Source organism: Mesorhizobium sp. M8A.F.Ca.ET.202.01.1.1 (genome assembly GCF_004791595.1).
Taxonomy (GTDB): domain Bacteria; phylum Pseudomonadota; class Alphaproteobacteria; order Rhizobiales; family Rhizobiaceae; genus Mesorhizobium.
In genome coordinates, this window is record NZ_SRUN01000002.1 from 499,510 (window position 1) to 557,180 (window position 57,671).

46 protein-coding genes (1 of these 46 running past the window's edge) are annotated in these 57,671 nt (G+C 61.9%); 18 read left to right on the plus strand and 28 right to left on the minus strand.

The features are described 5' to 3' along the window. The 4 genes from EN845_RS35405 to EN845_RS07230 all read right to left on the minus strand — a co-directional run. Positions 1–632 (minus strand): hypothetical protein (locus tag EN845_RS35405; RefSeq protein WP_167531279.1); only part of this gene is annotated, 632 nt, incomplete at its 3' end. Then, entirely contained in the window at positions 629–1,027 is a 399-nt protein-coding gene (locus EN845_RS07220; protein ID WP_135907020.1) for a phage holin family protein, read from the minus strand. The genes EN845_RS35405 and EN845_RS07220, both read right to left, overlap by 4 nt. Beyond that, positions 1,024–1,542, minus strand: a complete 519-nt coding sequence (locus EN845_RS07225) for a hypothetical protein (RefSeq protein ID WP_135907022.1) — start codon at positions 1,540–1,542, stop codon at positions 1,024–1,026. Before EN845_RS07225 ends, EN845_RS07220 begins: the two co-directional genes overlap by 4 nt. A 635-nt stretch (positions 1,543–2,177) precedes the next feature. After that, positions 2,178–3,068: a LysR family transcriptional regulator gene (locus EN845_RS07230; RefSeq protein ID WP_135907024.1), complete on the minus strand. Its 891-nt coding sequence runs from the start codon at positions 3,066–3,068 to the stop codon at positions 2,178–2,180. Positions 3,069–3,199: 131 nt separating this feature from the next. Between EN845_RS07230 and EN845_RS07235 the strand changes: the two genes are divergently transcribed. The 7 genes from EN845_RS07235 to EN845_RS07265 all read left to right on the plus strand — a co-directional run bounded on the left by EN845_RS07235 (position 3,200) and on the right by EN845_RS07265 (position 9,376). Then, entirely contained in the window at positions 3,200–4,048 is an 849-nt protein-coding gene (locus EN845_RS07235; RefSeq protein WP_135907026.1) for a transporter substrate-binding domain-containing protein, read from the plus strand. A 91-nt stretch (positions 4,049–4,139) separates the two neighbouring features. Further along, complete coding sequence (locus tag EN845_RS07240; RefSeq protein ID WP_135907028.1) at positions 4,140–4,445, plus strand: (2Fe-2S)-binding protein; 306 nt, start codon at positions 4,140–4,142, stop codon at positions 4,443–4,445. Then, positions 4,442–5,986, plus strand: coding sequence for an NAD(P)/FAD-dependent oxidoreductase (locus EN845_RS07245; RefSeq protein WP_135907030.1), 1,545 nt, complete (start codon positions 4,442–4,444; stop codon positions 5,984–5,986). Before EN845_RS07240 ends, EN845_RS07245 begins: the two co-directional genes overlap by 4 nt. Then, on the plus strand, positions 5,979–7,142 hold the full coding sequence (locus EN845_RS07250) for an FAD-dependent oxidoreductase (RefSeq protein ID WP_135907032.1): 1,164 nt from the start codon (positions 5,979–5,981) through the stop codon (positions 7,140–7,142). The genes EN845_RS07245 and EN845_RS07250 overlap by 8 nt, the downstream gene beginning before the upstream one ends. Then, entirely contained in the window at positions 7,139–7,852 is a 714-nt protein-coding gene (locus EN845_RS07255) for an ABC transporter permease subunit (RefSeq protein ID WP_135880715.1), read from the plus strand. Before EN845_RS07250 ends, EN845_RS07255 begins: the two co-directional genes overlap by 4 nt. Positions 7,853–7,854: 2 nt before the next feature. Beyond that, positions 7,855–8,547 (plus strand): ABC transporter permease, encoded by a 693-nt coding sequence (locus EN845_RS07260; RefSeq protein WP_135880714.1) that lies wholly within the window; start codon positions 7,855–7,857, stop codon positions 8,545–8,547. Positions 8,548–8,566: 19 nt separating this feature from the next. Next, complete coding sequence (locus tag EN845_RS07265; RefSeq protein WP_135907034.1) at positions 8,567–9,376, plus strand: ATP-binding cassette domain-containing protein; 810 nt, start codon at positions 8,567–8,569, stop codon at positions 9,374–9,376. A gap of 274 nt (positions 9,377–9,650) precedes the next feature. Here EN845_RS07265 and EN845_RS07270 read toward each other — a convergent pair whose 3' ends face one another. Then, on the minus strand, positions 9,651–10,112 hold the full coding sequence (locus tag EN845_RS07270; RefSeq protein ID WP_135907036.1) for a cupin domain-containing protein: 462 nt from the start codon (positions 10,110–10,112) through the stop codon (positions 9,651–9,653). A 109-nt stretch (positions 10,113–10,221) separates the two neighbouring features. Between EN845_RS07270 and EN845_RS07275 the strand changes: the two genes are divergently transcribed. After that, positions 10,222–11,775: a winged helix-turn-helix domain-containing protein gene (locus tag EN845_RS07275; protein WP_135907038.1), complete on the plus strand. Its 1,554-nt coding sequence runs from the start codon at positions 10,222–10,224 to the stop codon at positions 11,773–11,775. Positions 11,776–12,037: 262 nt separating this feature from the next. On the opposite strand, the gene EN845_RS07280 is transcribed toward EN845_RS07275, so the two are convergent. Further along, positions 12,038–13,861: an adenylate/guanylate cyclase domain-containing protein gene (locus tag EN845_RS07280; RefSeq protein ID WP_135907040.1), complete on the minus strand. Its 1,824-nt coding sequence runs from the start codon at positions 13,859–13,861 to the stop codon at positions 12,038–12,040. Between the two features lie 478 nt (positions 13,862–14,339). On the opposite strand from EN845_RS07280, the gene EN845_RS07285 reads away from it, so the two are divergent. Further along, a complete protein-coding gene (locus EN845_RS07285; protein WP_135907042.1) occupies positions 14,340–14,825 on the plus strand; it encodes a hypothetical protein in 486 nt (161 codons plus the stop codon). Between the two features lie 274 nt (positions 14,826–15,099). Then, positions 15,100–15,339, plus strand: coding sequence for a hypothetical protein (locus EN845_RS07290; protein ID WP_135880709.1), 240 nt, complete (start codon positions 15,100–15,102; stop codon positions 15,337–15,339). A gap of 387 nt (positions 15,340–15,726) precedes the next feature. On the opposite strand, the gene EN845_RS07295 is transcribed toward EN845_RS07290, so the two are convergent. Further along, positions 15,727–15,963, minus strand: a complete 237-nt coding sequence (locus tag EN845_RS07295) for a hypothetical protein (protein WP_135857355.1) — start codon at positions 15,961–15,963, stop codon at positions 15,727–15,729. Positions 15,964–17,600: 1,637 nt separating this feature from the next. Between EN845_RS07295 and EN845_RS07305 the strand changes: the two genes are divergently transcribed. The 3 genes from EN845_RS07305 to EN845_RS07320 all read left to right on the plus strand — a co-directional run bounded on the left by EN845_RS07305 (position 17,601) and on the right by EN845_RS07320 (position 23,037). Continuing rightward, a complete protein-coding gene (locus tag EN845_RS07305) occupies positions 17,601–20,150 on the plus strand; it encodes a caspase family protein (RefSeq protein ID WP_135907044.1) in 2,550 nt (849 codons plus the stop codon). A 543-nt stretch (positions 20,151–20,693) separates the two neighbouring features. After that, positions 20,694–21,785 (plus strand): OmpA family protein, encoded by a 1,092-nt coding sequence (locus EN845_RS07315; RefSeq protein ID WP_135907054.1) that lies wholly within the window; start codon positions 20,694–20,696, stop codon positions 21,783–21,785. A 7-nt stretch (positions 21,786–21,792) separates the two neighbouring features. Further along, complete coding sequence (locus tag EN845_RS07320) at positions 21,793–23,037, plus strand: caspase domain-containing protein (protein ID WP_245511663.1); 1,245 nt, start codon at positions 21,793–21,795, stop codon at positions 23,035–23,037. A gap of 6 nt (positions 23,038–23,043) precedes the next feature. Here the strand turns inward: EN845_RS07320 and EN845_RS07325 are convergent, their stop codons facing one another. Further along, positions 23,044–23,619: a hypothetical protein gene (locus EN845_RS07325; RefSeq protein ID WP_189521918.1), complete on the minus strand. Its 576-nt coding sequence runs from the start codon at positions 23,617–23,619 to the stop codon at positions 23,044–23,046. Here EN845_RS07325 and EN845_RS35410 point away from each other — a divergent pair. Together EN845_RS35410 and EN845_RS07330 are read left to right on the plus strand one after the other, a co-directional pair. Next, on the plus strand, positions 23,618–23,767 hold the full coding sequence (locus tag EN845_RS35410; protein ID WP_167531251.1) for a hypothetical protein: 150 nt from the start codon (positions 23,618–23,620) through the stop codon (positions 23,765–23,767). The genes EN845_RS07325 and EN845_RS35410 overlap by 2 nt on opposite strands. 42 nt (positions 23,768–23,809) lie before the next feature. After that, positions 23,810–24,355, plus strand: a complete 546-nt coding sequence (locus tag EN845_RS07330) for an OmpA family protein (protein WP_135880703.1) — start codon at positions 23,810–23,812, stop codon at positions 24,353–24,355. A gap of 10 nt (positions 24,356–24,365) precedes the next feature. Here the strand turns inward: EN845_RS07330 and EN845_RS07335 are convergent, their stop codons facing one another. The 8 genes from EN845_RS07335 to tagH (EN845_RS07370) all read right to left on the minus strand — a co-directional run bounded on the left by EN845_RS07335 (position 24,366) and on the right by tagH (EN845_RS07370) (position 39,024). After that, the gene (locus EN845_RS07335; RefSeq protein ID WP_135907087.1) at positions 24,366–25,982 is read right to left on the minus strand and encodes a caspase family protein; all 1,617 of its coding nucleotides are present in this window, start codon (positions 25,980–25,982) and stop codon (positions 24,366–24,368) included. 186 nt (positions 25,983–26,168) lie between these two features. Further along, positions 26,169–28,592 (minus strand): M23 family metallopeptidase, encoded by a 2,424-nt coding sequence (locus EN845_RS07340; RefSeq protein WP_135907056.1) that lies wholly within the window; start codon positions 28,590–28,592, stop codon positions 26,169–26,171. Then, positions 28,589–29,095 (minus strand): DUF1036 domain-containing protein, encoded by a 507-nt coding sequence (locus tag EN845_RS07345; protein WP_245511664.1) that lies wholly within the window; start codon positions 29,093–29,095, stop codon positions 28,589–28,591. The genes EN845_RS07340 and EN845_RS07345 overlap by 4 nt, the downstream gene beginning before the upstream one ends. A gap of 12 nt (positions 29,096–29,107) precedes the next feature. Then, the gene (locus tag EN845_RS07350; protein WP_135907057.1) at positions 29,108–31,675 is read right to left on the minus strand and encodes a serine/threonine-protein kinase; all 2,568 of its coding nucleotides are present in this window, start codon (positions 31,673–31,675) and stop codon (positions 29,108–29,110) included. A gap of 5 nt (positions 31,676–31,680) precedes the next feature. After that, on the minus strand, positions 31,681–32,454 hold the full coding sequence (locus tag EN845_RS07355; RefSeq protein WP_135880699.1) for a PP2C family serine/threonine-protein phosphatase: 774 nt from the start codon (positions 32,452–32,454) through the stop codon (positions 31,681–31,683). A gap of 159 nt (positions 32,455–32,613) precedes the next feature. Further along, positions 32,614–36,162, minus strand: coding sequence for a type VI secretion system membrane subunit TssM (gene tssM / locus EN845_RS07360; protein ID WP_135907058.1), 3,549 nt, complete (start codon positions 36,160–36,162; stop codon positions 32,614–32,616). A gap of 22 nt (positions 36,163–36,184) precedes the next feature. Further along, positions 36,185–37,672 carry a type VI secretion system protein TssL, long form gene (gene tssL, locus EN845_RS07365; protein ID WP_135907059.1) on the minus strand — a complete coding sequence of 496 codons (1,488 nt, stop codon included), beginning with the start codon at positions 37,670–37,672 and terminating at the stop codon, positions 36,185–36,187. Positions 37,673–37,971: 299 nt separating this feature from the next. After that, complete coding sequence (tagH, locus tag EN845_RS07370; RefSeq protein ID WP_135907060.1) at positions 37,972–39,024, minus strand: type VI secretion system-associated FHA domain protein TagH; 1,053 nt, start codon at positions 39,022–39,024, stop codon at positions 37,972–37,974. A 249-nt stretch (positions 39,025–39,273) separates the two neighbouring features. Here tagH (EN845_RS07370) and tssI point away from each other — a divergent pair, with 249 nt between their 5' ends. The 3 genes from tssI to EN845_RS07385 are packed head-to-tail and all read left to right on the plus strand — an operon-like array spanning position 39,274 to position 42,376. Then, positions 39,274–41,598: a type VI secretion system tip protein TssI/VgrG gene (gene tssI / locus EN845_RS07375; protein ID WP_135907061.1), complete on the plus strand. Its 2,325-nt coding sequence runs from the start codon at positions 39,274–39,276 to the stop codon at positions 41,596–41,598. Between the two features lie 11 nt (positions 41,599–41,609). Further along, positions 41,610–42,035, plus strand: coding sequence for a DUF6484 domain-containing protein (locus EN845_RS07380; protein ID WP_135907062.1), 426 nt, complete (start codon positions 41,610–41,612; stop codon positions 42,033–42,035). Continuing rightward, positions 42,035–42,376 (plus strand): hypothetical protein, encoded by a 342-nt coding sequence (locus EN845_RS07385; protein ID WP_135880693.1) that lies wholly within the window; start codon positions 42,035–42,037, stop codon positions 42,374–42,376. Before EN845_RS07380 ends, EN845_RS07385 begins: the two co-directional genes overlap by 1 nt. Positions 42,377–42,410: 34 nt before the next feature. Here EN845_RS07385 and EN845_RS07390 read toward each other — a convergent pair whose 3' ends face one another. The 12 genes in view from EN845_RS07390 to tssF are tightly spaced (at most 39 nt apart) and all read right to left on the minus strand, a layout consistent with a single transcriptional unit that may run on beyond the window. Then, positions 42,411–43,361: a hypothetical protein gene (locus EN845_RS07390; RefSeq protein ID WP_135880692.1), complete on the minus strand. Its 951-nt coding sequence runs from the start codon at positions 43,359–43,361 to the stop codon at positions 42,411–42,413. Positions 43,362–43,384: 23 nt separating this feature from the next. Then, positions 43,385–44,359: a DUF4150 domain-containing protein gene (locus EN845_RS07395; protein ID WP_135880691.1), complete on the minus strand. Its 975-nt coding sequence runs from the start codon at positions 44,357–44,359 to the stop codon at positions 43,385–43,387. Then, positions 44,360–45,385 carry a beta-ketoacyl synthase N-terminal-like domain-containing protein gene (locus tag EN845_RS07400; protein WP_135880690.1) on the minus strand — a complete coding sequence of 342 codons (1,026 nt, stop codon included), beginning with the start codon at positions 45,383–45,385 and terminating at the stop codon, positions 44,360–44,362. Further along, entirely contained in the window at positions 45,382–46,485 is a 1,104-nt protein-coding gene (locus tag EN845_RS07405) for a DUF2169 domain-containing protein (protein WP_135880689.1), read from the minus strand. The genes EN845_RS07400 and EN845_RS07405 overlap by 4 nt, the downstream gene beginning before the upstream one ends. Continuing rightward, positions 46,485–47,012, minus strand: coding sequence for a type VI secretion system-associated protein TagF (tagF, locus tag EN845_RS07410; protein ID WP_135907063.1), 528 nt, complete (start codon positions 47,010–47,012; stop codon positions 46,485–46,487). Before tagF ends, EN845_RS07405 begins: the two co-directional genes overlap by 1 nt. After that, positions 47,009–50,545: a type VI secretion system membrane subunit TssM gene (gene tssM / locus EN845_RS07415; protein ID WP_135907064.1), complete on the minus strand. Its 3,537-nt coding sequence runs from the start codon at positions 50,543–50,545 to the stop codon at positions 47,009–47,011. Before tssM (EN845_RS07415) ends, tagF begins: the two co-directional genes overlap by 4 nt. 1 nt (position 50,546) lies before the next feature. Beyond that, positions 50,547–51,869 (minus strand): type IVB secretion system protein IcmH/DotU, encoded by a 1,323-nt coding sequence (gene icmH, locus EN845_RS07420; RefSeq protein ID WP_135880686.1) that lies wholly within the window; start codon positions 51,867–51,869, stop codon positions 50,547–50,549. Between the two features lie 4 nt (positions 51,870–51,873). Beyond that, the gene (gene tssK, locus EN845_RS07425) at positions 51,874–53,208 is read right to left on the minus strand and encodes a type VI secretion system baseplate subunit TssK (RefSeq protein WP_135880685.1); all 1,335 of its coding nucleotides are present in this window, start codon (positions 53,206–53,208) and stop codon (positions 51,874–51,876) included. 39 nt (positions 53,209–53,247) lie between these two features. Continuing rightward, on the minus strand, positions 53,248–53,700 hold the full coding sequence (gene tssJ / locus EN845_RS07430; protein ID WP_027059521.1) for a type VI secretion system lipoprotein TssJ: 453 nt from the start codon (positions 53,698–53,700) through the stop codon (positions 53,248–53,250). A gap of 3 nt (positions 53,701–53,703) precedes the next feature. Next, the gene (tagH, locus tag EN845_RS07435; protein ID WP_135907065.1) at positions 53,704–55,170 is read right to left on the minus strand and encodes a type VI secretion system-associated FHA domain protein TagH; all 1,467 of its coding nucleotides are present in this window, start codon (positions 55,168–55,170) and stop codon (positions 53,704–53,706) included. Continuing rightward, on the minus strand, positions 55,167–56,234 hold the full coding sequence (tssG, locus tag EN845_RS07440; protein ID WP_135880683.1) for a type VI secretion system baseplate subunit TssG: 1,068 nt from the start codon (positions 56,232–56,234) through the stop codon (positions 55,167–55,169). Before tssG ends, tagH (EN845_RS07435) begins: the two co-directional genes overlap by 4 nt. Continuing rightward, a protein-coding gene (gene tssF, locus EN845_RS07445) for a type VI secretion system baseplate subunit TssF (RefSeq protein WP_135880682.1) crosses the window boundary here: on the minus strand, positions 56,198–57,671 show its 3' portion. The gene runs 401 nt beyond the window's last position; the window shows 1,474 of its 1,875 coding nt (coding positions 402–1,875); its start codon lies beyond the right edge, outside the window; its stop codon occupies positions 56,198–56,200. Before tssF ends, tssG begins: the two co-directional genes overlap by 37 nt.

The window sequence follows — 57,671 nt, forward strand, 5'->3', positions numbered from 1 at the left end:
GTTTCACCGAGCTGTTGATCCTCGAATTCGGTGCGTGGAAGCATTGCTCCTACCGCTGTCCCGAACGCCAGGCCCAGAGCCGCCAGCATCAGCGGTTCCCGGCGCATCAGGTCCACGGCTGCGGCCGTTGCTTTACTAGCCTGATCACCGTATTGGCTGGCGCTGTGCGAAACGCTCGAAGCAGCACCTGCCATGGACGAACGCGCGCCATCGGCCGCATCTCCGACGATAGATTTTGCCTTGTCGGCGGCGCCTGACAAAGCGTCTGACACGCCGCTTATCAGACCCTCGCTGTCAAATGGGAGATCCACTGCTCCGGCATCACCGGCGAAGTCAGGACGCAAGCTCGAGCGGGCCGAATCATTGACCGAGACCGGCTTCTGGGCTCCTTGTCCTGCCATCAGCCACATCAAGCCAACGCTTACGAGAGCGACGGGAAGCGGATTCGCACCAACCTGTGACTTGAGGGCACTGAGCATCGAGCTGCCATCGCCGCTTGTAAAGAGCCCGGAAAACTCGTCGATGAGCTGGCCTGGCGTCATTTTGTTGCGAATGGATTCGGCCGTGTCGGAAACGTTGGCCCGCGCGATTTCGGCCTCACGTTGAAGTTCGGCGGATGATTTCTCGATCATTTGACTTGGTCCTTGATTACCTTTGCGTCGCTCTTCAGCTGCGCGGCGGTGCGATCCGGCGTTAATTCAGATGGTTTCATATTTGCGGAGCCTGTCTTCACCAAGACGAGGCCAAGGACGGCGACTACGATGCCGACCAGCAGCGACGACCATCCTGGTCCGAGAGGGGTTTTCGAGAGCGCGATGACCAGGGCCTGCAGAAGCACCATTAAGGCGGCCAGAAGGCAAATGGCGCCGCCCAGAACCTCGATTGCACCCGCGCCAGCCTTTTCGGCCTTTTCCGAGAGCTCAGTTCTGAGGAGCCTGCCCTCGGTCTGGACCAACGTAACAACCTGCTGCGACAGGTCTCCGATCAGCGTCATCAAACTGCGGTCCTCTTGGCTGCCGGGGGTCATGGCGTATCACTCCCGGCTGCCACATCGGGTTGGGGACGATCTTTAGCGTGGGGACCTGGCGACGAGCTTTTGATAAAGCGACCCAATGCCAGACCCGCGACCATTGCTCCACCGAACAACGCCGCCGGATTGCTGCCGCCGAAAGCGCGGACCTCAGCCAGGACTTCTTCGAAAGGCTTGTCCTTGAGCGACGCGGACATACGCTCAAGACTGCCGGCTGCTTCAAGGGCAAACTTTGCCGCCGCTTTCTGGTCGCTGTTGGCTAGGTGGTCACTGGCCGCGCGGACGGCGCCGCCAAGCGCGGCGACCGCACCCGTCAGGGTATTCTGTGCAAGCTGGGCCTCGTCGAGTAGCGCGTCCTTGCCTTCTGCGGCCACTTCCTTGGCTTTCTGTGAAATATCTTCCTTGGCTGAGCCGAAAATCTCGGAGGCCAAGCGCCCCGCCTCGTCGGCGCGGCCGGCAATCTCCCGCTGGGCCCGCGAGAAATCGGGGTTAGGATTCGGTTCAGATGCCATGCCAGTCTCCCATGTCGGGCCAACCATCAGTGGAGGCCTAGAAACGAGAGGATCGCGAGCACGACGACCACCAATCCGATCAGATAAATGACACCGTTCATGTGCGTGTTCCTCCAGACGGGGCAACTTGCCATTTCCTCAAACGTTCCGGCGTTCGCTGATTTATGGTGTCGGTGAGAGGTGCGTTGAGAGTCTCCTCACATCCGTTCTTTGCTCGAACCATGAACCTGGCAGCCTTTGAAGGGCAGGTACAACTGGACACGGCGCCGCAAAAAAAGCAGAGCAGGCGACGAGAGTCGACATTGGGTGAGATTGGCCCGGGCATCAGGGAGCTGCGTGACGGCGCGCTGTCGTGGCGCGAGACTTGAAGTCGCTGACAGGCGACTATCAACGCTGGCTCTTGGCGCAAAGGTCCGCGATACGGACGCGTCAATCCGCTTAGTCTCGCCATCCCGAAAACGGACAGTCCGCAAAGCGGCCATTTGCCGCCCGTCTGAAATGCGCCTCATATCGGTCGTTGCGAGAGGCCAAGCAGCTGTCTAAAAGCAGTCCTCTTCACGAGACCTTTCAGCGCACGCCATTTACACGAATCGGAGCTCCGCCTGATTGTTGAAAGCCATGGCCCCTCCAATCCTTCACGGGGCGCGCATCGATGTTTGGGCGGCAGCTTGGAGAGCGCGCTCTAAATGCAAGGTAGCCGCGCGTCCTGGGCGGTTCACCGATTGCTCAAGATAATAGTTCCCTGGTCCCGGCGTTTTCGGCACGAAGGAACAGACGCCCAAGTTCAAAGAGGCCGCCAATGGGCCACATACAGGAACATGGCCGATTGCAATGCCCAGTCCCTGGCTGACCATCATCAGCGCCAGTGGAGTCGTATCGACTGATTCCAGCATGAGATTGCGCCCCTGCATCGGCCCGAAGTTATGGGTGAGCAGCGCGGTCCAGCCCATGGCATGCGAGATCACATCAAACAATCGAAACGAGAGCAGGCTCTCAAGATCCGTTATTTTCGGGGCATCTTCCTTGCGGCACATAACGACATGCGACATTCCCATAAGCCAGTTGGGATGACGGACAAGGTGCGGCTCTTCTCCGAAACGGATCGCCAGGTCTGGTTCCGTCTTGCGCTGTGTGCCCTCCATCATGAGATCAACGCAAATTGACGGGTTCTCGCGCTCAAACTCGGCCAGGACCCGCGGCAACCAACTCATGGCCATCAACTGGCTTGCAAGAAGGGCGACACGCTCAACGCGCTGCTTGCCAAAGATCGAAGCGGCCTTGCTTTCGATCGCACCCAGCGAAACCTGAACTGTCGGCAGGAAGTCACGTCCCTCGGCAGTAAGGCTAATCCGGTTCGCCGCCCGTTCGAATAGCGCGCGACCCAAGTGGGTTTCCAGAGCCAAAACCTGCTGGCTCACCGCCGCCGCCGACATGTTCAATTCCTTGCCCGCGCGAGCAAAGCTCTGATGCCTCGCGGATGCCTCAAACACGCGAAGCCAATTCAAGGACGGGATCAGCGCCGACATGATCGGGCAGCATAAGCTCAACTTAGCCTTAGAGCAACGAGATACTGTCTCCAGCGAAGCCCCGTTGGGTGGCATATTCAGGCGGGCTGAAGGACCCGTCCATTCCAACGCAATAAGAAAGGGAACAGGGAATGCAAATTCGACGCACGATACTCGCGCTGGCCGTTATGCCGCTTTTGGCCGGCACGGCGGTCGCCCAGAACCTACCTGACCATATCACCATCGCTACTGAAGGGGCTTACCCTCCCTGGAACTACACCAACTCCGATGGTTCGCTGGGCGGCTACGAAATCGACCTGACCAAGATTCTGTGCGAGCGCATGAAGATCAAATGCGACGTCGTTCCACAGGAATGGAGCGGCATCATTCCTGGCCTCACCGTCGGTAAGTACGATGCCATCATCGCCTCCATGGGCGTGACCGAAGAGCGCAAGAAGGTCGTCGCCTTCTCCAAGCCCTATGCGAAGGCGCCAAACGGGTTTCTGACTGCGGGCGACAACGCACTGAAGGACCTACCAGACGCCGGTCAGTCTTTCGACCTCGCGAAATCTCCGAAGGACGCCGAGGCCGCAATGGAAGTCCTGAAAGGAAAGCTCGCCGGAAAGGTGATCGGCGTACAGACTGGGACGACGGCGGCGACCTTTGCCAGCCAGTACTTCAAAAATCTTCAGATCCGCGAATACCCGTCGTTCGAGCAACTGGGTCTGGAACTAACCGCGGCACGCATCGATGTGGCAATCGCCAACGTGACGGCCTTCAAGGCCGTGATCGACGCCAATGCGAAGGGAGCGCTCGTCTTTGCCGGTCCAACCTTTGCCGGCGGCGTGCTCGGCCTCGGCACGACCAACGTTGCGCTCCGCCTCAAAGACGATGCGCTACGGGCGGCATTCGACGGCGCCATCACCGAGATAAACAAAGATGGGACGAACAAGGCCCTCACCGCGAAGTGGTTCGGCGTAGACATCTCGATCCACGAGTAATTGACCCGGTCCCCTCCCTTTCAAGGGAGGGGACCAATGCATGCTCCGGTCGGCGCAAGCGGTCCCTCAAGACATTTCGACAGGTGCTGGCATGTTCAAGCCCATCGGGTCCTCCGAGGCGACTATTACTGTCTTCTTAGACAGCGAACCGATTGCCGCTCGTTCGGGTGAGACGATTGCTGCCTGTCTTTTGAGGGCCGGCGTTTCGCATTTCCGCACCACGCCGATTAGCGGTTCTCCCAGGCTGCCATTCTGCATGATCGGTCATTGCTTCGACTGCCTGATCGATATCGAGGGCATTGGAAGCCGCCAGGCATGCCTTTCGCAGGTCCGGGACGGGATGAGGGTTCGGACCCAGAAAGGTGTCACGACGATAACCGGAGCAGGATCACAATGACCATCCTGACCAATCCAATTTCGCCCGGCGAAGTACCAAACGGACGGGTGCCCGATGCCGATGTCATCGTCATTGGCGCAGGCCCTGCAGGAATGGCGGCTGCTGTCGAACTGGCTTCTGCGGGAAGCCAGGTTGTCGTCCTCGACCTACAGCCGGCACCCGGCGGACAGATCTTTCGCGCGCTCGACGCGAACTTTGAGGATCGTCCAGGGACCGAGGTCCTTCTCAAAGCGCTTGGCCCGACCTACGCCGCAGGTCACACGCTGATCCAAAAATTCAGGACTACGCCTCGCATCGACTATCGCCCTGAAACCGCCGTTTGGGATCTGCGCGCCGATGGCACGGTCGGCTGGCTCAAAGGAGAGGTGGCCGGGTATTTGCGGGCGAGGCATGTGTTGCTTGCCAATGGCGCGATGGAGCGCCCAACTCCCTTTCCCGGCTGGACCTTGCCCGGCGTGATGACGGCCGGAGCTGTGCAGACCCTGATCAAGGCCGGGCGTCTCCAGCCAGAGGGCCGGGTCGTGCTCGCAGGCACCGGCCCCCTGATTTTCCTTCTTGCCGAGCAATTGCGGCGCCTCGGGGTAAGGCCAGCGCTTATTGCCCGCACGGACCGGCTGCGGCACAAGATTGCGGCACTATCCCGGCTTCGTCTTGCGGGCCTTCCCGCACTTCTGAAAGGCGTGGGCTGGCTTACCCGCTTGCGGTTTGCCGGCATCCCCATGCGATCGGGCATCACCGAACTGCAAGCGCATGGCGGCAGCCAGGTAGAGCGCGTGAGCATGACTGTCGCGGGCATGAGGGTGGAACTGGCTTGCGACCTGCTGGTCGTCCACGACGGTATCGTCCCCGCTGTCGATCTGGCGCATGGTGCCGGCCTGGCGCTGGAATGGCAGAAAGCCGATGCATGCTGGCGGCCAAAAACCGCGCGGGACGGCAGGGCGCAACTGGCGCCAGGCGCCACCTTGACCACTGGGCCTTGCCGCATCCACGTTTCAGGCGACGCTCGCATGATCGGTGGGGCAGACGCCGCAATTGCCCATGGGCGCCACGCAGCAAGGGCAATCCTCTCTGAGCTCTCCGGTGCATCAAGCCTGAAAGTAGACAGTGACGTCGAGGGGGCTGCTGTGTGTGTTCAGCGCGCGATTGCCGCTCGGCCGTTCATCGATACGGCCTTTCCGCCCGGCCTCGCTTCGCAACTACCCGAGGATGCAACAATAATCTGCCGGTGCGAGGAGATAACTGCCGGTACTCTCCGCGCGATTATTCGCCAAGGTGCTACCGACATGGATCTGATCCGTGGCGTTTTGCGCTGCGGCATGGGCCCATGCCAGGGCCGGACCTGCTCGGTTACACTGGCGCGTCTCCTTGAGGAGACAGTGACGCAACAGTCGGAGTTTCCTGTTCCTTTCCGGGCGCGACCACCGCTGCGACCACTGCCCTTGGCGGCGCTTGCCGGATTGACCGGGTTCGATCCGCAGTTGGCCGAGATTGTCTCGCTTGATGATAAGCCAGAGGCGTCCTCGGACGGTTCCCATGCGTAGGGCTGTCGATGATGTTTTGATCATCGGTGGCGGTCTGCAAGGCTGCTCGATCGCGCTGTTTCTCGCGCGGGCTGGCAGGCAAGTCACCGTAATCGAGAAGAACCTTGCCGGGCGTCATGCTTCAGGGGTAAACGCCGGCGGCCTTAGGCTCCTGATGCGGGATGTGCGTGAATACCCGCTGTCTCTGCGCGCTATGGAGATGTGGGAAAATCTCACCGAATACGTTGGGGCTGCAGGCGCCGAGGCTTGCGAAGTGCGCCTGGGCACATCGCAAATCGCGCTGGCCATGGATGCTGCGGAACTGGATTGGGCTGAGGTGCGCGCTCAGGATATGCGACGTCGCGGCATCTTTTCGGAGGAATTGATCGGTCCGGAGGAATTGCACCGCTTGCTGCCCGGCCTCGCGCGCTCAGCGCTTGGCGGTCTCATTTCTCGGCGCGATGGACACGCCAATCCTGCCAACGCTGCTCGTGCCTTCCGCGATGCTGCCGAGGCGGCTGGCGTGCGAATTGTTGAGCGCTGTGCCTTACGCGAACTGCGACGTGCACCGGGAGGCAACTGGGCGGCTGAAACCGATGCTGGGTCTCTCGAAGCGGAGCGCATCATCAATTGCGCCGGCGCATGGGGCGCGAACGTAGCGGCCCTCGTGGGCGAGACACTGCCAATGAAAATTCTGGCTCTCACCATGATGGTGACAGCGCGTGTGCAGGCCTTCGTTACGCCGGTGGTGATCGGAATCGACCAGCCGCTATCGTTCAAACAGAGCGCCGTCGGCTCCCTGGTTATCGGCGGCGGCATCTCGGGTAAGCCCTGCCCGGATCAGGATACCTCGTTCACCATCATGGACCGCATGGCCTCAAGCGCGATCGCCACGATTACTGCGTTTCCCGCTCTGGCAGGTGTGCCAGTTCTAAGAACCTGGACAGGTCTCGAAGGCGCAACGCCTGATGGTATCCCCTTCATCGGACCCAGCACCCAGCATGACGGCCTCTGGCACGTGTTCGGGTTTTGTGGCCATGGCTTTCAGCTTGCGCCTGCGATTGGAGAGATTGTCGCCCAGTCGTTGATTTCCGGGGCTGCCGACTCGAGGCTTGCTCCATTTGCAGCAGACCGTTTTCGCACCAAACCACCGCTCAATCATGAGGCCTTGCAATGACGACGAGCTTCATAGAATTGTTGGGCTTCGGACCACAGGGCTGGGGTCTACCTCTCCTCAAAGCGGCAGGGATAACCCTAGCGGCCGCGATTTGTGGCTTCTTTCTTGGCAGCGTCCTTGGAATTGGTGGTGCGAGCCTGAAACTGGCACGATCGCGCTTCTTGCGCGCCATTGGCCAATTCTACACAACGGTTTTTCGCGGCGTCCCTGAGATCCTTGTCGTTTATCTGTTCTATTTTGGCGGAAGTGTCGTTCTTTCAAAGGCGATGAACGTCGGTGGCTTTCCCGGCTTTTATTCGCTGCCTTCCTTTGCAACCGGCGCCATCGCCGTCGGGGTCGTATCCGGCGCCTATCAAACCGAGGGCTACCGGTCCGCCTACTTGCGCCTCGACCGGGGGCAGATAGAAGCCGGCGCCTCTTGCGGCATGTCCAGACTATTGCTGTTACGGCGCATCATCGCGCCGCAAACGCTGCGCTTTGCCCTGCCCGCGCTAGGCAATGTCTGGCAGTCGGCGCTGAAGGAGACATCACTTCTATCAGTGATTGGGCTGAGCGAGTTGCTGCGCCAGACCGGGACAGCCGCGGGTTCGACCCGTCAGCCGCTGCTGTTTTATGGCGTTGCCGCCCTGGTGTTTCTGATCATCGGCCGGTCAACGGGCATCGTCTTGATGCGAATGGAACGCCGCCTCGCCAAACCCTGGAGTCGCTGATCATGGATTGGCCGTTTCTTTTGGATGTCCTGCGGCAGCTCCTGTCCGGCCTGCCGCTCACTCTGCAGCTTGCCGCCTTGTCGCTTTCGATAGGTTTTGGTTTGGCAGTGTTGGTGGCTGCGGCCGCAGCCTGCCCGTTGCCGCCTTTGCAATGGCTTGCCCGGGCTCATGTCGAGGTGTTTCGTGGGACGCCGCTCCTGGTGCAGATATTCCTGATCTACTACGGCCTCGGCCAGATCATCATTTTGCGCCAGTCCTTTCTCTGGCCGTTCCTGCGCGAGCCATATTGGTGCGCAATCCTGGCTCTGGCACTTAATACCTCAGCCTATACGGCCGAGATCATTCGCGGTGCGGTCCAGGCGGTGCCGCCGGGCGAAATCGAAGCAGCTCGCTCGTGCGGCATGTCGGGCTTCCTGCTGCGTCGCCGGATCATCTGGCCGATTGCGCTACGCCAGGGGCTCCCAGTCTATGGCAGCGAGGTGATCCTGATGATCAAGGCAACATCCTTGGCCAGTATCATCACCCTGACCGAGGTGACCGGCGTCGCCTACAAACTGATTTCCTCGACCTATCGCGTCCTGGAAATCTTCGTGGTCAGCGGCGCGATCTATCTGGCGCTCACCTTCCTCCTGAGTTCAGCTCTTTCGCTGGTCGAACGGAGACTGCACGCCCATCACGCACATCGCAAAGCCTAGCACCCCATAGGAGACCCACATGGCTCATGTCGCCGCCTCCGCCGCCTCAAATAGAACTGCTGAAACTGCCGCTATCTCAGTTGAAGGCCTTCACAAGCACTTTGGTAGTGTGGAGGTCCTGAAGGGTATAGATTTCGAGGCCAAGGACGGAGAAGTGGTCTCCATTCTGGGGGCGTCCGGCTCCGGCAAGTCGACTTTTCTGCGTTGTCTCAACCTTCTAGAGATGCCATCGGCGGGACACCTGCGCATCTTTAGCGAGGAGGTCAGGCTGCGGGCAACGAACGGCAACCTATCAATCGCGGATCGCAAACAGGTCGATCGGCTCCGCACGCAAGTGGCGATGGTCTTCCAGAATTTTTGCCTCTGGAGCCATATGAACGTCCTCGATAACCTTATGGAGGCGCCGCTCCACGTCCAGCGCCGAAACCGCGCAGAGGTCCGGGACGAGGCCGAGGCCGTTCTCAAGCGGGTGGGCCTGCTGGAGCGGGCCAAGGCGTACCCAGCCCAGTTGTCAGGCGGCCAACAACAGCGAGCAGCCATTGCTCGGGCCCTGGTCATGAAACCGCGGGTCTTGCTCTTCGACGAACCGACATCCGCACTTGATCCCGAACTGGTTGGGGAGGTCTTGAAGGTAATGCGCGACCTAGCGGCGGAGGGCCGAACCATGCTCATCGTCACCCATGAAATGGCATTCGCACGCGACGTGTCGAGCCGAGTCTTGTTTCTGGATCAGGGGCGGATCGAGGCTGAAGGCAAACCCAATCGTCTGTTTGGTGGCGGCGCAAACGAGAGGTTCGACCGGTTTGTTTCCCGGTTTAACCAAGGTTGAGGCAAATACTCTGATCTGCAATAGATTCGGCCCTGGGGCTGCACCATGGCAAGGCCGTCCACCACGGATCAAGCGCGCGGCCGGAGGGAGCGGGCTAGGGGCCGACGTCACTGTGATGAAGCTGGAAGCTGACAGCCCGGTTCCGGCTCCAGCTGCCCGGCGGTAATGCGCCTCATCCCTGTCGTTCAGGGCCGCCTGTACACCCTCAGAAGCGGACATCGCAGGTGCCGACGATGCGCGGCTTGCGCCATTACGCGATACCGCAAATCAAAGCCTACACTTTTATTGTCAGGGTCGAGAGCTGGTCAGTGTCGTAACGGTCCCGCAAGTGGGCAAGCGCTTTCGGATCCGGAGAGCTGTGTGTAGCCAGTTTGGCAAGTTCTTCGAAATAGTGTTCATGCCCAGGCGGAGAGACGGTCATCAGCACCCGCGCAGGCTTTTCGCCGATATTGGTGATATTGTGCGGCGCCCCCGGTGGAATAAACAGGAAAGTACCTGGGGTCGCGTGGATCGTCTTGTTCCCTACATGCCACACGCATTCGCCCTCAAGCACAAAGAAGGTTTCCTCCTGCACGCGGTGAACATGAAGGCCGGTGGCGAACCCGGCCGGGATTGTCCAGTCGAACATACTCGTATGTTTCGTATCCTCGCCAGTGACGAGGAACACCATTGGATAGCCACGTAGCATGACCCCCTTGTTCTCTTCGGGCATGCGAATGACGGGAGCGACGCTCATCTGATCCTCCATTGGTAACATGTGGGCAAGATGTGCTTGGCGTTTCGGCAAGTCCTTAGGCCGTTCCGAAATCGTTGCGAAAAATTCACAAACGGTATCTTCTTCGCAAATGCCAACACGCTTTGCATTTGGCCCGTTTCGCCTCGACGCCGATGCGGGAATTCTATTCCACGGCGTCGAGCCGACGCCGCTCGGCAAGCGGGCGGTCGCGTTGCTTGCGCGGCTTGTGGAAAAGGCGGGTGCGCCGGTTCAGAAAGAAGCTTTGATCGAGGCGGCGTGGTCCAGACAGGCCATTGAGGACAGCAACCTTACGGTCCAGATTGCGGCGGCACGGCGGCTCCTTGAGGACTTGGCGGGCGGCGCATGCTGGATCGAAACGCTGCCGCGACGCGGCTACCGCTATATCGGGCCGGCGGTCACAGCCGATAGCCGCGATCCGAGAGTCGATGGAGCAGAACCGGCAACGCTGACATTGCCGGACAAACCCTCGGTCGCGGTTTTGCCGTTCTCGAACCTAAGCGGCGATCCGGAGCAGGATTATTTCGCCGACGGTATGGTTGACGATATCATCACCGGCCTGGCGCGCATCAACTGGCTGCTCGTCATCGCGCGAAATTCGACCTTTGCCTACAAGGGCCGCGCCTTGGACGTGAAGCAGGTCGGCCGCGAGCTTGGCGTCCGGTATGTACTCGAAGGCAGCGTGCGGAGGGTCGGGGGCCACGTGCGCGTGACCGGCCAGATGATCGATGCATCGACCGGCGCTCATGTATGGGCCGAGCGATATGACCGCAGCTCCGACGATATCTTCTCGCTTCAGGATGAGATCGCCATTTCGGCCGTCGGCGCAATCGCACCGAGCCTGCGGCGTGCCGAAATCGACAGGGTGAGGCGCAGGCGTCCGGATAACCTGGATGCTTATGACCTTGTGCTTCGGGCCCAGCTTGACGTTGATTCCGGAATGCCTGAGCGGGCGATGCGAGCGCTCGTGCTGCTCGAACGCGCCATCGAACTCGATCCGGCCTATGCGCTGGCGCACGGCAACGCTGCGATGTGTCACCACTGCCTCTTCCTCCGAAGGGGCTTGGAGGAAGCCAACCGCGCCGCATCGATACGCCATGCGCGCTCCGCCATCCTTCATGGACAGGACGATGCGTCCGCATTGACTCTCGCGGGATTTTCCCTCGGCATGGATGGTCATGACCGCAGCGCTGCTTTGACTGCAATGGAAGCCGCGCTTGCGATCAGCCCGTCATCGGCGCTGACCTACATTCTCGGCAGCGTCGTCCTCGGATGGAGCGGAGAAGCAGAGCGAGCCATCGAGTGGAGCGAACGAGGCATGCGGCTAAGCCCATTTGATCCTTGGGCCTTCGCCGCTTTCGACGCGCAGGCGATGAGTCATTTGCTGTGCGGCCGCTACGACGAAGCCTGTCGCGCCGCTTACAAGTCCGTTCAGGCCAATCCCGCACACAGCATCACTTATGTGCAATTGGCCGCTGCGCTTGCCAAACTCGGCCGGTTGGAAGAAGCGAGGGCAGCTGCCGCACGGGTGCTCGAACTGCACCCAACTTTTCGCTACGGTCGCCAGTTTGCGGGCGTGAACTGCGCTCAGGCGCTCGCGGAATGCCTTGGTGATGCGCTTCATGCTGCCGGGCTACCAGAATAGCGCGGCGCTCTCGTGAGTATGATCGGTCCGGGCCAATGAGCGGATGTCGCATGAGACGGCCGGTTGGCGGCGGTTCAATTCCGGTTGCCGGATTCTATGGGTGCAACCAAACTGGTGAAAAACGGCACTAAGCCAGGATTTTTGGTCCTTCATCCTGCCAATCGCCAAAATACATCAGGTGGTTGGATACCATCAAAAATACCAACACCGAGACGGGGGAAACCCACTTAATAATGGTGCCGGCCTTCATCGCGCCGCCGACCTAGCGGCCCCTCGAAACCTCTAGTGCAGGCGCAGGGCTTTCGTCCGCGTATTCGGGTATCGCCGCCTTGGCGTACCCCTGCCGGATGCGTTCGGCGTCGGCCGGATTGCTGAAGGGTAGCCGCCCCACGTGCTCTGAAAAGCGATAGCTCGGGTTTATCTCTTTTAGCTCGGCGCTCACGCGCCGTGCTTCATCGACGTCGCCGAGGTGGCCCAGCGCGGCAATAAGGAGCCCCCGCGACAGGTCGGTCTTGGGCGACACGCGGATACGCTCGCGAAATGCCTCGACCGCTTTCTGGTACTCCCCGGCCAGGAGGTAAGCCGAGCCGATGAAGTGCCAGGTCAAATGGCCCTGCAGCGGATCGAGGCGCAGCGCGTGCTCCAGATCCGGAATCGCCTCCAGCGGCGCGCCGTTGTAGATGTTGCCCACCCCGCGCAGGCCGAAGGCCAGTGCGAAGTTGGGGTTGAGAGCAAGCGCCTTCTCCACCTCCTCGCGATGTCCGGCCGGATCCTTCTCCCAAAACTTCACCAGCGCGGCCATGTAATGCCCATAGGGCAGGTTGGGGCCCTTCTCGAGCGCCAGCCGACTATAATGGGCAGAGAGTTCCTTGCTGTCGGTGCGCCCGCTCCAGTGGTTCTGAAAGTCGTGGTTGTAAGCGTGAGCCAGGCCGGCATACGGTTCGGCATAGTCGGGGTCGAGCTCAATCGCCTGGATGAACAAGGCGACCGCGCGCTCGAATGTCTCGTTTGTCTTATCAGGACCGGACAAGACCTCGCGCCCGCGCAGGAAAAGATCATGCGCCTGGATGTTTCTCGTTGGTGTATGGGCGATGCGCGCCGACTCGGCCGGGGTCAGGGCAACCCTGAGGGCTTCGACGATGCGGCGCGTCACGTCGTCCTGCAGCGCGAAGATATCGGTCATGTCGCGGTCGTAGCGGTCCGCCCAGACATGGGTCCCGGTCCGCGCATCGATCAACTGGGCATTGATCCTGACGCGGTTGCCGGCGCGGCGGATCGAGCCCTCGAGCACCGCAGTCACGCCGAGCTCGCGCCCGACCGTCCGGACATCGATGTTCTTGCCTTTGTAGGTGAAGCTGGAGTTGCGGGCGATGACCGAGAGGCCGGCGACCTTCGACAGGTCGGTTATGATGTCTTCGCTGATGCCGTCGGCGAAGTAGTCCTGCTCGGTGTCGCCGCTCATATTGGCGAACGGCAGGACGGCGATCGACAGCTTTGCCGACTTTGATCCTGCGGGCCGGCTCGTCGAGGGTTCCGACGTCGCGATCGCCTTCGCGCCGGCGGCACCGACCGCCAGCGAATAAACTCGGATCGGCTCGGCGATGTTCTTGAGCTGCGTGCTGCCGAGATCGGCGACCGAGAGGTTGAGCCTCGCTTTGACCTGGCGATAGGCATCTTCGGACAGGCAGATGGCCCCGGGCGCCGCAACGCCCTCCAGACGCGACGCGATGTTGACACCATCGCCCATCAGGTCGCCGTCGCTTTCCTCGACAACGTCTCCCAGATGAATGCCGATCCGGAACTCGATGCGACGGTCCTGCGGTACACCGGCGTTGCGCTCCACCATTCCGTTCTGCACCTCGATAGCGCAGCGGACGGCATCCACCACGCTGCGGAACTCGACAAGCGCTCCATCTCCGGTGCGCTTGATCACGCGCCCGTTGTGCACGGCGATGGTCGGATCGATCAGGTCGCTGCGTAGTGCCCGCAACCTCGCCAAGGTGCGATCTTCGTCTTCGCTGGCGAGCCGACTATATCCGACCACGTCTGCGGCTAGAATTGCGGCTAGCTTGCGATTCTCACCCATAGCGCCCTCCGCGGCTATCGAGGTTAGCACAACGAACCGTTGAGCGCCTCCCCATTCGATGGGTGCGATCCTGGCGAAAGTCGTCGTTGAAATTAGCGCGCCTAACGGCAGCTATTCAAGCTCGACGCCCGTAAGCCGACAGTCAGAACTCGGCCTCAAATCGGTTATCGGAAACGGCAGCGTATGATCGGTCTTGGCCACCTATCGGCGCTTTCCACCCTCGATCATCGCCCGCCGTTTAATTAGCCACGATGTCAGCATGCGTGACCCAACCGGTTGCGGATATTGTGATTGCGGCGGGTTATGGTTGGACCTCTGCGCCGAGCCGAGGTTGGACGCGTAGCGTGCTTTCAGTGCATATCCGACCTAAGTCCTGAGGTAGCGCCAGCGAAGGTCCTGCATTCGCCTTTTTCTGGGCATAGTGGGAATATCTCCGTCTCTTCTGCGTTGTCTCAATGTATTGAGGAGGAAACCTATCATGCAGAATCCAAAATTAACCCGAACCTTGCTGCTCGCCCTTCGGGCGTCAACTGTCCTGGCTTTGGTGGTGGCGCCCTATCAGCTCAGCTTTGTGAGCTCGGGCAAGATCCAAATAGCCGCCGCGTATGCCAAGAGCGAGGGTGGCGGCGGCAGTAGTAGTGGTGGTGAGGGTCATGGCGGCAACTCCGGGTCTGGCAGCGATGGAGATCACGACTCTGGGCACGGCGGCAACTCTGGCCGCAGTGGCAGCGGCGATGGTGCAGACCACGATGCCGGTGACGACATTGGGCATGATGGGCAGGAGCACGTGAACGCGGCAGACGATAAGGTCGAGATTTCAGGTGACAAGACCGAAGTCACCCATCCCGACGGCACAAAGGAAGAGATTGAGAATGGCCGCCTGGAGGTGAAGGACCCTTCGGGGCGCACTATAGTTGAGCGTGCTGCAACACCCGAGGACATCGCGCGACTGCAGTCGCTGTAAGCACAGATCTGTATGGCACAACGCGTCAATTCACCTCCGTCTGCGGGCGAGGGCGCTCTGAAGCCTTTCAACAGCGTAACTTTTTGACGGACCCATGCGTCGGCTTTCGGTGCCGTAAGCAAAAAACCCAGCTGGATCAATGATCTAGCTGGGTTGAAACAATCGAGTCTGACCAATTCAGATCCACCCAAACGCCACATAAAGCTTCAAAGCATAAATGTTGGGGGAGCCCAAAGTTTGTGCTACAAATTGTGCTACCTATTGTGATATTGCGATGCTTATCCACTGGTTTGGACCTATTCGTCTCAGTCTCATTGATCGCACCCGTCACACTTACCTCAAGTACGAGGCGGCGCCGGACTGTGTCGAGGCGCTGGGTGCACTCAACCGCTGGCCCGGCCGAACCGGTATCCCGATCGCCGTGTATCTGAAGCGATGGGAGGCGAGCTGTGCTGAGCTTCAAGCCTCGCCCCGACTGCCTGTCCGCCTGCGCAAGCTGTTGCGCATCGCGTGATCAGCCCAAGCCAGCGAGTATTGTCATCTGGGATCGTCACGCGCGGAATAAAGTGCGGACCCGTCCGCTTGCGGGCTCAAGCCCTCGCGGCCACGCGCGCCAATGGCCGCTCCCATTGCGAGCGGAATTTCGCACCGATTGCACCGACCATAAGCTGCAGCCAGTCGTGCTGGGTCGCGCCGGAAGGTGTTCATCGACACAGTTTACGGCAGTTGCCCTGAATGTGCTACATATTGTGATAAAACTAAATAAAAACAACATTCTTATGTCGCATATCGACCCCAGCCAACGGGGCCTTATGACAAACGCGTCTCTTCGCTATGTATTGGCAAGCCCTGGGGTGAAAAATGCCTGGACTAAGCTTCGGGCCATAGGTCGAGTCCTCGTTCAACCCTTAGAACGTTTGACTCGCTCACGCACTGCGGAAAGGCGCCTTTCCTTCGCCTGAAGATTCTGCAGCGCGGCCTCCAGGTGGTCATATAGCGGAAGCCATGCCTCGCCTTGCTCGCCGCGTGCGACGATGATTTCTGCGATGCGGTCGAGAACTCGTTCGATGCGCTCGGTAGTGACCGGACGACGAGTGGTCGAGTGCGCTCTCACGAAATCACCCTCCTGCAAGGTCACCGGGTCAGCATCCCTCTGTAGTCGGATTTGGATCATGGGGGAAGGCTGGCGCAATATTGATCGATCGACAGCAGTAAGACATCGGCTGCTCTAGCCGCCTACGAGTGACTCTATAGTAATCGGCGATGCGCTCTCTTACGGACTTCCTTGCTAGCCTGCCTGGTATCATGCCCATTAAGACGAGAAGGCTCGTTCTTGAAGGAGATGTTCTGTCGAAAGCTGAGCGCGCCGACATCTACATACCCGAAAGGAATTGGCTCGATCTCGTTCTTGAGGTTGGTCCTGATGCAGCCGCAGCGATCCTGTTAGCCTACAAAAACGGGCGCCTTCCGATGAAGAGAGGCTGTACGCCAACGAATTCGCCTCAAGCAGAAGCTTATCTTGCCGAAGGAGACAAACTTAGGAAGCAACTCGCGGAGAGAAGGAGCAGAGCAAGCGGTTAAAGACCCATCGCTCATTCTAGAGCGAGATCTCATGCATCGCCTGATCGACAGCGTGTTTATTGCTAACATTGGCACCGGATCAGGTCCGATGGTGTTAGCGGGCATCACTGTGCATAAGCAGGTCATCGGCTACAAGAGCGATAGCGGGAAGAGCACAGGTTGGCGCCTTCGGTTGACTGGACAGGATCGGATGGTCAGCCCCGGCATTCCGAGACGGTCCCGCCGTAGGCCGACAATCGACGCAACGACCCTGATCGAAACTGGGGCTTGCATGAATGATGGCGCTACCAAGTGCCAATGGAGCAGGCTGGCTCTTTTGGTTGCGATGGATGGATCGCTCCAGCGGGGCGTGATAGACTGTGCTGACGGTACTTTTTGAGATCGGGTCGAGTGTGCGACTGAGCACCGAGAGAGCGAAAACCGACCGATTGGCTCCGATAGTCTATGAAACCTCAAAACTTTTTTTGCGGCGATTTTCCGTTTAAAGTCAATAGTGTAACTTTTTGAGGGGCCGTGTGTCGGCTTTCAGTGCCGCAGGAAAGCAAAAACCAAGCTAGATCAAGGTCCTAGCTGGGTTGGAAACGATCGAGTGGGAGCAGGGGAAACGGCGGCGATAGGGCGGGTTCGGCACTGTAGCCTTCGCTTTTACCCATTGCATCCAGTATCAGTCGCCTCCCAAAAGATGGTGGCAAAGCTGAATGCTGAACATGTCAAGCATTGATGTAAAGCGTCCTTAGAACCGTGTCGCGCTTTGGCGTACAATGACGTGCACATAGGCGGCTGAACCAGCAGCGATGGTTTGATATTGGAATCCTGCATCACTCGCTGCCTGCCGGCATGGCTTGAAAGTTTTCCTCGACAATCTGGCGCATCCGGCACTTCGGAATGGAATTGCCGCTCGTCTTGTCTTTGGCCATCCCATGACGAGGCCTTCCGACTTCACTGCACCCCGTCTCTGGGTTCAAGCTTGGTGAATGCGTCGGATCCGGACGGCCATGCCGGTGCGGTTAGACACTCATTGCGGATGGGTCTGCTCTGAGGTACCTTGCACATTCCGAAGGTGCCTGCCGCCGCGATGGTTTTTCAGTCTTTTTCCTGTTGCTGTTTCGGCGGATTGTGAGTTCTTCATCAGACCTTGATACCGCAATCTGGGGAGCTTGTGGTCGTCAGGTCGCGGCGGTTGAGGCGGTTGCCATGCTCCGGCTGTGCGGATTAATCGCGGTTTTCCTCGTGGCCGCCTTCACGACGTTCGATGCGTCGGCCGATCGAAGGGTCGCGCTTGTGATCGGCAATTCCGAGTACCGGGAAATCCCCGCCCTCAAGAATCCCGACAAGGATGCCGAGGACGTATCCAAGACGTTTCGGCTGGCCGGCTTCGAAGTGTTCGTTGCCAAGGACCTCACAAAGCTGCAATTCGAGGAGCAGTTCCGCAACTACCTTGCTGCGGCGGACGGCGCCGATCTGTCCGTCGTCTACTATTCCGGTCATGGCTTTCAGATTGGTGGCGAGAATTTCCTGATCCCCGTCGATGCCTCGCTGAAGAATGCAGCCGACATAGAGGTCCAGGCGGTCAAGCTGGATGATGTCCTGCAGCAATTGCGCGCGAAATCGAAGATCCAGGTGATCATCCTCGACGCCTGTCGCAACAATCCGTTTCCGCGCAAGGATTATTGGCTGAGGGACCAGCTGATCACGGCCGGCAACACCGGTCTTGCACAGGTCAAAAGCTCGCTGAATACGCTGATCGCCTTTGCCACCGAGCCAGGGGCGGTCGCCTATGATGGAGGCGGAGACCTCAGCCCGTTTTCGTCCGCATTTTCGCGTCGGGCGCTGGCGCCGAACCAAGAGATACGCACGGTCATGGCCGCGGTGCGCCGGGATGTGGTCGAGGCCACCGACGGCAAGCAGGTTCCCTGGGAAAACTCCTCGCTCATCGACGAAGTTGTCCTGATGCGCCGTGCCAGCCGGCCTTCGCTGCCGCCGGTTCTTGAGAAAGTCGTGCCGTCGGGTGTCGGGCCTGTTGCCCTTGACCTGCCGGAACCGGTCGATGTCGATGGCGGATCGATCACCGTCAGCATCGAAAGGCCGCCCGTGCTCGGACGCCTGCTGCTGGACGGCAGGGCCGTCGAGGTCGGCGAAGAGATTCAGGGCGTGGACCTGCCACGCCTGAAGATGGATGTGCCCAAGGGCGCCGGTGCGCCCGAAGAGGTGGACATGCTGGCCTACGCCACGCATGACAATTGGGGTGGCGAAGCCCGGGGCATCATGGTGTTCCGTGTCAAGGATGGCCACGGCGCCCAAGGCGAACAGATTGCGGCTTCGCTCGAGACCGAGCAGAAGCAGCAGGTGCTGGAGCGGGGCATTCATATCACCGGCGCCGCCGAGGCGATCGAAAACCGCGAGATCAGCGTCCCGGTCGGAGTAGGCCCGGTTCCGCTGAATCTGGATTTCCCCACAAAGGATCCCTCCGTCAGCCTGAAACTCGCGAGCTATCCGGCAACGGGAACGCTGTCCCTGCCGGATCGTGCCCTGTCGCCGGAGTCGAGCCTGATGGCGGACGAGGTCGACCAGCTGCGCTACGAACCCCAGATCGGTGCTGCCCAGCCGGTAGAGGTCGGCTTCGAAATCCGCGCCGACAGCAGTTCATCCAAGCCCGCCACCATGAAGCTGTCGCCACGCGTCGATCCTTGCGACCAGGCCGCCGGCGAGCCTCTCGACCTGCAAGGCGTCGTCCCCGGCCTGCTTCCGAATGAAATCGGCACCGAGGCCGTGAAGGCCTGCGAGGCGGCGGTGAAAGCCTATCCCGACGTCGCCCGCTTCCGCTACGAACTGGGCCGAGCGCTGCTGGCAGCCGGCAAGGTCGAGTACGCCAAGAAAGCCGTCCAGGCGGCAGCCGACAATGGTCACGTCCGTGCCGTGTTCGAGCTTGGCTACTTCAACGCGACGGGCACGGGAATGCCTGCCGACCGCAAGCAAGCCAATGCCTTTTATGCGGCGGCGTCCGACAAGGGCGATCCTTACGGGATGACGTCATGGGGACGTGCCCTGTTCAACGGCTATGGCGTCGAGCGCGACACTGGCAAGGGGCTGGACCTTCTGCTCAAGGCGGCAGCCATGGGCCATACCTACGCGATGAATGATCTTGCCGCGATCTTCACGGAGGGCCGCAATGGCGTGCCCGCCGATCCGGCCCGCGCCGTGGCCTTCTTGAAGGCGGGCGTTGAGCGGCAGGACATGTATTCGATGAACCTGCTCGGCCGAAATTACCTCGCCGGCGTAGGTGTCGGGAAGGATCCCAGCCAGGCGCACGGGCTCTTCCAGAAGGCCATGGATCTCGGCCAGCCTTACGCTCCGGCTAGCCTCGCGCGCATGTACCGGGACGGTGTCGGCGTCGGGCAGAACCTCGATGAAGCGCAGAGACTGTTCGAACTGGCCACGGCCCGCGGCGATCAGTCCGGCGCCTATGACCGGGCGGCTCTCGAAATGCAGAAGGGCGACAAGGCCGACCAGGCGATAGCGGTGCGCTACCTGGCCTTCGCGGTGGCACTCGATCTTCGCAAGGAATTGCCGGGCGCCCAGGCGACGCTGACAAAATTCGGCGTGAAGGCGAAAACGGCGGCGCTGAAGCAATTGCACGGCGAACTCAAGTCGAAGATCGCGGCGAACGGCTCGCTGGACGACCAACTGGTCAAGACGGCCAGAGCGGTCTGGGAGCAAGCCAATCCGCGTCGGGACTTGTTTTGATCACAAGGAGGCAATGGTGGGCACGGCAGTGAAGCAGGCATTGATTGCAACGGTTCTATCCGGTGCCCTGGCGGCGCTAGCGGGCTGCATGTCCGTTTCGCCCACGGCCGAACCAACGGTGACGACGACGAAGCACAGACAGAAGCTCGTTCGCACGACGTCCACGCCAAAGATCGACCAGCAGAAGAAGGTCACCGCCAAAAAGGTGATCAAGCCGGTTGAGGAAACGGCACCTGTCCCCCCGCCAGTCACTCCGTCCATGGGTGGAGGCGGGAACGGAGGTAGTGGAGGCGGCGGTTGGGGAGGTTGATCAAACCTCAAGAATGCCGGACGTAGCTACGACCATGTCCTGGTCGTGGCGGCACTGACTCCCGGATCGTTTCACACCGGCTTAGGCTTAGTTCAGGAATGGGGCAGCATCAGTTCTTCGCCGATTATCCTGCATTCTTAGGATTTGCAGCCGTACTCGCCAACCAACCGCGAGTGCTCTATGCTCCCCGCTTGATGTCGGGTCGATACGGTGGTCCTGGGCAGGGGCGTTCCATGTTCGAAGTCGTCGCATTCTGGTGGAAGACAACGTCGAAAGGCCTTGCTGCAGCAAGGGCTCTTGGCCTCACGTTGTTGCTGTTGCTCGGGTCGCAAGCCGCCAGCGCCGCGCCGAACTGGACGCTCGATCCCGCAGCTTCGGTGATCACCTACCAGTCGGTCAAGAAGAACACGATCGTCGAGACCAACAAGATCAGGAACATCACCGGCACGCTGAGCGCGGCGGGTGATGCCAAGGTCACATTCGACCTCAACTCGGTCGATACCGGCGTCGACCTGCGCAATGTTCGCATGCGCTTCCTGTTCTTCGAGACATTCAAGTACCCGACGGCCGAGCTGACGGCGAAGGTGGATCCCGCCGCATTCGCCGATCTCGCGACAAAGCGCAGGGTGAAGGCAACCTTGCCTTTCCGTCTCAATCTGCACGGCGTCGACAAGGACCTCGAGGCCAGCGTCGTCGTCACTATGATCAGCGACACCATGGTGTCGGTTGCTTCGGAGGCTCCGGTCGCTGTCCATGTCGAGGATTTCGGCCTGTTGCCGAACGTTGACAAGCTGCAACAGGCAGCCAATGTCACCAACATCGTGCCGACCGCGTCGGTATCGTTCGATTTCGTCTTCACCGCTGACGGCAGCAAGCCGGCCGCCGCTCCGACCGCCGCGGCGAATTCAGCCGAGGTTGGCCCCGTTGCCACCGATGCCGCCAAGGCGAACTTCAGCGACGAGGAATGCCTGAACCGGTTCGCCGTGCTGTCGCGCACCGGCGCCATCTACTTCCGGCCGGCCAGCGCGCGGCTCGATGCGAAGAGCCGGCCGTTGCTTGAAGAGGTCGAAGGTGTCGTCGGCAAATGCCCGAGCCTCAAGGTCGAGGTCTCCGGTTACACCGATTCCGACGGCTCGCCGGAGGCGAACAAGCAATTGTCCGAACGGCGGGCCCAGGCGGTCGCCGATGCCATTGTTGCCGCGGGGATTGCGCGCACGCAGATCACGGCGACCGGGTATGGCGAGGAGCGGCCGGTTGCCGCCAACGATACGCCAAAGAACAAGGCGCTCAACCGGCGGATCGAGTTTTCCGCGACCAAGCTCTGAGGGTGCGGTGAGGTCCGGTCTGATCGCCCGTTGCGGCCGCTTCTTTCGCGCCGCCGGTCTCGTGGTACTCGCCTTGCTGTTGACTATGACGGCCGCCAGCGCCGAGCGCCGCGTCGCCCTTGTCCTCGGCAACGCCCAGTATCAGCACGCGGCACCCCTCGCCAATCCGGTGCGCGACGCCCAGGCCATGGCCGAACGCTTGAAGAAGCTCGACTTCGAGGTGGTTTCGGGCTTCGACCTGACCAAGCCGCAGACGCAGGCGACGATCGCCCAGTTCGCAAAACAGGTGCGCGGTGCCGATATCGCGCTGTTCTTCTACGCCGGCCACGGCTTGCAGGTTTCGGGCAAGAACTACCTGCTTCCGGTCGACGCCGCGCTGGAGGACGAGACTTCCCTCGACTTCGAGGCCGTGTCGTTTGATTTTGTTTTGCGCCAGATGTCACGCGAGACCAGCATCAGGCTGGTGTTCCTCGACGCTTGCCGCGACAATCCCCTCGCCGAAGTGCTGGCCAAGACTGCGGGCGTCCACGGTGCGATGAGCGGCCTGGCCGAGATCCCGATCGAGAACGGTGGCGCCGGCACGCTTGTCGCTTTCGCCGCCAGTCCCAATCAGGTCGCCTATGACGGGTCGGGCGAACATTCGCCGTTCACTGCGGCGCTGCTTCAGCACATCGGCGAAGCCAACGTCTCCATCACCGAGGCGATGAACCGGGTGACCGGTGATGTCTTCAAGGCAACCGCCGGCAAGCAGCGCCCCTGGCTCAACGTTTCGCTGACAACGGAGGTCGTCCTGCACAAGGTCGATCTCAATGCGCCATTGATCGTGGGCGAGGCGAGCACACCTCAAGCCGAAGGCGGCTCCGACGCGCGCAACACCGGCCCGGCTAGTCCGTCAGGCCCGAGCAACGACCAGCTTGCGCTCGATGTGCTGCGCCAGAAAATCCCCAAACTGGCGTCGGATGCCCCGATCCTTTTTAATCATCCGGTCGACTTCGGCGATGCGGCGATCGACGGCAAGAGCATCGCCGAACTGATCAAGGGCAAGCCCCTGTTCAGCCCGGTGGAGGGGTTGGACAAGTCGGTCTGGGAAGGCAAGCACTGCGACGGCTGCCATGAATGGAACGAGGCCCGGCTGTGCGATCAGGCGAAGAATTTCGCCGCCAATGATGTCTCTGTCTTGCGCCTGCAACATCCGCTGGGAACACGCTTCAAGGTGGCGCTGGCCAAATGGGCGCAAGGCGGCTGCAAGTAAGCGGCTCTAATAGGCATCAGCCGATTGGCGCGCCTCGATCTCCGCCATCTGGATGCCCATTTCGACAAATGCGGAAAGAACCGCAAACCGGTCCGCGAGAGCGACACGCGCCAGGCCGGCCAGAATCCCGGCATTGACGGCGTGGGCAGCAGGTAATGGCGGCAAGGCCGGTGTTGTCGTCGCGTCCATGGCCGAACCATTGTTCCGCCATCCAGCAGCCAGCGCAATCCAGCCGACTGGCGTTGTTGCTGGTGTCGTCGCGGCCGTGCGGACGGCTGCCTGATGGCGGGGATTGTCCGGTTCAGCCACCCAGTCGCGAACATGCGCAAGCAATTCCTGATCGGTTCCATCGAACAGCTCGGTCAGATGGCTCAGGCATTCATGCGCCCACCAGACCGCGGCCCGCTCGGCAAGCAGGTAGGCACAGAATGTGATCGCTTCCTCGGGAACGCGCCCGGCGAGCAGGTGGCGGCAAAACGCGATCGAGTTTTGGTCGGTTGGAAGGGTTCTCATGTCCTCGGCAATAGCCGGACAAGCCGTGAAAAGATCTCGTGCCGTCTTGAATCGGAGCCCATTGGCCATGACCGCCACGCTTTCATCGAGAAGCCTTGGTCACTCAAGCCTCAGGCGCGGCGCGGGTCAAGTCTCGACCAATGATCCGGCAACAGCCAACGGCACTATCGTGCCGCCGGCGTTTATCGACAGACAATTGCACTGGAATTTGGTATGATCGCCATCATCGAAATCGGATGCTCAGATAGGAGTAACCGTTATGCAGTGGGGCAGTTCAACTTTTGTCTTGGCGGTCGTGGTGTTTTTCTCGACCCACGCTTTCGCCGATCCTGTTCAGAAATCAGAAGACATTGTCAAGTTCTTTGCCGGCGCGGCCGATCTCGGCAAGTCGCGGGGAATTTGCGTCGGCACCGAGGAGGAGTGCAAGAGCAAGACCAAGACCAAGGCAAAAGAAGCGCCGGGAGAGAAATCGAGTCTCGATATGCTGATCAATTTCGGCCTAGATTCGGCCGCACTCGACACCACTGCGCGCTCTGAACTCGACGAGTTCGCCAAGGCGCTGAAGGACAGCCGGCTGAGCACGTTCAGCTTCGTCGTCGAAGGCTACACCGACGCCACTGGCACTGTGCATTACAATGAGGGCCTGTCGCAACGACGAGCGAAATCGGTGGCAGCCTTCCTGACGGCCAGTGGTGTCGATCCCGCCCGCATCGACGCCATCGGCATGGGCGAAAAGAATCCACGCAGCCCCAACCCGTATGATCCGGTCAACCGTCGCGTGGAAATGCGGATTAAGGCGCAGTAACGCGCGGCGGTCAGTGTTTGAGCACGCTGCCCACGGCCACACCAGCGCCGAAAATCAGTGCCCTGGCGAGAAAATTGTCCCGCGGCCGAGCAGGTTCATCCCGCCGCACCATGATCTCGCGGTCGCGCCACTTCTGAGCGACCTGCCGTTGTTTGCGGGGTCCTTGTGCCACCGGCTTCATCGCGCGGGCTTTCTGCACGACGGGCTTCCTCGGCTGTGCCGTACGGGCTTGATCGGCGTCATATCCGGCGCGCACGGCTGCCATCACGGGATCTGACTGGATCACCAGGAACGCCAGTTGCTCGCGCGTCAGATAGGTAGTTTGTGGCAGTCCGTTATCGGCTTGCCAGATGCCGATCGCCTCACGGGTCTGAGAGCCCAGGGTTCCGTCGATCAGCCCAAGCTCGTTGCCTAACGCTTCAAGCCGCAACTGCAGGTCGATGCGGCTCTGGCGGTCGAGGCCCATCGCACTTTCCGTCAACTCGGTGCCCGGCTTCTGCTTCATCTCGTCCGGAACGCTGACAGAGGTGCGCACGGCGGAGCCGGGACCGGCGTTCGCCTGGTTCGTATCGAGTGCCGCGACCTGCCGGTTTTGAGCGTTCGGGCCGTCCAATTCGTCGATGTTCAGCCGCGCTACGGTGGCGAAACGACCGTTCGGAAACTGGTCGAGATAGGCCTGGTAGAACGGACCAGAATTGTGCTTCGAGGCCTCATCCCAAAGACGTTGCTCGACTTCCCAGGAAAGAGAACCATTGGCGACAGGGGCAGGGGCGGATGTCGCGGATGCGTCGGCTACCGGATTTACGGCCGGCGGCGCCGCAGCGGCGACGGGTTTACCCAGGAAAACCTCGCGTCCCAGCGATGCGTTATGCCACGGCCGCTGGCGACCTTGCGTGGTTTCGGTCACCTCGCCGCGCACGCGCGTCAGCGCGCTCTGGATTTCGACGCCGGGCTCGGTCAGATGCCTGGCGAGCGCGGTGGAGTAAGGACTGTCGACCCCGTCGCCGTCGAAGGCGATGGCGCCCGGATCCGTTGCATAGGCAATAAGCAGGCCACCAGTATCGACGACGTCCGATCTTGCTTCGACCGGCGCCAGGCCGGTGCCCAACGAGGTGGATCGGCTTTTCGGCAGCGAGGCCGCCAGCGTCCTTGCCAGCGGATTGTCGCGGCAAGCGTCGAGGATGATGACGCCGATCGCCGGGTCGGGCGGAAGCGCGGCCATGAAGTCGTCGATCTGAATGGTGCGCGTCTTGAGATAGGCTGGCGATGTCAAATCGGCGTCGACCGGTATCAGGTAGTTCTTGCCGTCGACCTGCATGCCGTGACCGGCATAGAAAATGACCGCCAGGTCGGCGTCGTAGGCTTGCTCGGTGAACCGGCTGATGAGGCTGTGCATGCCTGCATTGTCCTGATCGACCCCTTCGATCACCTCGAAGCCGGCATCGCGCAGTGTCGATGCGATGAGGCGGGCATCGTTGGCGGGGTTGGGCAAGGTAACCGCATGGACATAGTTGGTGTTGCCGATCACCAGCGCGACGCGCTTGGCGTCAGGCACGGCTGCCTCGGCGCCGAAGGCGGCAACGAAAGCCAGGATAATCCCGCTCAGAAAGACTGTGATCGTTTTCATGGACCAGCCCTCTACCCACTGGGGGCACTGTTGATGTCTGCGGATGCCAGATTTCGTCGGCGACTGGGTCGCTTGTGCCAAAAATGGATCCTTGGACATATGTGATGCTGAGCCCAACTTTGGTTCACAGAGGCCCGAGAGATAGTGACACCAATGGCCTGAGGGGCTGATGCCGCACGGGCCGGGTCAAAGCGTATTCTGGATCGAGCTGATGAGGGCGGTGACGGCCTGCTTGTATTTTTCGAACTCCGGCGATGTCTGGCGGATCTCCGTAGTCGTCGACGGCGGGTTGGCGTCGGTGGCCACACGGCTCAGCTTCTGGCCCATCTTCCTTTCGGCCCAGTCCACCACATAGCTGGCTGTCTTGCCCGTGAGAAACGGGTTGGCCTGGATGACGGCGGACCCCAGCACGGCGCTCAATTGTGCCGAAGCTGGCGCCGACAGCACCTGATGCGCGCCTTCCATTCCCAGGAAATGACAGAGGTAGAGCCGGCCGGCCGTGATCTGGTGACCGCGCGCCCGAAGATACGCTTCGCCCTCGCGCGCCAGATTGCGAACCATCTCGCGCGAGATCGTGGCGTCGTAGCGCAGGGCGAGCAGGTCGGCGGTCGACAGCGAGCGCGCGAGGTCCGGACGGTAGGTATTCATCATCCGAATCCAGGTCTTCGTTATGAACTGGCCGGCGCCGGTCGCCGAGGAATTCGGGTTCTTGGCGCGGGCGCTGCCGCCACTCTCGACATGAACGATCCGCTCGGTCAGCGTTTCGACGGCGACATCGCCGGAATTGCCAGAATTGCCGGAATTGCCAGTCTCATAGGTGGCGACCGTGGTGGCAGTCCCTAGCGGATCGATCGCCTCGCCGTTCTGGTAGAGCTCGAAATGCAGATGCGGGCCGGTCGAGAGCCCGGTAGTGCCGATATAGCCAATGACGTCGCCGGCCTTCACCTTGGTACCGACTCCGCTCGCAATGGCGAATTTTTGCATATGCGCATAGCGCGTCTCGCGCCCGTTCGCATGCGAGATCTTCACCAGATTGCCATAGCTGCCGCCATCGCCCTGGAAGCTGATCTCGCCGTCGAAGGCCGCCATGATCGGCGTGCCGACAGGGGCTGCCCAATCCACGCCCTTGTGGATACGAACGACGCCGAGGATCGGGTGCTTGCGCGGGCCGAAGGTGGATGTCATGACCCCGTTCACCGGCGTGACCATGCCGTTGGCGACAGTTAGCGAACGCACCTCGTCATTGCCGGTGACGCAGGAGTACTGGCCGTCGCTCTGCTGGAAGACGAAACAGTCGATGGTCTTCTCACCGCCCTGGACGCCGACATAAAGCACCCGCCCGGACGTCTCATCCTTGCCACGCGGCGTCTGCGAGTAGATCAGCACTAGGCGCTGGTCCTCGCTGGTGAAGGCGTCGAGATCCTGTCCTCGCGACAGGTACATGATCGCCTCGCCGATGACGCCGGTCGGGACCTTGTTGCGCGCAGCCGTCGAATAGATCGCATCGAGCAGGCGGTATTGACGCTTGGGCCCGCCTTGGTCTGCACCGGAGTAGTTGAACAGATCCTCTTGCACCCAGGGATCGACACCCGACACGAAGGCGCCAGGGGCATTGCGCGTCAACGTGCCGACAAAGACATTCTTGGCGTAGATCGAGACCTGCATGAGCGACATCGTCGTCGTTTCGCGGTTCGGCCGGAATCCGCGCATGGCGACGACATAACCCGCTTCCAGGCCGTCCCGGTTGAAGAGCGCCTTCAAGGCTTCGCCCGCCAGCTTGGCATCGTCGGCGGAGAAATGCGCATCGAGCGCAACGCTGTCCAGGCTGCGGTCGTTGAGGATCTTCACGAAGGTGTCTTCGGTCGCCTCGAAGCGCTGGTACTCGTTGGTCGCGGTTGCGACGGTCGTATTGTTCTCGATCTGGGTCTTCTTGAAGGCGGGCAGCGCTGCCTCGCCCTGATCGATGGTCTCTCCCCAGCCGGCCTCCGCGTCGCCGGCATCCGCCTTGGGCGCCGAACCGGCCGGGGCCTCGCTCGCATCGGGTGCAGCCAGCTCATTATCCAGGTCCCCCTGCTGGTCGTTCGGTGCCACCGGCGGGGCAGGCGGAGCGGCCTGCTCGGTGGGTGCGGCGGCCGGCGATGTCGGAGCGGTCCGCCGCTGTGCCTGGAAGAAGGCGAAGTCCTCCTGCGTCGACGGGATCGTCGTCATGAACTTTTCGCTGGCACTCAGCATGACGTCGGAGAGGATCTCGATCTGCGGTGAGGCGCCGGAACTGTCGAGTTCGGACGGGCGCGCTACCGCATGGCCCTTGCTTGCCGTGTCGGCGTCGGGCGCAAGCGTGATCCACATCGGATCTCCGGCCAGTTCGATAATGGCAGGCACATAGACGGATGCATCTGCCGGCACATCGTCCGTGCCTTCGACCGCGTGCAGCTCCTCGTCTTCGTCGCCGAACGACCAATAGTCCGCTGTGAGGTAGAAACCGGTGGCGATCGATAGCAGGACAACCACGGCGAAACCGGCAATGAGCCGGCGCCAGAGCGTGCGCCTGCGCAGCGCGGCGCGCGCCAGTTTTTTCTCCCTGAAGCTGGTGTCGATACTGTGCGTCACGGATTGCTTCCGGTCAGGAAGAAGGTCCACCGCACCTGTTCAAGCGTATCGACTTCGAGAAACTGCGCTGCGATATGGCCGCGCTGCCAGCACTCGTCGATGCCGCGGATCGAAAAACGCCGCCGCTCGATGCACATCTCGGTCGACCCGGTCAGGATCGCATGGCCAAAGACATCAGTCGCGTAGATGTAGATGTAGCGGTTCGTCAGTTCCTCGCGGATGACGTTCACGCATTGATTTGCGCCGATGGTCCACCAGCCGTCAGTCTGGTCCGCATTGTCGACCTTCTGGCCGACCGCGAGATTGACGACGTCGAGTGTCTGATTGCAGACCGTGAATTCGGCCCGCGCTTCGCCGGGCGCCAGCACGGCCAGCAATGCCGCCCCTGCCATGACCGCAAGCTTCATGCGGCCCGTCAGGGCAACCAGGGCTCGAGCCGGCTCACGCTGCCCCAAGGGCAGGTCGGCGGACGAGTTGGGGAAACGCGAGCGGCAGCGTTCCATCGGGCGCCCATGCTATCCGCCGAGCCGGAAATACTTGGCAGTGGCTGAAAATTGCGATCCGTCGGTCTCGATCTCTTCGAGAATCTTGGGCAGCAGCACCGAGGCCGGCGTCGGCGTCGCGAAGGCTGCCGCCTGAATATCCTGCGGACCCGTGATCACCATTATGATCTGCGGCACGGCCTTCCCGGCGGCCTTGTCGGCGGCGCCGAGGCCAATCGGGATGCTGAAGGTGGCCTTGTCGGATTGTGCGACGATGCGGTCGTCGAGATTGAACATCATGCCCTTGTGATCGATCAGCAGGACACTGGAGATGAGCCCGCCGTGCGTCACCAGCGTGCCGCTGATCGGCGTACCATCAGGCACCGATGTCCGGTCGAGAACAAGCTGCGGCTTGTCGGCCGTGGTCTGCCCGAGAAAGCGCAGAAAGTTGGTGACTTCGCATTGGCTCGGCTCGATGAGGCGGACGCTGATGTCCGGCTCTACGTGGAATTTTGCCTGGAAATCGCCAAGCATCCGTTCGAATGGCTGGACCGCCGTGCCAAAGCCTTCGATCGCGGCGGCCTTGTCGGTCGACGACGTCATGGTGGCATAGAAACAGTCGCCGCCGCCGAAGTCGCGAACCCAGGAGACACGTTGCGCGCTATCGTCGACGACCGGGGGGATCGCCGGTTTGGGTACGTTCAACGCGACGACTGGTAGGTCCGGCTGTTTGGCCGGCGGTGGCGAGGCGTTTTGGCCCTCGGCGTTCGCGGTATCCGTCTGGCTTACGCTTGGTTTGGGTGCTGGCACGGTCACCTTGGGTGCTTCCGGCTGGCTGATCTGTGGTTCGGGCTTTGGGGTCTCCACAACCTTTGGCTTGGCCGATGGCGGCGTTGCCACCTTCTCGGCTGGCGGGGCTGGAACTGCCGGTGCGGCTGGAGCTGTCGTCTCAGGCGCTGGAACTGCCGTCTGACTGTTGCTGACCATCGTATTCTGCTGGGGTGTCGGCGATGCCTTTGCGGACGGTTGCTGCGCATCCGTTGCCAATGGCGTTGGGGGTTCCATGGCTTGCGGGAGAGCAATAGGCTTCGCCGGCTCTGCCGTCTGCACGGCCTTGGCATCTGCCTGGTTTCCAGCCGGCGGTGCGCTCGCCTCTGTTTGCGGTTGGACTGCCATTGCCGGCGGCTTCGGGGCTTTAGCCTGCGAGGGGATTTCGGCGGGCTTGGCCGGCAGCGGCTGTTGGGTTGCCACGGCATCTGGCTGTTTTTCAGTAGGCTGGACGCTGGCTCCCGGCTCCGCGGCCGGACCTGTCATTGCCGGCTCGGGGGCGCTCGCGACCTTGTCCGTCGGCGCCGGCTTCGATGGTTCGGGCGAAAGCGATGTCTTGCCGGCAGTCGGCGTCACAGGTGTCATGAAGCCGCTCAGGTAAAGGCCGGCGACCGAGACGACAGCCAGCGTCGCAAGAGCAGCGATCGCGATGGTTCGGGTCTTCGCGGGTTTCCCGGGGACATTGCTCGCGGCCGTGCGCGGCGGGCTGGCGGCCGGCGAAGGCAACGGTTTGGACAGATGCGCTGGCCGGACATGCGGAACGAAGCCCTGCTCGCCCGGGCCCGTTGCCGCCGGCACGTTGTGCCCCGCGACATTGGATGGCTGGGGCTTGGGATCAGGAGCAAGGGTTTGCTCGGCTGGTGGCAAAGCCGGCCGGTCGCGGGGTGTCCTGGATGGGGGCGGTGTTGTCGCTTCGTCTTCGCCGCGCGTCATCCTGGCGATGTCAGCCATGCTGACCGGCCGGTCTTGCGGATCCGGTTGCAGCATGGCTTCGACAATGTCACGAAAATCGTCGTCGATGTCAGAGAGATCAGGCACGGTTCGGCGCTTTTCGATGATCTCGTACTGCGATCCGCTCATGTCGATCGGCTTGCCGCGCAGGGCGGCGGCCAGCACCAGCCCAAGGCTGTAGATGTCGGACTGCTCGCTGACGTCGCCGCTGTACAGCCCGAGCTGTTCGGGTGAAACGTAGTTGTATTTTCCCGCGAACTTTCCGCCGATCAGCGTTTCCCCGCCCACCGTCGCTGATCGCGCGATGCCGAAATCGATGATCTTTGCGCGGTCGACCCGGCCCCCCGGCAGGATGATGTTGTCGGGCGACAGGTCGCGATGGATTGCTCCGGCTTGATGCACGGCGGCTAGGCCGGATGCGAGGCGATGGCAGAGCTTGCGCACCTCTTCCGTCGGCATCGGCCCCCTTCGCATTATGTCGAACAGCGACTCGCCGTCGACGAATTCCATGGCGAGGTAGGGCCGGCCGATTCCGGGATCGATGGTGAAGACGTGGTATCGCACGACCGCGTCATGCGACAAATGGTTGAGGATCGAGGCCTCCTTGCGGAACAAGGACAGGATCGTCTGGTCACGGGCAAACTCGGGCAGCACTATCTTGATCGCGACGTGGTCGCCGGTCTGGATGTTGTGGCCGCGATAGACCTCGCCCATGCCGCCAAATGCGATCCGCTCGTCAAGTTCGTAGATGCCGCTGAGCTGCGTGCCGACCGCGGTGTTGGCCACCTGCGGCGATATTCGCGTCTTGTCATCGGCGCTCATCGGCCTCAGCCCTCCGCTCTGGACAGATCAGGGTGGAGCGATTGTCCATTGCGCCCGGTTCCGATCTTCACCAGTACAATGGTCACATTGTCCGTTCCGCCCCGCGTCAGCACCGTTTGCAAGAGATTTTCGCAGGCCGCCTGAGGCGTTGCCGACACCACCGCGGCCTCGATCTCCGCATCTGTGACATGTGCCGTCAGCCCATCGGTGGCCAGCACGAAAATGTCCCCCGGCATCAGTTCGCCCTGCTGGAAATCGATGACGAAGTCGTCGCTGACGCCGACCGCATGCGTGATGACATTGCGGCGCGGCCAGGTCAGCGCCTCGGCCGCGCTGATCATGCCTCGATCCAATAGTTCCTGCACTTCGGTGTGGTCTTTCGAAATCTGCGAGATCGCGGCGTTGCGGATCAGATAGACCCGGCTGTCGCCAGCCCACAGGCAGGCAAACCGTCCGTCCATCGCCAACAGGGCGGCGACCGTGGAGCCGATGGTGATGCCGCGCGATTCCGATATGCCGCGGATCTCGGCATTGGCCCGGCTCAGTCTGTCCTCGAAGCGCGCCCGCAGGTCCGGAGCGGAGCTTGCGATGCCGATCGTGGCCAGGTGGTCGACAATGCTGGCCGAGGCGACTTCTCCGGCCTCATGCCCGCCCATTCCGTCGGCCACCACCCAAAGCCCGGTTCGTGGCTCGAGCAGGTAGTTGTCCTCATTGTGCTCGCGGACACAGCCTTTGTGGCTCACGCCGAAACTGTCAAAGGGAAGGGCGACATCGCTCACCTTGCCACCAAACGCTTCTCACGCGTCCTCTGCGGCCCAATCCCGGGCGCTCGCTCACGGCAGTCTGCCACAGGCTCGACCATTAAAGTATCGAAATTAAGGTCCGGGCGCCTGAGCCTCCCGAAGGGTGCTACCGCATTGAAAAGTTCGAAGCCCATCTCAAAACGCCTTCGGACAGCTGAATCCGGAAAGTGCCGGAAGCAGGAACGGGTTGGGGCCGGAGCCGGTCTGGATCGTATAGCTGACGTCGCGCCCGCCGATCACGAAGCGCGCTTGGACATTATTGTCGGTGCCGGTGATGGACGCCTTGTCCATGAGCCGCTTCAGCGCCCACGGCCCTTCGAACTTGATGGTGGATTCGCGGCCTGGCATCTCCGGCGTCAGCCTCAGGCTGGCGGAACCGGAAGCCGCGCCGCTGGGCCAGGTCACGATGCTCGGCGCGTTGCCCACCTGGTTGCTCTGGACGGTCTGGCCATCGACATCGAGCACCGCGGCATCAGCATCGCCATGCAGTGAGAACGGCGTGAAGGTGATGCTGATCGAGGGCGTCGAACCGCCTTGGGGAAAGAAGGCGCTGCGGATTTCGGCCGCCTGCTGGAAGATTTTCAGCGTCGGTTTCGACAGGTCGCGCCCGAAGCGCACATCCTGTTTCCAGCTCCAGTCCTGGCCACTCATGTCGATCAGCGATGCGAGATTCTGCGCGAAGAACCGGTCCAGAAGCCCGCCCGGTGCGAACAGTTTCGCGAAATCCGCCATCGCCACATCCTCGGTGCCATCGCCGGCGAAAGGATAACGGCCGTTGACAGCCGCCTCGCAAGGAGCCGTGACCGCCCGGTCGAGCAGCTGGTTCAAATTCGCCACCGAAGTCTCGGCGACGTTGCCTTCGAATTCGTCCGCCGTCGCATTGACCATTCTGGCGAGTGGCTTGGGCAGGCGCGAGGAATTGGCACGAAGGGTGGCTATCTGCAGCTGCAGATTGGCGTTGACGCGATCCGTCTGCGACGGCACGTCGGTCGCCAGTTGCAGGCTCTTGTAGATGTCGCGGAAGTTCTGGGTCAAGGCATCGATCGGTCGGCGCCCGGCAGGACCGCTCACCAAGGCCTGGAACGATTGGAACTGCGCTTCAATGTTGCCCCCGGGGCTCTGGTTTTGCGCCGCCGCAGATCCCGTGCCGGCACGGCTTTGCGATTTTCCGGTAGCTATTTGTATGCCGATCCGAGCCAGACCCCTGGCCATCGACGGGCCTTGAACCGTGCCGGCTTCAACCCCGGTGGCTGGCTCCTTGCCAGAAGCAGCGCCCCGCGTAAGGGCAGTTTCGGCGGCGATCGCTGTAAACAGCTGTTCGATCGGCGAGGTTGGCGATGCGACGGCGGAAAGCGCGATATAGTGCGGCTTGTCCTTCAGCATCGCTTTGAATTTCAACCCATCGAGAACGCTGTTCCACGCGGTTGCGAACTCCTTGCCATAGCGATCGAGGAGCTGGGGGCCGAGCTTCAGCAACTCCTGATCGATGCCGCCCTGTTCGCCGCCGCCGCCAAGCACCCACTGGTCGTCGACGAGCATCTGCGCAATGCGCGAGAGCTGTCCGAGATAAAAACGGTTGAAGCCGGCATAGGTATAGAGGCCGGGAACACGAAGGCCTGACAGGTCGCCGCCATCGACACGCTCGAATACCAGCGGCGTTTCCGGTCCGCCCTTCGCTGAAACGGAGAAATCGTCCAGCGCCGCCGCGTATACGGCAGACCTGATCAGCGCGGAGGCACGGTCGGCAAGGCTCATCCGCCCAAGCGAGCGTTGAGCCGCCTCGACGAGTGGTTGGTTGAGTTGGAAAACCGGATCATAGGCGTCGTCCAGCGCAAGCATGGCGCGCAAGTGCTTTTCAAGTTGCTCGCGTCCTGCGCGGTTGTTTTCGCCTGGATACCGGTTCTGCTCCCAATCCTGCTTCATCCAGGAGACGATCAACGCGTCGTCGACCTTCGGCGCCTTGCCGCCCAGCATCAGATAGATTTTCAACGGCTCGTAGAGCGCGGCGGGATCGGCCATCTTGGCCTGGATCGTCCGCTCCGCCTGGATCAGCAGACGCGATCGGAACATTCGTTCCAGCGCTTGCCGGTAAGCCGTCCTGGATGCCGAAAGCAGTCTTTCCCGTTGGCTGAGGCCGAACGTTTCCTCGATCGGTGTCGGCACGTCGCCGGTTTCGAACCCGGCCGGCAGATCGCGCAACTGGTCGAGTGGGCCAATGACGTTTTCGAGGTCGACATCGTTGACCTCGGTGCTCTTGAGCAGCGCGTCCGCCGTTGTGCGATACTGGCCCATGGCCTGCTTGGTGGAGGCGATCAGCGACCCGTTGGCGATGAAGCTTAGGGCCAGGATGCCGAGGGCCACCGCGGCGATCAACGCGATAGCGCCAAGCCCGGCAAATCTGGCGATCGCCGCCCGCCTTGCCGCCGATTTGTCGTACGAGACCCATCCGGATTCGGCAAAAATGACGCCTGTCAGCAGATCATGCAAAAAGAAGCTCTTGCCGCTTCCGGAAAGATGGGCGCTGGAATTGTTGCCGAAGTTGCGGCCGATCGCGCCCAGCACCTGATCGATGGGCGTTCCCTCCTGCGTGCCTGACGAAAAATAGAGTCCCCGCAGGCTGGCATTCACCTGGCTGCGGCCCGGATCGAGCAGGCCGGCGATAAAACTCGCAATTCGGCCCTTCAGCGCACCGAACTGTGCCGGAAAGCCAAAGACGGATATGCGCGCGACCGGGTCAGCCTCTTCTTGAAGTCGGTCGGGCATCTCCTCGACCAGGCGTCTCGCCAGCGCATCGAATTCGGCCGGGGCCTCCGCGGCCATGTTCTTCGTGCGATCGCTGGTCTGGAATGTCGCGCCCCAGACCTTGCGCCGGCGCGTCTCGTCGAAACCGCCGAAATAGTCCATGAACCCGACAACAAGATCGGCCTTGGTGAAAACCAGATACACCGGAAACTGGATTTTCAGCGTCTCGTGGATTTCGCGCAGACGGCTGCGTATCTCGACGACGTGAGCGTCAAGCTGCCGGTCGTCGAGGCCGATGAGATCGGCAAGGCTGATCGCCAGGATGACGCCGTTTATCGGTTGCCGTGTGCGGCATTTCTTGAGCAGCGACAGGAAGGCGAGCCAGCTCTTGCTGTCGCTCTGGGCATTGGACTCCTGCGTCGTGTAGCGTCCGGCGGTGTCGATCAGCACGGCCTGGTCGGTGAACCACCAGTCGCAGGCGCGCGTGCCGCCAACGCCGGCGACCGGCTGGGCATCACCCGAAACGGCCAGCGGGAAATTCAGGCCGGAATTGACCAATGCCGTTGTCTTGCCTGCGCCGGGCGGGCCGATGATGATGTACCAGGGGACCTCATAGAGGAAATTGCGCTTGCCGCTCGACCGTTTAAGCGCGGCGATCGCCTCGTTCATGCGCGCCTCGAGTACTTGCGAGTCGTCATCCCTGCCGTCGTTGCGGGCAACGGCGATCTCCAGCGCCTTTTGCGCCTTGCGCATCCGCCAGAAACGCAATCCATAGAAGAGCGCCACGGCCGCCACGATCACACCGATGATTGCCGCGCGCAACCAGACAGGTCCGAGGGGGCGGCTATCGGCGAAGCGGATCAAAGGTCCCGCAAACCACACCGCCGCCGCAAATCCGGCCAGCGCGATCATGCTGAATATCCACAGCAGCCAACGCTTCATCGGCGCTTCCAAACGGCCGTGCTCACAATGTTTCCTCCTTGGCGATCATCACATCGACACGGCGGTTAGCGGCGCGGCCTTCCGGCGTTGCATTGTCGGCGATCGGCTCGTCCTCGCCCTTGCCGTCGACGGTCAGTCGCGAGGGATCGCTGAACTTCGGCGCCATCATCGTTTCGACAGCCTTCGCCCGAGCCACGGAAAGGTCGAAGTTGGACTTGAACGGGCTCGATTTTCGCGGCTTCACATTGTCGGTGTGGCCGACGATCCTGATCGGTCCGCGCTCGGGTTCCAGGGCGGCAGCGATATCAGCGGCTATGGGCTGGAACTCTGGTTTCGCATCGGCCTTGCCGGACTGGAACAGCAGGAGATTGTTGATTTCCACCACGATGAAGTCGCCCTTGGTGTCCACGGTCAGCCCGCCGGCTCCGACTTCCTTGGCCAGCGCCGAGCGGATGCGATCGATCTGCGTGGTTGTGGCAGGAGGCGGGGTGACTTTCGCCGGCTCGGCTAACGGCGCCACGCTGGCCCGTTCGATGGCGATCGGCGTCGATGGGTTGAGCGCCAGCAATTCATCCGCGGCGGCGTCGCCTTCATTGGTGATGAAGACCCGCAACGCGAAGAATGCGGCAGTCAGCAGCGCTGATGCCGCTGCCGCAACGACCCAGAGCGGCAGGCGCGTCGACGACTGCGTCACCGTCGCCGACAGGCCCCGCCAATGGGGCGAGATGTCTTCGTCCGCGCGGGGCTTGAAATAGCGAAGCGTTTCGAAGACGTCGCGCCGAACACGTTCGAGGTTGGTGTCCTCGCGTGTCAGACCGCGATACTGGCCCTCAAACCCCAGCGACAGGCAGACATGCATCAGTTCGAGCAGATCGTAATGTGCCTCCGGGCTGGCTAGGACTTTGTTCAGCGCTTCGAAGAAGCCCGTGCCGTTGGGCTCGACGTGGAAGAACTGCGTCAGCATACTGTGCTGCACCCAGGCGTCTTTTCGTGGCCAAGGCAGGTTGCCGATGAGGTCGTCGGCTGTTTCGCACAGGACAAATTTCGCGATCCGCGCATCCTCTTCCGCGACCCCGGATTTCTCCATCGTTCGGTCGAACTTGTCTATCGCTTCGGCGACATGCTCCGCCAATGGCTCCGCTTGTCTCTCGACCGGGACAAGCCTGAGCTGGCCCAACAGCATCAGCAACGGTGCGGCCGCGGCAAGGATCGGGTTTGCCGCGGAATATCTGACACTTTCGGTGATATTGAGTAGGGTCTCCTGCCGCAGGGCCGGCGCCGGCGCCGCCGCAAGAGGAGTTCCCTGATACATCACGGTCCCGGATGTCCAGCCCGGCGGTGTCTGCCGGCCGACGCCGGGATCGAACACTGTCGAGTCCCTGATCTGCGAGGGTTGGCCGCCATCCGCGACAGGCTCCTGGGGGACCGGCGCCGGCTTTCGCTCGCGTCGTGGCGTGGCGCGAATGACGGTCTTGCGGGCCGGGCCGAAAGGATCGTCTTTCGAGCTCATGGCCAATCGTCCGTCCGCGCCTGACGCCCGCGCTCTTGCCGGCCAGGCGCAAAGCTTCTCGCGGTCAGGCAAAGCAAAGGCAGGCCCTGCAGGGCAGGGCTCTGTCTTAAGGAAAGTTGGCTATATTTTGCTATCCCGCCGTAAGATGACATTGTCGCAGACACCCAGGTCGACCAGCCTTACCCGTTTGGCGAATTGTCGTAAGCGATCGTAATCTCGGAAACTCTCGATTGGAACCGGATGCCACGCACCGAAGAGTTGTCTTCGTTGGCTGCAGCGCCACGGCTCCCCTGAAACGCCTATTTCTGCTTGTCGGCTTTTGCATAGGCTTCGCTGAAATAGGCCAGGAATATGTCCAGCATGCCGTTCTCGTGTGCTTCCTCCATGGTTCGCCAGGTCGTGACAAAAGCGTCCCATGCCTGGCTCTTCTTCGACGAGAACGATGTCGGCGGAAGCTTTCGTCCGATCGCTTCCGGAGACAGGTCGTCAAGCAGCCGCGACAGCGCGGCCTGCATGGCGGCATAGGTGGCGAATTCGTGGGTCTTGAGATCGCGGAATGCATCTTCGATGCTGCGCCTGGCATCGAGATAGCCGGTCCGGCGCCGTGCGAACATGATTTCGAGGATGTCGTCGGTTCCCGGAACGAACTTCAGGGGGTTGTTGTCGGCGGCACTGATCATCGTTCGCTGTGTGCTCTTGGCCAGCATCTTCGCCGCCGCGCGTGCCTTCAGCAGCAATGTCAGTTCCTCGACCACCGTTCGCAGCACCGCACCGATTTCCGCGGCAACTTCATGCGGGTCGCGCGATTGCAGCAATTCCGGCGAAATGCCGGCTCCGATGGCGATTTCCCTCAGCACTTCATCCCTGGTCGAGGGCAGGGGCGGTTGCGACGGGAACGTCGACGCCGCAACGCGCTGCCCGGACTGTTGCTCCGAGGGATCGAAAAACGGCCCATCTCCGAATTCCAGCGAGCGGCCTGCAGCGACCGGCATTTCGCGCTGCGTCGAACCGTGGCTGGGGTGACCGGTCGCAGCGCGCTCCTCATCGATCGACACAAAGACGACATAGCGGCCGATGAGCATCCGGTCGCCATTGGCCAGCCGATGCGGGCTGGTCATGCGCTGGTTTGATCCGTTGATGTAGGTTCCGTTGCGCGAGACGTCGTGCAGCCAGAACGCGCCTCCCTCGTAGCGGACCTCGCAATGCCGGCCGGAGATGAACTTGTCGGGGTCCGACAAGGTCCAGTCGCAAGCATCGCGTCCGATGTCGAAGCTGCGATCCCGCGCCGCGTAGCCGGCCGAGATGCCCGCAGGCAAGGCGTCGACATTGTTGATTTGCAGACTGATGTACATCCAGGATCGCCGCCGAACACTGACCGATACTCCACATTCTAGCAGTTTGCACATACAACAGGACAGCAGCGTTTCGAGGCGATGCATCGACAGGTTAAGGTTTTCCGCCGTGCGTCCTCTTTGGTCGGCAGGACAACATGTGGTAGGCTCAACACGGCCTGGTGCGGCGGGCTCTCAAAAGTTCCTGGGCAGATGACGGGAGCTTCAAATCCACCGCGCCGGCGGCCGCGTCCAGGAGGGGCTCGACCCATGCCGAACGAACGTGCCACGGTTGTGCAGACGCCGGTCGGCGCCGAACTGACCTTCACGCATCTTGTCGGCCGCGACGAGATTAGCCGTTGCTTTGCCTATACGGTTGGCTTCGTCAGTCCCAGCTCCGAGATCGATCCGCTGAAGATGCTGGGAGGCATGGTTTCGGTCGAAGGGGAATCCGATCCGGAACGCTGGTTCAGCGGCCTGGTGTCCGAGTTTCGCCTGACTCGCATCGAGGACCGGCTGGCCTACTATGAAGCGGTCGTCAGGCCGTGGCTCTGGTTCCTCGGCAACGTCACCGATTGCCGGATCTTTCAGAACATGACCGCTGTCGAGATCGTTGAAAAGATCTTCTCGAAATACGGCACGGCGAAATTCGAGAAGCGGCTGCAAGGGTCGTACCCCTCGCGCGAATACTGCGTGCAGTACGACGAGAGCGATCTGGATTTCGTGCAGCGCCTGCTCGAACACGAAGGCATCTTCTATTTCTTCGAGCATGACGAGGGCAAGCACACGCTCGTACTGTGCGATGCGATGAGCAAGCTGAAGCCGGCGCCGGGCTACGAGAAGATACCTTATAACTTTGAGGGACAGGGCTCGCGGCGCGACGTCGAATACATCACCGAATGGATTCCGGGCAGTTCGGTGCGGCCGGGGGCTTATGCCCATACCGACTATGATTTCCAGAAGCCTGGCGCCGATCTGATGGCGAAGTCCGCCCAGCCGTTCAGCCACAAGGAAGCCTCCGGCGAGAACTATCGCCAGCCTGGGGCGCATCTCGATGTCGGGCGCGGCGACACCCTGGCCGGCATCCGGCGCGAGGAACTCCAGGCCGTGCACCAGCGCATCACCGCGGTCGGAACCGTGCGCGGCCTCCATTCCGGCTGTACGTTCAAGCTGGAAAGCTTTCCGCGCGATGACCAGAACCAGGAGTATCTGGTTGTCAGCGCCGAATACAGGTTGTTCGATCCGGGCTACAGGACCCAGAACGAAGCCCACAGTGAGAATTACAAGATCGTGCTGGGTGTCGCGCCGACTGCCTTGCCGTATCGCGCGCCGCGGATCACGGCGCGGCCGATCATGCGCGGACCGCAGACGGCGACGGTGGTCGGCCCTTCAGGCGAGGAGATATTCACCGACAAATATGCCCGGGTGAAGGTGCAGTTCCACTGGGACCGCCTGGGCAAGAAGAACGAAAACAGTTCCTGCTTCGTGCGTGTCTCGCAGACCTGGGCCGGCAGCGGCTGGGGCTTCATCCAGATACCGCGCATCGGCCAGGAGGTGATCGTCGACTTCCTCGAAGGCGACCCTGACCTGCCGATCATCACCGGCAGGGTCTACAATGCCTCGCAGATGCCGCCCTACGGCTTGCCGGGCAATGCAACGCAGTCGGGGTGGAAATCCAACTCCTCGAAAGGCGGCGGTGGTTACAACGAGCTGATGTTCGAGGACAAGGCCGGCTCCGAACTGGTCAATTTCCAGGCGCAGAAAGACCACAACCTTCTGATCAAGCATGACCGCACCAAGCTGGTCCAGCACGACCAGTCGGACCGCATCGACCACGACGCCAAGCATTCTGTCGGCCACAACCTCGACGAGGATGTCGGCAACAACAAGACGGTCAAGGTCGGCGTCGACCAGACCACGAATATCGGCTCGAACGACACCGAGACGGTGGGCAAGAACCGCTCGCTGACAGTGGGTGCAAACGAGACGATAGGCATCGGTTCGAACTCTTCGGAGACGATCGGCTCTAACCACTCGCAGACGGTGGGGATTGTCCAGACGGTCACTGTTGGCGCTGCTCGCATCGACACGGTCGGGGCGTCTGAGACACGAAGCGTTGGCGGGCCGCAAGAGAATACAATCGGTTCGACACGGTCGGTCACGGTCGGCGCGGCGCAGAGCCATACGATCGGGGCCAGCGACAGCTGGAACATATCCGCCAGCCAGAGCATCGAGATCGGCGCGGACCAGGGCATAAAAATTGGCGGCGCCCAGATGGCCGAGATCACCAAAACCCGCAAGACAGAGATAGGCGTCGACGACAGCACACAGGTAGCGGGCGCACATGAGCTGAAGGTTGGAAAAAAGAGCCTGGTCCAGATCGCCGACGACTCGGCCTTCAACGTAGGCAAGAATTATACGCTCGAGGCGAAGGACTCGATCACGCTGAAGTGCGGAAGTGCGGAGATCATCATGAAGAAGGATGGGACGATCAACATCAAAGGCAAGGATATTTCCATTGATGCTTCCGGAAAGATCAGCGGCAAGGCATCCGGCGATATCCAATTCAAGGGCAGCAAGATCCACCAGAATTAGAGGGACGAAGCATGGCTGAAGTTCGTGATCGCATCGATGGTGTCGTAATCGGCATTTTCCTGGGATTTGACGACACATCGCCGCTGGTCGTCTTTCCTGGAAACCCTGTCGAGACAGCGATCGCCGCGCGAAGCCTGATCAAACTCGATGCCAGCATGATCGGCGCTGAAGTTGCGCTGCTCTTTCGGGAGGGTGATCCCTTGCAGCCGCTGATCGTGGGTAAACTCGTGGAGCCTTCGCGTCGGGCTCACGCGCAGCAGATCGTGCGTGACGGTGAATTGGTCCACATTGTCGGCAATGAGCGCATCGAACTGCGTTGCGGCAAGTCCGTAATCATCATGGAGAAGGATGGCCACATCACCATCCGGGGAACCTATGTCACCAGCCACGCCAGTGCGGCCAATCGAATCCGCGGCGGCTCCGTGAACCTGAACTGATGCCGGTGCCAATCCTCTACGAAATCGTGCGCCAGCATGTGGAACAGGCAGCCTTCCTGTGGACGGTATACCATTACCATTTGCTGCATCCTGATGAAAACCCGGACATGGATGATGAGCGCCTTGCGAGGTTGATAGAGCGCCTTGAAGCTTTTCTCGATGGAGCCAGGGTCGCGGGTGAGGCCGGCCGAAAGATTGCGCAACAGCGCTTCGAAGAGTTCCCGGAAGCGGGAGAACTGTTCGTGGTTCAGATGCTCTCCGCCCAAAAGCCGATCCGCATCATCGACCTTGATCTTGCCAAGGTGCAGCGCTTTATAGAAGTCAATTTGGGAAAGGCCTGAGGTGACCCTCGACAGGGTAACGTTCCGAGGCAGACTATTCCGATCTTTCGAGAAGTTCGGGAGGCACAGGCATGAGAGTCCAGCCCATGCCGTCGTGACGAGCCAAGCCTTCACGATCGAAATACCAGATGATGCCTTGCTTGACCTCGATGTTCTTCGGGCTGCGATACTCGGCGGGCAGGGGTAGGGTGTCCAACAGGGTCAGCTTGGTGTCGAATATGAAGATTGCTGTCTTACCCAACACATAGAGTTTCGAGCTATCGAGGCGGATACGGAGGAACTTCTCGAGCAAACCTTCGACGGAGGCGTCCTCCATCGTGCCAGGTCCTGTTCCCGTAACAATGGTACCGCCGCCGCCCACGGCAACGAGACGCGATGCGTCCACAAAGACAAGATCATACAAGGACTGATTGTTTGGGAGTTCTGCCTGGCCCCATTCCCCATCGTTGTAGAAGTAGAGGCAACCTCGTGCGGCATGCTTGGGGCGGCTGTGGGTGTATCCGCAGACCGCCAGTTTGTTCGGGCTGATCGCGGCGATGCCCTCCAGGAAATTGTTTGCCATTCCATCGACGTCACGCTCGCAAATCCGGACCCATTCATCCTTCCTGGGTCTGAAATAGACTTGGGAACCGTCGCCGCAAACATAGAGGATGCCCGCCTTCTGGGTGATGCCAAGCGTCGAACCAAGATCCTCGGCATCCTCGCTGAGGACGCCGGCACCGGGGATCTTTTCGTAGTCCACGTCCTCGGTCAGAAAGTAGAGGTCGCCCTCGTTGGTTAGAGCGACGAACACATTCTCGTTGTCGCTCTCGAATGGGTAGGCGCAAACGGAAACGACTGTTCGAGGGATGTCGACATCCGCGACCTGTTGCTCCGTCGTGTCCTGAAACATGAGGAAGCGCGAATACGGATCCTCGTCGTCGAGTTCGGTTGGGACCGCGGCGATAAGATCTGGAGCAATGTAGCCCGACGCTCGTATCTTCATCTGCGTACTCCTGGTGTGTCGGTCTATTTTCTGGGCTTTGGCGGCTTCATCGTCTTCTTGGCCTCCTTGCCGGGCAATGGGTTGGAGGTTCTACCCTTCTGGCTGGCCCCGAATGCGCTTTGCTGCTCCTCCACCGCTTCCTTTGCCTTCTTGATGCAATTCGCATTGAGATCCTGAAGGTCGTCGAGACATGAAATGGTTGCTTCGGTAATCTTGCTCATCGGCGCAACGCCGAGTTTGCCCTGCGCTTTCAACTTGGCTTTCGCATCCGCTAGTTTTTTGCCCTTGAGTTTGGCCAGGCCGGGTCGGCCCAGCGTTACGATCTGCTCACGGTCAGCCTCATGAATCCGTTCGTGATCATCAGGACTGAGACAGATGCATACCCCCTCTCCGAGCGTCGGAGCATTGGCGATGCGCGTCGATGTAACGTCCGCGTTCGCCCGACTGCCCGTTCGGAAACACTTGTCCGGTACGATATGGTGTGCCTCGCCGCCATTGTCGTTGCAGACCGCGGCGATCGCGTCATAGGAGCCAATCAGGCATTTTTCCGTGCTGTAAATGACTCCGGCGCCGGTGGCCAGTTTCGGAAAGGTCAGCGTATTTCCCTGCGGTGAAGCATGATTGTTGGTGGACAGGTCCGTCATCCGGTTGACGGGCTCGCCGTCGGCCTTGACATTGCTCGACCAGGCGACGGCGTATTCCTTGCCGGTATTCTTCGATGTGATGATGCCCTTCTTGGTCGCGCAGCCCGCTTCAGTGCCACTTGTCTTGGTGTAGTAGGATTTGTTTTTCTGCGTGATCGTCTGGCCACCGATCTTGACGGTGCTGGTGCCTTTGTCCGTGTCGCTGTCGAAGCCGAAAGAAGGATAGGGAATCGGAACGCCAGGGGGCGTTGCCGGATTCTCCGGCGGCGTGAAGCAGACATCAGGAAAGGCCGCTATGACCTTGTTACCCTGCGCCTTGCAGGCGACTTCCAGACTGTTGGCGTAGACTGTCATCTATGCAGCCCTCGCAGCAAAGATGGCTGCGCCGCACGCGCCGGAGTCTTCGGACGCCTCGATCAGGACCGGATTACCGGCCGCGTAGCCCTTCCTTGCCGCCGCGAAGGCCATGCCGATCATCACAGGCACCGCCGCCGCTCCGATATTTCCAAGCGATTCACCCGGCGACCACAGGTCTTGAAAGTCATGCGCACCCCGCACGAGCCGAAGGCTTGCCAGGGCCGTTTGCTTGAACCAGTACTGCTCTCCGATAAGGTCCGAAATACGGAACCCCAACTGGTTCATCTCGATGCCGGCCTCCTTCAGCGCGTGCCGATAGGCGGTCGTCAACCCGTCCCCGCGCAGCGGTTCGTCAGCCTCGTTGTAGATGTATGCATTCTCTCGGGCGAGGCCCAGACCGTGCAGCCTTAGTCCGGATCCATGACCAGCATGGGTGCACAGCACAGCGGCCGCGGCCTCGCCTGGAATGAAGCCGTTCGGATTGTTGGTGGCCAGCAAGCGACGGTTCGCCAGATAGAAGCCTATCGCCTCGGGAGTGAGGTAGCTGTCCACCCCTGCAACAATGACTGCTGAGGTTCCCCCTTCGGCCAGCAGCCGGCGCGCCTGCTCAAGTGCTACCAGTCCGGATGGCCGGCCATGCGATATGGTGCGCGATCGTGGGTCGACGGCCATCTCAAGGATCGCGCATACATTTCGCACGAGCGCGGAGGCATCCTGGACGGGTGAACCAGGCCGCGACGCCTCTGGAAGGCACAACAACATCGGCGTCCGTTCGCGTGCCTGTGGCACCGTGGTGCATATCTCGCTTATCGCGGCCGCCAGCATATGGGTCATACGCTTCTGGCCGATCCATTTTCGCGGCATGGTGACAGGGGAGCCAAGCAGCCACTCGCCTTCATCGTCGGCGTACTGCGTCTCCTTGAAGCCGTCCAGGCGGGCGCGGAGCGCCGCACAAGACGACGGCGCATCAAGGCCGACGGCCGTCACCATCCCGGTCGCTACGATGTCGAGCGCAGCCGTCATGCGTCCTCTGCCTCCGGCTGGATCGGCTCCGCGATCGGCCGGACATATGGCTTCTTGACGGCTTTGGCGTGGAGCATGCCTGGTGTCGGCGGCCCGACCCAGCATTCGGTAAAGTCGAGGATCGTGCGCTGGAGGCGTTGCGACACACGCCAGACCAATGAAAAGCGCCGATTTTCGGTGTCGAACAAAACAGTGTCCGGATGAATATCGGCCTCGAATGCCTTGGTGTAGCCCTTGAACATTGCAACTTTGATGGCCGTGGCTGGCATTCTGAAATGTTCGCGCCCCCTTGGCGTCAAATTGATCAGCTGCATTTCCTCGCCACCGCGCGGCGGATCGATTTGCTGGTCGGGCGGGGCCACCTGGAAGTAGCGTTCGTCGAAGTCCGGCGGCAGAAACGGGAAAATGTTGTTGGCCCAATTGTCGTCATAGGTGCCGCCATATTCGATACGGCCCGGCCAACCGCGGCCCATCGGGCCAAAGCTCATCGGCTTGTAGTCGCCGAAGGGCGAGCGGATCTCTTCGCCGACAGCTTGCGTGTTCGGCAGACGCAGGCCGGGGATGAGGCGCTGGTTCCTGATGCGCGACCACCCGGTTCCGACTGGGTTGTATTTGTAGCTGGCCGGCAGCTTGTCCTCCGGATCCAGCCTGTCGACGCCACCCCAGGCGACGTCATAGGAGATGGGCAGTTTCAGGAAGGGTTGCGGCGATGTGGCGGTAAAAACCGGGCCGATGGCGCGCCATTCGCGGTGGCCGACGACCTCGAACAGTTTTGACCAATTGCCAACCTTGATGCCGACCGGCACGCGCTCGGCCGGGCGCCCGCCCGGCGCATAGGCGCAGCCATTGGCGATCACGTCGCAGCGCGGTTTGCGGAAGGCGAAATCGGTTTCCCATAGCGTGGCGGAGTAGCCGGGTTCACCGGTTTGCGTGTCGGCAAAAACCAGCGGCACCTGTTCTGCCGATCTGTGCACCAGCCCGCCGGGCGTTGCGGGAAAGTCGAACGTGCCCTTGACCACCACGACGACCCACTCACGCCCGGTCGTGTCAGCGCTCACGCTGAACTCGTGCCGGTAACCCATCTGGTTCCAGATCCGCATCAGCTGGTCTCCCAACTGGCGGCGAGAATCTGTTCTAGCGTCGTTTGCGGCGATTGCGGATCGATGTCGAAAATGTCCGAACGGGCTGTCCACATCACCATGTCGCCGATGACTTCTTCATCCGGCTCGACAGGCGGCACCGGCAGTCCGGCCAGCGTGGCATCCAGCTCGTCTGGCGTCAGCTCACCGTTCTGGGCGGCGATGGCCGCCTCTTCGATCGCGGAAAACCACGCCTCGGCGTCGGCCAGCAAAACCGGAGCTTCAGAAAGCTGCGCAACGACGCTCAGAGGAAACTTCCTGCCGACCCTGTCGGCGCTTTGCACAATGATGCCTGCCGATGCGCCGAAGGACGCCGGGCCGGCCAGAAAGCGCAGCGCGGTTGTGCTTGGCCAAATTTCCGAGCCGAACAGCGGGACGAGATGCTGCGCCAGCCAGCGGTCCCAGCCGCGGACAAAGTCGCCCGACAGCCGCCGCGTCACGAAATCGCCGGTGGCGGGCATTTTGCCGTAGAAGCCGGGCAAGGTCATATCTGTGGCGGACATGAGAATTTCTTGAACATCTGCAAATTGTAGGGGTTCTCGACGCTGGCGGCCTTGAGTTCGAAATCGGCCCACATTCCCTTCGTGCCTAGGCGCAGGCTGTAGACATCGGAGAGCGATGTGCCGGCGAAACGGCCGTTGCGCAGCATCCTCAGCCACGCCCAGCTGCCAGTCTCGTTGAGCATGATTTCGGGCGAACCGTCGATCGGCTGGAAGGCGAGCGAGATGACCCCGGTGCCGTCCTTGCCCGGCCAGGTCATCGGTTGCGGCCGCGTCGCATTGTTGAAATAGACGAGGGTCTGACCATCGAGATTGAGCGTGACGCGCGTAACGTTGGGAGACAGGTCCTTCGGTTCGAGCGTGAAGCTCATCACTGGCCCAGTACCACCGGGAAAGAGATCGTCGCGGATATGCCTGGCCTGCTCGAACGCCGCCAGCGCCGAAGGATCGAGGCCGAAATCGGCACGCCATTTCCATGGCTGGCTGGTGGTGTCGACATAGTTGATCAGGTGGTCGTTGATGAAACCGTCGATCAATCCGGCCGGTCCAAACAGGCGGGCGAAATCATGCACATTGACATCCACCGCGCTGTCGGCGCTAAACGGATAGCGGTCGTTCAACGCCGCCTGGCAGAAAGGCAGTATGTCCGCGCGCCAGATGGCGTTGAGCTCCGATGTGACCGCCTTTTGCGTCAAATTGCTGGTGTCACCGGCAATTCCGCTAAGCCAGACATTGATGGGGTCCGGCAGGATCTGTGCTTGCCTCGCGACGGCACCGGTCAGCTCGGCGAGGCCGCCTTGCTTCTTGATGGCATCCTGCGGATTGGGGTTGGCGGTGACCGTCTGCAGGACGTTCGACAGCGCGGTCAGCGCGACAACGGCGGCATCCAGTGCCGGCGGCTGGCCGTCGACCTCGGCAATGGTGCTCTTCAGCGGTTTGAAATGTTCGGCCACCAGATTGCCGGTCAGGTCCACCTCGCTGGCTGACCCGGCGCGGGGCAGCAGCTTCGCACCGCTCGTCGCCAGCTTGCCGAGCTTGCCGAGCTTGCCGAGCAGTTTCGAGGCGCCCTTGGCCGCCGACTTATCGTCGGCGGGGGCCTCATCGGAGCGCGTCAGTTCGGTCTCCTGGACGACCGCCGTCAGCAGCCGTTTCAGCGCGGAATCGGCACTTGAGAGATCCTTCAGATTTTCGCTGGCGACATTGAGATCGGTTAGTGGCGCGAGCCGCATGTCTCGCAGGAAGCTGTCCCATTGTGCGATGTAGTCGTCATAGTAGAGTTTCAGAATATCCTCGGACAGCGCCGAGACCGAGGTCTCGGAGTTTTCCGAGCAGCCGCCGGCGAAAACCGCGCGATCGAGTGCCGCCTGGGCGGCGACATCGTCGATGCGGTCGAGAATGGCGTCGTGGAAGCCGGCATAGGTGAAGGCTCCGTAAATGCCGACGCGAAGTGTCTTGTCGGAACGCCGCGCAAACACCTTGCCACCATTGGGGCCGGCAAAATTGGCAGGGATCCACTCCTTGAGCCCGGCCACCTCCGGATCGGCCAGCAACTGCTTGTAGGCCCGCGCCGGCAACGAGATCGTGCACACCGTTTTCAACGCTTCGGCAACCAGCGCCTGGTCGGGCGCGACATAGCTTTCGTCGACCGCCATACGGCGGATCGCGGCAAGCTGATGCTCTTCGGCATCGGCGGTCGGAAAGGGTGCCGCGGCGGCGAATTCCGGCAGGCTGTTCACCCACCAGTTCTGGGCGAAATCGGTGTCCATCTGCGACAGGCCCGTCATCATGCGATAGGTCTTCAACGCGCCGAGCATGAAATCCGGATCGCGGATCTGCCGCCACATGGTCGCCTCGAGCAATGCGACCATGCGTGGTTCAAGCACGTTGCGCAGGGCGTGGTCGTACGTGTCGGCCTGGGCCCGCACCAGTTCCGCCGAGGCCGATGGGCCCAGCAGATCTTGGGCGCTGCCCGGCGGTGCCGTCTTGGCATTCGCGACCGCGTCCATCGCTTCGAGAGCGCCGTCGATGTCGGGTTGCTGCACCGATGCCGGATTTGCAGCAGCGGAAGTCAGGGGCGCTTGCAGCGCTTCGAACTGGCCTGCCTGTGCCGTGATCGCGTTGCGGTTGTCAAAATAGGACCAGGTGAACAGCCCGCCGGCCAGCAAGGCCGCCCCCGCGCATGCAGCCGCCGCACCGCGCCAGATCCAGGCGCGGCGGCGCTGCGCCAGCGGATCGAACGTGCCGAGGCCGGCTTCCTTGAAGATGACCTCGGTGAGCAGGTTCTTCAGGAAGAAGCTGCGTTTCTCGACCCTCGGTGCGGGCAGGGCCCGCCGTGGCGGCAGGCCGAACGACGACGACAGCGCCGCGGTCAGTCGGTCGATGGGCGCTCCTTCCTGCGTCGCCGATGTCAGATAGAGCCCACGCAGCCAGGCGGCCTCTTCATACCGGCTTTCGCCGAACATCGCCTTGATCAGCACCTGGATCGGTTCGGACAGGCTGGACAGTTGGGCGGGAAACCTGAAGATCTCGGCACGGGCGGCCAGTTTGTCCTCATCCTCCAGGCGCGGCACCAGCCGCCGCTCGAGTTCCGTCGAGAGCGTCGAAATTTCGCGTTCGATGGTCTTGGCGTCCACACGCGCATCCAGCGCGAAGGTCGTTCCCCAGACCTGCTCGCGCGCGGGGGTGGACAGGCTGCCGAAGAAAGCCTCGAAACCCTTGATCAGATCGGCCTTGGTCAGCATCAGATAGACCGGGAGGCGGATTTCGAGCCGGTCGTTGAGTTCGGCCAGCCGGCGGCGGATTTTGCGGCCATGTGCCTTGATGGCTTCGTCACCCTCCGAAAGCACGTCGATCGAAAGCGCGACGATCACACCGTTGAGCGCGCGGCGGCCGCGATGCTTCTTCAGAAGGTCGAGGAAGCCCAGCCATTCCGCCGCGTCGACATCGGGCTGGCTCTCCTGTTGGACATAACGGCCGGCGGTGTCGATCAGAACCGCGTTCTCGGAAAAGAACCAGTCGCAGTTGCGCGTGCCGCCGACCCCTTGCAAATCGTCGGTGAGGTCGATCGGGAAGTTCAGTCCGGACTGCCGCAGGGCCGTGGTCTTGCCGGTGGCTGGCGGCCCAACGATCACATACCATGGCATCTCGCGCAGGAACTTGCGCCCGCCGAGCTTGCGGCGCTTCAGTTCGGCCATCACCTCGGCGAATTTGGCACCCACGGCCGCGACGTTTTCTTCGCCAGGCCCGAGGGGCTTCTCCGCAACTGGTGGGGCGATCTCGGCGACGAACATGCGATTGGCGCGGATGGCGCGGCGCTGCGCGATAATCAGCCAGACCAACCACAGGATGATCAGCCCCGCGATCATGGCAATGCGCACATTGTCGGAATCGAAAGGCGAATAGGGACCGATCCTGACGATCGGACCGAACACCCAGATCACCAGCGAAAGCAGCGTGATGCCGATCAGCGTCCACAGCCAGCGCGATGTCAGGACCGCCCACAGGAAGCGCAGGATGAACATCTCACAGCCTCTTTTCGACGAGCACCTCGACACGGCGGTTCAAGGCTCGCCCCTCGCGCGTGCTGTCGCTGGCCACCGGGTCGGTGGCCGCGCGGCCTTCGGAATGAACGCGGTCCTGCGGCACCCCGTTCTGCACCAGCATGTCGGCGATCGTCTGGGCGCGCGCCTCCGACAGTCGCTGGTTGGTCGACAGCGGATTGGTCTTTTGCAGGGGAACACCGTCCGTATGACCGATCACGGTGATGTTTCCGATCAGCTCCTGATTGGCGAGGATTACCTTGGCGATCGAACCGATCAGGGGCTCGAAGCCGTCGCTCAGTTGGGGCCGCGACGACTGGAACAGTTCGGGGTTGGAGGCCTGGATGATCAGCTTGGCCAACGAAACGCTTTCGGTGCCGCTGAGGGCGGATTTGAGCTCGGCCGGGGCCCCGGCCTGGAATTCTGGCAACAGCGCAAAATCCACTTTTTCAGGGGGCGGGGCATCGACCTTGGGCGACGTACGGCTGATATCGCCGCGTGTGGGCGGCGGCAGAGCGCGCACAAGGGCGGAAAGCTCGACTGCCTGGCCGCTCAGCCCCATCGACAACCCGATATGGATGGCTGTGGCAACAACCGCCGCGCCGAGCGCCATGACCCAGATCGGAACGATGAAGCGCTGCGGCTCGTCGGATGCGATGACGCCCTTCCAGTTTGGCGACAGCGGCGCACCTTCGGCATCGGCATCGCGCAGGAAGCGTGCCGCGGTCAGGCGAACCGCATTGAGCGAGCGATCGCCTGACCGGCCGGGCACTCGATATTTTCCGCGGAAGCCGAGCGCCATGCAATCATACTGCAGCTCCAGCAATTCGCGATCGCGATTGGGATGGCGCTCCAGTTCGTCGAGCCGCGTGAAGAACTGCGTGCCGGCATCGACATCGCCGCGCAGCATCACCACAAGCGGCTGGCGCGGCCAGGCGCTGGCTCCGCCCCATGGCGTGTTCAGAGCTAGATCATCAAGCAACGCCGCCACGACCCAGGCTGCCTGATCGGCCCGCTCCATCGAGGACCCTGTCGACATTGCCGTGTCGCGTGCCCGAACCAGTTCCTCAAGTAGCCGGGTGCGCAGCGTTTCCGGGTTCTCCGGCGCCAGTGCGCTTTCAAGCTCCGGCGCGAATTCCAGCAAGGGCGCGAATGCGTTGACGAGCGCATTCGGGTGGGTGCGCGACCGCTTTACCGCCGCGCCCGGCAACAGCGGCGCCATCGGCCTCGGCGTCGGCGCGCCGGTCAGCCGTATGCGGGTGCGTTCGCGATCCTCCGACAGTCCGAAAGGATCATCGCGGCTCATGATCTCACCTGTTCACCGAGTAGCAGTCCACCTGCGGCTCGCTTGGCAACACGCCCGAAACGCCGATGACGAAGCCGGGAGCATCGAGCAGCGACGCCCAGTGCTCGCTTTTCTGGTCCAGCTCAAGGCATAGCCGATCGCCATCGTAGGGAATCTCGCGCGGCTGGGAATGAAGCGGTTTCAGCGGAATGCCGGGCAAACGCGATTTCCACAGGCCTTCGAACTGGTCGGCCGAACCGACTGTCGCCTGATTGACGAAGATCTTGCGTAGCGCGTCCTCCGACAGCTCCGAACCGACCCGGATGACGATGCGGCTGGCCACCAGCAGCTTCGGGTTGTCGATGCGGATTTTCCAGACATTGGTCGAATGCCGCATGACCGGCAGCGCACGCGATTTCGGTTCGATGTAGCGCAGGCTGAGGATAAGCGAGCGCAGCGCGTCGGCCAGCGCCATGTACGCGGGCCCCGGTGCCATGTGGTCGTAGGCGGGCAACTCGCCCAGCCGCCGCGCGCTCGATCCATAGGTCGCCATCGAACCGGCGAGTCCGGCAAGTTCCAGGTAAAGCTCGGCAGGATGGAAGACATCCTGCGCCAGCATGTGGGCCAGCCGCGGGCGCGCCGCATTGGCGAGGTTGAGCATCAGCAGGTCTTCGACGCTGCGCCCCGGCCCGCCCATCACCATCTTGCCGTGCGCCTCGGCGATCTGGTCAAGCCCCGTGACGACTTCCAGCAGCAATTGCCGGTACCAGGCCACGGCGCCGGTTACCAGTGTCGGCGGCAGGAAGGTCTCGTCCAGCGCGACGCCGCCATCGGCTCGAACCCCCTTGAGGTCGGCGATCGGCAAGGCGGTGTAGCCACCGACGGACTTGCCTGGTGCGAGCAGCAGCGCCTGCGGAACGGCGATTTCGATTTCTTCAGGGTCCGAACCGCCTTGGACGGCGTCACGTACCGAGACGATCCGCCCATGATAGCGTGCCCCCGAAGTGGCGGCGTGTGCTGGATCGAAGCCGACACCGCCGGGCGGTTCGAGCGGCAAGGCCACCAGCACCGGTCCGGCAGCCGTGTCTGGCGTCACCGGCAACGGCCGCGGCGCGTCCATCATCTCCGGAATGGCGAAAGGTGTTCCGTCCGGGAAGATGCCGCGAGCGGACAGGATGGCGATCTGGCCTGCATCGAGTAACGCCTGGTCCAACGTCAGCTGCTGAAAGCCGAACGTATGCAACTGCCCGGCCTGCAACGCGCCGCGCACGGTCGCCTCGAAGAAACGATCCTGCTGCTGAAAATGCTGGGTCCGCAGGAAAAGACCCTCGGACCACAGCACCCTGTTTGCATCGCTCATGCCGTTACTCTCTGCATTGAGCTTCCCTTGCCCTGGCCGCTAGGCGGAGATACCGCCCTTCCCAATCGTGACATTGATCGTGAATTTTGATCCCGACGACACCGACTTGGTTGTGCGCCAGTTCCTGCCGGTGGGCTCGCGGATCAATGCGACGAAGCCCAGCGCTGTCGCATCCGGCTCGACGGTGATGGTCTTGGACGCGGATTTTCCCGGCCCGACGGCGATCTGGTCGGATCCGATGAGATCGCCTGCCAGCGCCGATCCGGCATCGCCCTGCAGGGCAAAGTAGTCGGCGGAATTGAATTTGCCGGTGCTGCGCAGCCGCATGACGAGAACCGTCACCGGCCGGTCGCCGCCGCCTGGTCCAGGGTTCATGCCTGCCCCACCTGTCACATTGATGGTGATTACCGAAGGTTTCGGCGGACCGCTCTGGCAAGCCGCAAGCAGTCCGGTTGCGCCCAGGGCAACGATGAATTCGCGTCGGTCGATCATGTCTCACTCCTCCTCATATGCATCCCGAAAATCGGCGCCGATTTCGCCAAGAAAGCTTTTTTCCGCACTCTCGGCGATTTCACGATGGCGTTTCTGGTAGAGCTCCCACAGCTTGGCGCCGCGCCCGCCCGAAAGCAGGGTGCCGATCGCGGAATTCGATTTGAGCTCCTGCTCGATCGCTGCCGGCTCAAAACGGTCGACCATCCGCCGCAAGGCGGCCTGCACGCCGCGCCAGGCGCGCACGTGATGTTGCGCGAGATCGCGAACCGCGTCGGCGATTGCCGCTTCGCCGGCGAGAAAGCCGGGGCTGCGTTCGGCAATAAGAGTGACGATGGCGTCGTCGACCGTCGGCAGGAACTTCAGTGGATTGACTTCGGAAGCCCCTACCATGGTCTGGGCGACACGGGCATTGCCCTTTTCCTCGGCCCGCTTGCGCAGAAGCTGCATCAGGCCTTCCATCATCAGCCGGTATTCGCGGCCGAACTTCTCCATTTCCGCGATGCTGTCGCGGCCAGGGAAATCGGCTTCCTCGACGCCCATGCCGTGCAGGAATGCGGAGCGAAGCGCCTTGTCGCCCGGCTGGGCCACTGCCGGCTGGCGGGCGGGCGTAGCGGCAGCACCTGTCCGCGCCGGGACGGGGCTATCAGCCGCCTGCCCGGGCAAATCCCAGGGATTGGCGGGTCGCTGGGCGACGCGCTCGCGCTGGCCAGTCGAACCGACGCCGTTTGCCGAACCGGTCGCGGCGGCGGGTCCGAAACCAAAATCATCGCTGAAATCGGACGGTTTTCCATGAGCGAGTTGGGCTTCACGGCCGAGGGACGGCACGGGGTCGAGGCTGAATGGATCCGTTTGGCTCGCCGCGCCGCCCGGTTCGAGGTAAGGGGTGGCGTCTTTCGCCACAGGCGTCGAAACCGGATCGAGGCTGAACGGGTCATCGAAAGCAGGCGAACTGCGCCGGCTGGAGGCGGCACGCTCGAACGCGCCCGCAACCGGCTGCTCGAACGGATTCGGCAGATCAGCCGGACGTGGCCGTCGCGGCTCCTCCTCGACCTTGGCGGAAAAGAAGTCGTCACGGCCGATGCTCACCGGCGCCCGCGATGCCGGCGGCAAGCGTTCCGCAACCGGCTGGCTGGCGGCAGGTGCCTGGGCAGTTGGCGTCTGTAGGTCGACATGGACGACGTAGTCGCCAAGTCTCAGCCGCATGCCGCTTTGAAGGCGCGTCGACTGGCCGGCACCAAGCGGGCTGTCGGAGTCGTTTATGAAAAGTCCACTGCTCGACATGTCTGTGACGAAATAGCCGTCTCGCCCGCCAGTGATCTTGCAATGGGCGCGGGAAACGAACATGTCGGGATCGTTGATCTGCCAGCCCGCGTCCGCACTGCGGCCGATCACCAGCTCACCTTCGTCAAGCCGGGTCTGCCGTACCGCCTGGGTGCGTGGCCCTTGCTCCAGCGTCAGCAGCAAGCTCATGCCGCGACCCCCGCCATTTCCGGCCGCCATCCGACAATTGTCCGCAGCCGCAGATCGTCAGCATCGCCCCTTTCGGCGGGCCGCGCAAGCCAGGCGGTCCGGCCAAGCTGGACCGCTCCGAGACGGGGTGGAGGCACCGCTTCAAGCGCCAGCACGATGCGCAGGTCGACGTCGAGTGATTCCCCGACCATGTCGCGAACGGCGTGCTTGAACAGTTTGAGACGCGCGCCTCCCGGTAGGAAGGCCTTGAACTCCTCAAAGGAGAGAGGGCCGACGCGCAGCTCGATCCTGCTTTGGCGGTTGAAAACGCGCGGGCCGATCGTCGCCCCCCGGCCGAGCCCCGCATAGGCTTTTGCGAGGCGGGTCTGCAGCCCGGTTGGTATGGTTATCCAGGCGGCGATGAACTCCTTGATCTGAACCGGCACCCTGAACGCTTCCGCCAGAAACAACGTCAGCCGTTCCGGACCGTCGACCTGGCTGGCGAGCGCTGCGGCTTGACGAAGCTTAACAATGTCGAGATCAGGATTTTTGGCGCCGGGAAGTCCGATCCCCGCCATCGCTTCAAGCATGGCGCGAACGCGGCCGCCGACCGCGCGCTCGACCTGGACCGCCGGATGCGCATCCGCCCAGGCCCGGTAATAAAGGGCAATCATACGGTGCTGGAGGATGTTGACGAAGTCTACGAAGGTCGTGTCGCTGGTCTGCTGTGCGTCGGCACCGGCGAACCAGCGCTGCGACAGGCGGTCAAGCACCCAACGCGTCAGATGCAGCGGCATCGGCCCTTCGGGCCCCAACAGACCGAGATTTGAAACGGTGACTCGGGCCGGTGCCTTGTCGGTGGCCTCGCGGAATTGCGCCAGGTCCCGCGCGGAAAAGGCGAGGCGCACATGCTGGCCGAGCCTTGCCGGCTCGCGGTCGGGGCGCCCTGAATGGCCGAACAGACCGCTCCGCTGTTCGAGACGGCGCAACAGTTCGAAAAAGTCGAACGCTTCAGACAGACCTTCGGCCCGGTCCGGGCCGCTACTGTCTAGATCAGGTAGCGATTGCCGGGCGTCATCGGCCATGGCACATCCTCCTGCTTCTGCAGCAGCCGCGTGCGGGTTCGCACGAAGCCGTTTATTCCGGCATGACGGGCAAACAGCCGCGCCAGCAAGGCCGAAAGCAGCAAGGTGCTTTGCCCGGCCAGCACCGACTGATCGACATGCAGCGTCACTTCAGTGCCACGCCCGAAGCACATCGGCCCGTCGATCTGCAGCCGTTCGATCACCGACCGCGAGTCGATGCGCACGATCGAGTGGACGTTGCGGGCAAGGCTCGGATCGCCCCGGTCGGCATAAAGATCAAGCAGCGCATGCAGCGGGTCGACGCCGCGGCCTTCCTTGGCGAGGCTGAGAAAGTTGAGCGCCAGCTGCGCCACCAGTCGCCAGGCGAGATCGTCGGCCCGGGACTCGCCTTCGGCCCCGGTGGGCAGTGCCGCGGGGATGGCCGGCTGCGGCGGACGCAACGCACCGAGCAGGCGAACAGATTCGACCGGATCACCGGCCTCCAGCGTCAAGGTCGGATTGTCGTCGAGGATCGGCAGGTCACGGTTGGTGCAAAGCGCCATGATGTCGAGACGCTTCAACGGCCGGTTCGCGGCGGTTCCAAGTGGCCGGGATACGGCCAGGAAGACATCGTCCCCGGTGTATGACGTGCGGGTCAGCCCATCGCGCCGTTCATCCTCAGTCGCCCGGCGTGGGCGCCGTTCCGTGGAATAGACCCAGCCACTGCCGCGGTTCTGCCCGAGGCTGAACAACTCAGGTATCTCGGCGTCGCTGCCTTCACTGTCGGCATCTTCGACGCGGAGGACACGATAGATCTCGAAGTCGCGCGCCCGCGTGCGGTCGGCGTGCAGCACCTGCCGCGTCTTGCGCGCGTCGAGTTCGACGACGTTGCACTCGCGCTCGAACAGATTGATGATCGGCGTCGCAAAAAGTTCGAAATCCGCCGGCGTCAGATCGGCGAGTTCGGGCGCCGGGCGGCGGAACAGGAAGATGATCTCGAGTCCGCCCTCGCATTTGCGCACCACCGGCTGCAGCGCCGAGACCCTCACATAGTGAAAGCGTTCCGGCATGACAAAGTATTCGCGCAGCAGGCGGTACCCTTCGAATGTCGGGCGGGTGCGCGGCATCAGGGCCTCGTCGTCGCTGATGCCGACCATTTCGGGTGCCGGCAAGGGCGACAGCCGGTTGGTCTTGCCTTCCGGCCTTGCGCCTATGGCCACGCAGGCGCCGAAGATCGCATCGAACAAAAGCGGCGCCTTGGTGCGTCCGGCAAAGTAGAGGTCAAGCTGGTCGAGCGCCAATTCGTCGAGTTTGCCTTTTCCGGTCCGCGTCAGAGCCAGACGCAGCGCCGCCTCGCCGCCGGTGTCGCCGATCGGCCCTATGCCGGCCGCCGCCAGCGCACTGCGATCCTGAAAATAGCTGACCGAAGTGATTGCTATCGGCCACAGCGTCATGTCT

Bases quoted from the DNA above. Each gene is read 5' to 3' on its own strand.
- EN845_RS07220 (WP_135907020.1), bottom strand. From the start codon at position 1,027: ATGACCCCCGGCAGCCAAGAGGACCGCAGTTTGATGACGCTGATCGGA.
- EN845_RS07225 (WP_135907022.1), bottom strand. From the start codon at position 1,542: ATGGCATCTGAACCGAATCCTAACCCCGATTTCTCGCGGGCCCAGCGG.
- EN845_RS07230 (WP_135907024.1), bottom strand. From the start codon at position 3,068: ATGTCGGCGCTGATCCCGTCCTTGAATTGGCTTCGCGTGTTTGAGGCA.
- EN845_RS07235 (WP_135907026.1), top strand. From the start codon at position 3,200: ATGCAAATTCGACGCACGATACTCGCGCTGGCCGTTATGCCGCTTTTG.
- EN845_RS07240 (WP_135907028.1), top strand. From the start codon at position 4,140: ATGTTCAAGCCCATCGGGTCCTCCGAGGCGACTATTACTGTCTTCTTA.
- EN845_RS07245 (WP_135907030.1), top strand. From the start codon at position 4,442: ATGACCATCCTGACCAATCCAATTTCGCCCGGCGAAGTACCAAACGGA.
- EN845_RS07250 (WP_135907032.1), top strand. From the start codon at position 5,979: ATGCGTAGGGCTGTCGATGATGTTTTGATCATCGGTGGCGGTCTGCAA.
- EN845_RS07255 (WP_135880715.1), top strand. From the start codon at position 7,139: ATGACGACGAGCTTCATAGAATTGTTGGGCTTCGGACCACAGGGCTGG.
- EN845_RS07260 (WP_135880714.1), top strand. From the start codon at position 7,855: ATGGATTGGCCGTTTCTTTTGGATGTCCTGCGGCAGCTCCTGTCCGGC.
- EN845_RS07265 (WP_135907034.1), top strand. From the start codon at position 8,567: ATGGCTCATGTCGCCGCCTCCGCCGCCTCAAATAGAACTGCTGAAACT.
- EN845_RS07270 (WP_135907036.1), bottom strand. From the start codon at position 10,112: ATGAGCGTCGCTCCCGTCATTCGCATGCCCGAAGAGAACAAGGGGGTC.
- EN845_RS07275 (WP_135907038.1), top strand. From the start codon at position 10,222: ATGCCAACACGCTTTGCATTTGGCCCGTTTCGCCTCGACGCCGATGCG.
- EN845_RS07280 (WP_135907040.1), bottom strand. From the start codon at position 13,861: ATGGGTGAGAATCGCAAGCTAGCCGCAATTCTAGCCGCAGACGTGGTC.
- EN845_RS07285 (WP_135907042.1), top strand. From the start codon at position 14,340: ATGCAGAATCCAAAATTAACCCGAACCTTGCTGCTCGCCCTTCGGGCG.
- EN845_RS07290 (WP_135880709.1), top strand. From the start codon at position 15,100: ATGCTTATCCACTGGTTTGGACCTATTCGTCTCAGTCTCATTGATCGC.
- EN845_RS07305 (WP_135907044.1), top strand. From the start codon at position 17,601: ATGCTCCGGCTGTGCGGATTAATCGCGGTTTTCCTCGTGGCCGCCTTC.
- EN845_RS07315 (WP_135907054.1), top strand. From the start codon at position 20,694: ATGTTCGAAGTCGTCGCATTCTGGTGGAAGACAACGTCGAAAGGCCTT.
- EN845_RS35410 (WP_167531251.1), top strand. From the start codon at position 23,618: ATGACCGCCACGCTTTCATCGAGAAGCCTTGGTCACTCAAGCCTCAGG.
- EN845_RS07325 (WP_189521918.1), bottom strand. From the start codon at position 23,619: ATGGCCAATGGGCTCCGATTCAAGACGGCACGAGATCTTTTCACGGCT.
- EN845_RS07330 (WP_135880703.1), top strand. From the start codon at position 23,810: ATGCAGTGGGGCAGTTCAACTTTTGTCTTGGCGGTCGTGGTGTTTTTC.
- EN845_RS07335 (WP_135907087.1), bottom strand. From the start codon at position 25,982: ATGAAAACGATCACAGTCTTTCTGAGCGGGATTATCCTGGCTTTCGTT.
- EN845_RS07345 (WP_245511664.1), bottom strand. From the start codon at position 29,095: ATGGAACGCTGCCGCTCGCGTTTCCCCAACTCGTCCGCCGACCTGCCC.
- EN845_RS07350 (WP_135907057.1), bottom strand. From the start codon at position 31,675: ATGAGCGCCGATGACAAGACGCGAATATCGCCGCAGGTGGCCAACACC.
- tssM (WP_135907058.1), bottom strand. From the start codon at position 36,162: ATGAAGCGTTGGCTGCTGTGGATATTCAGCATGATCGCGCTGGCCGGA.
- tssL (WP_135907059.1), bottom strand. From the start codon at position 37,672: ATGAGCTCGAAAGACGATCCTTTCGGCCCGGCCCGCAAGACCGTCATT.
- tagH (WP_135907060.1), bottom strand. From the start codon at position 39,024: ATGTACATCAGTCTGCAAATCAACAATGTCGACGCCTTGCCTGCGGGC.
- tssI (WP_135907061.1), top strand. From the start codon at position 39,274: ATGCCGAACGAACGTGCCACGGTTGTGCAGACGCCGGTCGGCGCCGAA.
- EN845_RS07380 (WP_135907062.1), top strand. From the start codon at position 41,610: ATGGCTGAAGTTCGTGATCGCATCGATGGTGTCGTAATCGGCATTTTC.
- EN845_RS07385 (WP_135880693.1), top strand. From the start codon at position 42,035: ATGCCGGTGCCAATCCTCTACGAAATCGTGCGCCAGCATGTGGAACAG.
- EN845_RS07390 (WP_135880692.1), bottom strand. From the start codon at position 43,361: ATGAAGATACGAGCGTCGGGCTACATTGCTCCAGATCTTATCGCCGCG.
- EN845_RS07395 (WP_135880691.1), bottom strand. From the start codon at position 44,359: ATGACAGTCTACGCCAACAGTCTGGAAGTCGCCTGCAAGGCGCAGGGT.
- EN845_RS07400 (WP_135880690.1), bottom strand. From the start codon at position 45,385: ATGACGGCTGCGCTCGACATCGTAGCGACCGGGATGGTGACGGCCGTC.
- EN845_RS07405 (WP_135880689.1), bottom strand. From the start codon at position 46,485: ATGCGGATCTGGAACCAGATGGGTTACCGGCACGAGTTCAGCGTGAGC.
- tagF (WP_135907063.1), bottom strand. From the start codon at position 47,012: ATGACCTTGCCCGGCTTCTACGGCAAAATGCCCGCCACCGGCGATTTC.
- tssM (WP_135907064.1), bottom strand. From the start codon at position 50,545: ATGTTCATCCTGCGCTTCCTGTGGGCGGTCCTGACATCGCGCTGGCTG.
- icmH (WP_135880686.1), bottom strand. From the start codon at position 51,869: ATGAGCCGCGATGATCCTTTCGGACTGTCGGAGGATCGCGAACGCACC.
- tssK (WP_135880685.1), bottom strand. From the start codon at position 53,208: ATGAGCGATGCAAACAGGGTGCTGTGGTCCGAGGGTCTTTTCCTGCGG.
- tssJ (WP_027059521.1), bottom strand. From the start codon at position 53,700: ATGATCGACCGACGCGAATTCATCGTTGCCCTGGGCGCAACCGGACTG.
- tagH (WP_135907065.1), bottom strand. From the start codon at position 55,170: ATGAGCTTGCTGCTGACGCTGGAGCAAGGGCCACGCACCCAGGCGGTA.
- tssG (WP_135880683.1), bottom strand. From the start codon at position 56,234: ATGGCCGATGACGCCCGGCAATCGCTACCTGATCTAGACAGTAGCGGC.